48 protein-coding genes and 1 pseudogene (2 of these 49 only partly in view) are annotated in these 57,671 nt (G+C 60.3%); 30 read left to right on the top strand and 19 right to left on the bottom strand.

The window, feature by feature from the left end; translation table 11 throughout:
• Both treS and ACEN2T_RS16185 read right to left on the bottom strand, forming a co-directional pair.
• Nucleotides 1-1,815, bottom strand: the 5' portion of a protein-coding gene (treS, locus tag ACEN2T_RS16190) for a maltose alpha-D-glucosyltransferase (protein WP_032886850.1). 1,533 nt of this gene lie to the left of the window's left edge; 1,815 of the gene's 3,348 nt are visible here — the first part of the coding sequence; it begins with the start codon at nt 1,813-1,815; its stop codon lies off the left edge, out of view.
• 91 nt (nt 1,816-1,906) lie between these two features.
• Nucleotides 1,907-3,895 (bottom strand): alpha-1,4-glucan--maltose-1-phosphate maltosyltransferase, encoded by a 1,989-nt coding sequence (locus tag ACEN2T_RS16185; protein WP_099602871.1) that lies wholly within the window; start codon nt 3,893-3,895, stop codon nt 1,907-1,909.
• Between the two features lie 204 nt (nt 3,896-4,099).
• Between ACEN2T_RS16185 and ACEN2T_RS16180 the strand changes: the two genes are divergently transcribed.
• The gene (locus ACEN2T_RS16180; protein ID WP_163033259.1) at nt 4,100-4,276 is read left to right on the top strand and encodes a hypothetical protein; all 177 of its coding nucleotides are present in this window, start codon (nt 4,100-4,102) and stop codon (nt 4,274-4,276) included.
• Here the strand turns inward: ACEN2T_RS16180 and ACEN2T_RS16175 are convergent.
• Nucleotides 4,254-4,745, bottom strand: coding sequence for an MgtC/SapB family protein (locus tag ACEN2T_RS16175; protein ID WP_032886852.1), 492 nt, complete (start codon nt 4,743-4,745; stop codon nt 4,254-4,256). The two genes, ACEN2T_RS16180 and ACEN2T_RS16175, sit on opposite strands and share 23 nt — an antisense overlap.
• Nucleotides 4,746-4,865: 120 nt before the next feature.
• Between ACEN2T_RS16175 and ACEN2T_RS16170 the strand changes: the two genes are divergently transcribed.
• The 3 genes from ACEN2T_RS16170 to mapR all read left to right on the top strand — a co-directional run bounded on the left by ACEN2T_RS16170 (nt 4,866) and on the right by mapR (nt 8,200).
• Nucleotides 4,866-5,105 (top strand): DUF3203 family protein, encoded by a 240-nt coding sequence (locus ACEN2T_RS16170; protein ID WP_032886853.1) that lies wholly within the window; start codon nt 4,866-4,868, stop codon nt 5,103-5,105.
• 184 nt (nt 5,106-5,289) lie between these two features.
• On the top strand, nt 5,290-6,699 hold the full coding sequence (gene ccoG / locus ACEN2T_RS16165; RefSeq protein ID WP_442116994.1) for a cytochrome c oxidase accessory protein CcoG: 1,410 nt from the start codon (nt 5,290-5,292) through the stop codon (nt 6,697-6,699).
• Between the two features lie 91 nt (nt 6,700-6,790).
• On the top strand, nt 6,791-8,200 hold the full coding sequence (gene mapR, locus ACEN2T_RS16160) for a GntR family transcriptional regulator MpaR (RefSeq protein WP_032886855.1): 1,410 nt from the start codon (nt 6,791-6,793) through the stop codon (nt 8,198-8,200).
• 126 nt (nt 8,201-8,326) lie between these two features.
• Here the strand turns inward: mapR and ACEN2T_RS16155 are convergent, their stop codons facing one another.
• Entirely contained in the window at nt 8,327-9,073 is a 747-nt protein-coding gene (locus ACEN2T_RS16155) for an SDR family oxidoreductase (protein ID WP_032886857.1), read from the bottom strand.
• 53 nt (nt 9,074-9,126) lie between these two features.
• The gene (locus ACEN2T_RS16150; protein WP_442116993.1) at nt 9,127-11,223 is read right to left on the bottom strand and encodes a putative bifunctional diguanylate cyclase/phosphodiesterase; all 2,097 of its coding nucleotides are present in this window, start codon (nt 11,221-11,223) and stop codon (nt 9,127-9,129) included.
• Nucleotides 11,224-11,659: 436 nt separating this feature from the next.
• Here ACEN2T_RS16150 and ACEN2T_RS16145 point away from each other — a divergent pair, with 436 nt between their 5' ends.
• A complete protein-coding gene (locus ACEN2T_RS16145) occupies nt 11,660-12,229 on the top strand; it encodes a hypothetical protein (protein ID WP_442116992.1) in 570 nt (189 codons plus the stop codon).
• Nucleotides 12,230-12,395: 166 nt separating this feature from the next.
• Here the strand turns inward: ACEN2T_RS16145 and ACEN2T_RS16140 are convergent, their stop codons facing one another.
• The 5 genes from ACEN2T_RS16140 to tpx form a co-directional block, all read right to left on the bottom strand.
• On the bottom strand, nt 12,396-13,859 hold the full coding sequence (locus ACEN2T_RS16140) for an efflux transporter outer membrane subunit (RefSeq protein ID WP_032886861.1): 1,464 nt from the start codon (nt 13,857-13,859) through the stop codon (nt 12,396-12,398).
• The gene (locus tag ACEN2T_RS16135) at nt 13,856-16,963 is read right to left on the bottom strand and encodes an efflux RND transporter permease subunit (RefSeq protein ID WP_032886862.1); all 3,108 of its coding nucleotides are present in this window, start codon (nt 16,961-16,963) and stop codon (nt 13,856-13,858) included. The genes ACEN2T_RS16140 and ACEN2T_RS16135 overlap by 4 nt, the downstream gene beginning before the upstream one ends.
• Nucleotides 16,960-20,061, bottom strand: a complete 3,102-nt coding sequence (locus ACEN2T_RS16130; protein WP_442116991.1) for an MdtB/MuxB family multidrug efflux RND transporter permease subunit — start codon at nt 20,059-20,061, stop codon at nt 16,960-16,962. The genes ACEN2T_RS16135 and ACEN2T_RS16130 overlap by 4 nt, the downstream gene beginning before the upstream one ends.
• The gene (locus tag ACEN2T_RS16125) at nt 20,058-21,356 is read right to left on the bottom strand and encodes an MdtA/MuxA family multidrug efflux RND transporter periplasmic adaptor subunit (protein WP_032886865.1); all 1,299 of its coding nucleotides are present in this window, start codon (nt 21,354-21,356) and stop codon (nt 20,058-20,060) included. The genes ACEN2T_RS16130 and ACEN2T_RS16125 overlap by 4 nt, the downstream gene beginning before the upstream one ends.
• Before the next feature lie 230 nt (nt 21,357-21,586).
• The gene (tpx, locus tag ACEN2T_RS16120; RefSeq protein WP_095185866.1) at nt 21,587-22,087 is read right to left on the bottom strand and encodes a thiol peroxidase; all 501 of its coding nucleotides are present in this window, start codon (nt 22,085-22,087) and stop codon (nt 21,587-21,589) included.
• A 158-nt stretch (nt 22,088-22,245) separates the two neighbouring features.
• Between tpx and ACEN2T_RS16115 the strand changes: the two genes are divergently transcribed.
• From ACEN2T_RS16115 to ACEN2T_RS16065, 11 genes are all read left to right on the top strand, one after another.
• Entirely contained in the window at nt 22,246-23,535 is a 1,290-nt protein-coding gene (locus tag ACEN2T_RS16115; protein WP_442116990.1) for a glycosyltransferase, read from the top strand.
• A gap of 73 nt (nt 23,536-23,608) precedes the next feature.
• Nucleotides 23,609-24,514 carry an AraC family transcriptional regulator gene (locus ACEN2T_RS16110; RefSeq protein WP_032886868.1) on the top strand — a complete coding sequence of 302 codons (906 nt, stop codon included), beginning with the start codon at nt 23,609-23,611 and terminating at the stop codon, nt 24,512-24,514.
• Nucleotides 24,515-24,731: 217 nt separating this feature from the next.
• Nucleotides 24,732-26,015 carry an ABC transporter substrate-binding protein gene (locus tag ACEN2T_RS16105; RefSeq protein ID WP_371260725.1) on the top strand — a complete coding sequence of 428 codons (1,284 nt, stop codon included), beginning with the start codon at nt 24,732-24,734 and terminating at the stop codon, nt 26,013-26,015.
• A gap of 154 nt (nt 26,016-26,169) precedes the next feature.
• Nucleotides 26,170-27,060 (top strand): carbohydrate ABC transporter permease, encoded by an 891-nt coding sequence (locus ACEN2T_RS16100; RefSeq protein WP_050442832.1) that lies wholly within the window; start codon nt 26,170-26,172, stop codon nt 27,058-27,060.
• Between the two features lie 10 nt (nt 27,061-27,070).
• A complete protein-coding gene (locus tag ACEN2T_RS16095) occupies nt 27,071-27,901 on the top strand; it encodes a carbohydrate ABC transporter permease (protein ID WP_032886872.1) in 831 nt (276 codons plus the stop codon).
• 23 nt (nt 27,902-27,924) lie between these two features.
• A complete protein-coding gene (locus tag ACEN2T_RS16090; protein ID WP_095185869.1) occupies nt 27,925-29,028 on the top strand; it encodes an ABC transporter ATP-binding protein in 1,104 nt (367 codons plus the stop codon).
• Nucleotides 29,029-29,046: 18 nt separating this feature from the next.
• Nucleotides 29,047-30,528: a mannitol dehydrogenase family protein gene (locus tag ACEN2T_RS16085; protein WP_442116989.1), complete on the top strand. Its 1,482-nt coding sequence runs from the start codon at nt 29,047-29,049 to the stop codon at nt 30,526-30,528.
• A 140-nt stretch (nt 30,529-30,668) separates the two neighbouring features.
• Nucleotides 30,669-32,150: a xylulokinase gene (gene xylB / locus ACEN2T_RS16080; RefSeq protein ID WP_032886875.1), complete on the top strand. Its 1,482-nt coding sequence runs from the start codon at nt 30,669-30,671 to the stop codon at nt 32,148-32,150.
• Between the two features lie 12 nt (nt 32,151-32,162).
• Nucleotides 32,163-33,101 carry a carbohydrate kinase family protein gene (locus ACEN2T_RS16075; protein WP_095185871.1) on the top strand — a complete coding sequence of 313 codons (939 nt, stop codon included), beginning with the start codon at nt 32,163-32,165 and terminating at the stop codon, nt 33,099-33,101.
• A 100-nt stretch (nt 33,102-33,201) separates the two neighbouring features.
• A complete protein-coding gene (locus ACEN2T_RS16070; RefSeq protein WP_442116988.1) occupies nt 33,202-33,459 on the top strand; it encodes a DUF2790 domain-containing protein in 258 nt (85 codons plus the stop codon).
• Nucleotides 33,460-33,537: 78 nt separating this feature from the next.
• Nucleotides 33,538-33,936, top strand: coding sequence for a hypothetical protein (locus ACEN2T_RS16065; RefSeq protein ID WP_181643672.1), 399 nt, complete (start codon nt 33,538-33,540; stop codon nt 33,934-33,936).
• Here ACEN2T_RS16065 and ACEN2T_RS16060 read toward each other — a convergent pair.
• Both ACEN2T_RS16060 and ilvA read right to left on the bottom strand, forming a co-directional pair.
• Nucleotides 33,933-34,202, bottom strand: coding sequence for a DUF1652 domain-containing protein (locus ACEN2T_RS16060; protein WP_032886880.1), 270 nt, complete (start codon nt 34,200-34,202; stop codon nt 33,933-33,935). The two genes, ACEN2T_RS16065 and ACEN2T_RS16060, sit on opposite strands and share 4 nt — an antisense overlap.
• 225 nt (nt 34,203-34,427) lie before the next feature.
• Entirely contained in the window at nt 34,428-35,459 is a 1,032-nt protein-coding gene (gene ilvA, locus ACEN2T_RS16055) for a threonine ammonia-lyase, biosynthetic (protein ID WP_081797707.1), read from the bottom strand.
• A gap of 270 nt (nt 35,460-35,729) precedes the next feature.
• On the opposite strand from ilvA, the gene ACEN2T_RS16050 reads away from it, so the two are divergent.
• Nucleotides 35,730-35,930, top strand: a complete 201-nt coding sequence (locus tag ACEN2T_RS16050) for a ParD-like family protein (protein WP_025855286.1) — start codon at nt 35,730-35,732, stop codon at nt 35,928-35,930.
• Nucleotides 35,930-36,691 carry a type I methionyl aminopeptidase gene (map, locus tag ACEN2T_RS16045; protein ID WP_099602882.1) on the top strand — a complete coding sequence of 254 codons (762 nt, stop codon included), beginning with the start codon at nt 35,930-35,932 and terminating at the stop codon, nt 36,689-36,691. Before ACEN2T_RS16050 ends, map begins: the two co-directional genes overlap by 1 nt.
• A gap of 44 nt (nt 36,692-36,735) precedes the next feature.
• On the opposite strand, the gene ACEN2T_RS16040 is transcribed toward map, so the two are convergent.
• Nucleotides 36,736-37,668 carry a magnesium transporter CorA family protein gene (locus tag ACEN2T_RS16040; RefSeq protein ID WP_442116987.1) on the bottom strand — a complete coding sequence of 311 codons (933 nt, stop codon included), beginning with the start codon at nt 37,666-37,668 and terminating at the stop codon, nt 36,736-36,738.
• A 6-nt stretch (nt 37,669-37,674) separates the two neighbouring features.
• A complete protein-coding gene (locus ACEN2T_RS16035; RefSeq protein ID WP_442116986.1) occupies nt 37,675-39,261 on the bottom strand; it encodes a RimK family protein in 1,587 nt (528 codons plus the stop codon).
• A gap of 94 nt (nt 39,262-39,355) precedes the next feature.
• Between ACEN2T_RS16035 and ACEN2T_RS16030 the strand changes: the two are divergent.
• Nucleotides 39,356-39,805 (top strand): annotated as a pseudogene (locus ACEN2T_RS16030) (GNAT family N-acetyltransferase); the annotation flags it as partial.
• Here the strand turns inward: ACEN2T_RS16030 and sfnG are convergent.
• The gene (gene sfnG, locus ACEN2T_RS16025) at nt 39,801-40,886 is read right to left on the bottom strand and encodes a dimethylsulfone monooxygenase SfnG (RefSeq protein WP_032886892.1); all 1,086 of its coding nucleotides are present in this window, start codon (nt 40,884-40,886) and stop codon (nt 39,801-39,803) included. The pseudogene ACEN2T_RS16030 and the gene sfnG overlap by 5 nt on opposite strands.
• A 266-nt stretch (nt 40,887-41,152) precedes the next feature.
• Here sfnG and ACEN2T_RS16020 point away from each other — a divergent pair, with 266 nt between their 5' ends.
• Nucleotides 41,153-42,391 (top strand): acyl-CoA dehydrogenase family protein, encoded by a 1,239-nt coding sequence (locus ACEN2T_RS16020; RefSeq protein WP_095185879.1) that lies wholly within the window; start codon nt 41,153-41,155, stop codon nt 42,389-42,391.
• A gap of 127 nt (nt 42,392-42,518) precedes the next feature.
• Here ACEN2T_RS16020 and ACEN2T_RS16015 read toward each other — a convergent pair whose 3' ends face one another.
• A complete protein-coding gene (locus ACEN2T_RS16015; protein ID WP_095185880.1) occupies nt 42,519-43,304 on the bottom strand; it encodes a sulfite exporter TauE/SafE family protein in 786 nt (261 codons plus the stop codon).
• A gap of 194 nt (nt 43,305-43,498) precedes the next feature.
• On the opposite strand from ACEN2T_RS16015, the gene ACEN2T_RS16010 reads away from it, so the two are divergent.
• The 3 genes from ACEN2T_RS16010 (at nt 43,499) to ACEN2T_RS16000 (ending at nt 45,278) form a co-directional block, all read left to right on the top strand.
• The gene (locus ACEN2T_RS16010) at nt 43,499-44,020 is read left to right on the top strand and encodes a DUF3455 domain-containing protein (protein ID WP_032886898.1); all 522 of its coding nucleotides are present in this window, start codon (nt 43,499-43,501) and stop codon (nt 44,018-44,020) included.
• A 68-nt stretch (nt 44,021-44,088) separates the two neighbouring features.
• Nucleotides 44,089-44,607, top strand: coding sequence for a sigma-70 family RNA polymerase sigma factor (locus tag ACEN2T_RS16005; RefSeq protein ID WP_442116985.1), 519 nt, complete (start codon nt 44,089-44,091; stop codon nt 44,605-44,607).
• Nucleotides 44,604-45,278, top strand: a complete 675-nt coding sequence (locus ACEN2T_RS16000; RefSeq protein WP_122681366.1) for an anti-sigma factor domain-containing protein — start codon at nt 44,604-44,606, stop codon at nt 45,276-45,278. The genes ACEN2T_RS16005 and ACEN2T_RS16000 overlap by 4 nt, the downstream gene beginning before the upstream one ends.
• Here ACEN2T_RS16000 and ACEN2T_RS15995 read toward each other — a convergent pair whose 3' ends face one another.
• Together ACEN2T_RS15995 and ACEN2T_RS15990 are read right to left on the bottom strand one after the other, a co-directional pair.
• On the bottom strand, nt 45,279-46,580 hold the full coding sequence (locus ACEN2T_RS15995; RefSeq protein WP_032886902.1) for an ATP-binding protein: 1,302 nt from the start codon (nt 46,578-46,580) through the stop codon (nt 45,279-45,281).
• A 3-nt stretch (nt 46,581-46,583) separates the two neighbouring features.
• Nucleotides 46,584-47,285, bottom strand: coding sequence for a response regulator transcription factor (locus ACEN2T_RS15990; RefSeq protein ID WP_032886904.1), 702 nt, complete (start codon nt 47,283-47,285; stop codon nt 46,584-46,586).
• A gap of 289 nt (nt 47,286-47,574) precedes the next feature.
• On the opposite strand from ACEN2T_RS15990, the gene ACEN2T_RS15985 reads away from it, so the two are divergent.
• The 7 genes from ACEN2T_RS15985 (at nt 47,575) to ACEN2T_RS15955 (ending at nt 55,533) form a co-directional block, all read left to right on the top strand.
• Nucleotides 47,575-48,732 (top strand): efflux RND transporter periplasmic adaptor subunit, encoded by a 1,158-nt coding sequence (locus ACEN2T_RS15985; RefSeq protein ID WP_095185883.1) that lies wholly within the window; start codon nt 47,575-47,577, stop codon nt 48,730-48,732.
• A gap of 13 nt (nt 48,733-48,745) precedes the next feature.
• Entirely contained in the window at nt 48,746-51,835 is a 3,090-nt protein-coding gene (locus tag ACEN2T_RS15980) for a multidrug efflux RND transporter permease subunit (RefSeq protein ID WP_442116984.1), read from the top strand.
• A gap of 87 nt (nt 51,836-51,922) precedes the next feature.
• Nucleotides 51,923-52,564 (top strand): DUF1345 domain-containing protein, encoded by a 642-nt coding sequence (locus tag ACEN2T_RS15975; RefSeq protein ID WP_442116983.1) that lies wholly within the window; start codon nt 51,923-51,925, stop codon nt 52,562-52,564.
• Between the two features lie 73 nt (nt 52,565-52,637).
• The gene (locus ACEN2T_RS15970; protein ID WP_032887015.1) at nt 52,638-53,477 is read left to right on the top strand and encodes an AraC family transcriptional regulator; all 840 of its coding nucleotides are present in this window, start codon (nt 52,638-52,640) and stop codon (nt 53,475-53,477) included.
• 54 nt (nt 53,478-53,531) lie between these two features.
• Entirely contained in the window at nt 53,532-54,137 is a 606-nt protein-coding gene (locus tag ACEN2T_RS15965) for a LysE family translocator (RefSeq protein ID WP_442116982.1), read from the top strand.
• Nucleotides 54,138-54,258: 121 nt separating this feature from the next.
• On the top strand, nt 54,259-55,035 hold the full coding sequence (locus ACEN2T_RS15960) for a hypothetical protein (RefSeq protein ID WP_143521245.1): 777 nt from the start codon (nt 54,259-54,261) through the stop codon (nt 55,033-55,035).
• Between the two features lie 75 nt (nt 55,036-55,110).
• On the top strand, nt 55,111-55,533 hold the full coding sequence (locus ACEN2T_RS15955; RefSeq protein ID WP_442116981.1) for a hypothetical protein: 423 nt from the start codon (nt 55,111-55,113) through the stop codon (nt 55,531-55,533).
• Between the two features lie 82 nt (nt 55,534-55,615).
• Here ACEN2T_RS15955 and ACEN2T_RS15950 read toward each other — a convergent pair whose 3' ends face one another.
• Nucleotides 55,616-57,671: the 3' portion of an autotransporter outer membrane beta-barrel domain-containing protein gene (locus ACEN2T_RS15950; RefSeq protein ID WP_442116980.1), read on the bottom strand. Its footprint extends 212 nt past the window's final position; 2,056 of the gene's 2,268 nt are visible here — the last part of the coding sequence; its start codon lies beyond the right edge, outside the window; its stop codon occupies nt 55,616-55,618.

The following is a 57,671-nucleotide window of genomic DNA, read 5'->3' as shown; positions in this document are numbered from 1 at the left end:
GGTCTGCTCCAGGGTGGTGCGACAAGGTTCTTCGAGCAATTCTTCCATGCGTTTTTTCAGTACCAGAGTGGTGAAGTCAGGGATGCTCTGCGCCGGTTCCACATGCCAACTGGGCATCTGGTTTTCCGCCGCCAATACAAACCAATAGAAGCCGTAGGGCGCCAGCGTCAGCAGGAAATTCAACTGGCCAATGGGCGGGAAAGCGTTTCCGCCAAGCATCTCCACCGGCACCATTCCCGCGAAGGCAGAGAGGTCCAATTCCGCCGCCTGGGCGCTGCGGGACACGTTGGCCACACACAGGATAATTTCCGTACGGCCGTCTTCCCCGGTGTATTCACGGGTATAGGCCAGGATGCGGCGATTGCTGGGCGAGAGCATTTTCAAACTGCCCCGCCCAAACGCCTTGGATTGCTTGCGCACCGCCAACATGCGCCGATTCCAGTTAAGCAGTGAGTGCGGGTCTTGAGTCTGGGTTTCGACGTTGACCGACTGGTAGCCGTACAGCGGGTCCATGATCGGCGGCAGCACCAGGCTGGCCGGATCGGCGCGGGAGAAGCCGCCGTTACGGTCGATGGACCACTGCATCGGCGTGCGCACACCGTCGCGGTCGCCGAGGTAGATGTTATCGCCCATGCCGATTTCATCGCCGTAATACAACGTCGGCGTACCAGGCATCGACAGCAGCAGGCTGTTAAGCAATTCCACGCGACGGCGATCCCGCTCCAGCAACGGTGCCAGACGGCGACGAATCCCCAGGTTGATGCGCGCGCGCCGATCTGCGGCGTAGTAATTCCACAGGTAATCGCGCTCTTTGTCGGTGACCATTTCAAGGGTCAACTCATCATGGTTGCGCAGGAAGATCGCCCATTGGCAGTTGGCGGGAATCTCCGGGGTCTGGCGCAGAATATCGGTGATGGGGAAGCGATCTTCCTGGGCCAGGGCCATGTACATGCGCGGCATCAGCGGGAAGTGGAACGCCATGTGGCATTCATCGCCGTCGTCGCCCTTTTTGTCACCGAAATACAGCTGAGTGTCTTCCGGCCATTGGTTGGCTTCGGCAAGCAACATGCGGTCCGGGTAGTTGGCGTCGATTTCGGCGCGGATCTGCTTGAGCACATCGTGGGTTTCGGGGAGGTTCTCGTTGTTGGTGCCGTCGCGCTCGATCAAGTACGGGATGGCGTCCAGGCGCAGGCCGTCAATGCCCATGTCCAGCCAGTAACGCATCACCGACAACACGGCCTTCATCACTTGCGGGTTGTCGAAGTTGAGGTCGGGCTGGTGAGAATAGAAACGGTGCCAGAAGTACTGGCCGGCGACCGGGTCCCAAGTCCAGTTGGACTTCTCGGTGTCGAGGAAAATGATGCGCGTGCCATCGTACTTCTGGTCGTCATCGGACCACACATAGAAGTCCCGCGCCGCCGAACCAGGCTTGGCCTTGCGGGCACGCTGGAACCACGGGTGCTGGTCGGAGGTGTGGTTGATCACCAGCTCAGTAATCACCCGCAATCCACGCTTATGGGCCTCGGCGATAAAGCGCTTGGCGTCGGCCAGGGTGCCGTAGTCGCTGTGTACGCCACGGTATTCGGCGATGTCATAGCCGTCATCGCGGCGAGGCGAGGGATAAAACGGCAATAACCAAATGGTATTCACGCCGAGGTCGGCGATGTAATCGAGCTTGGCGATCAGCCCGGGGAAGTCACCGATGCCGTCGTTGTTGGAGTCAAAAAAGGATTTGACGTGAACCTGGTAGATCACCGCGTCCTTGTACCAGAGCGGGTCTTTGATAAAGGTGGCAGGGTTAGGTTTCTTCGCCATTGGAAACTCCTGAATGACTTAAATTCTGCGGACGCGATGCGATCGTTGTGGGAGTGGGCAAGCCCCCTCCCACAATGGATCTGCGCAAGACTTAGGCAACCGTGATGCGCCAGATTCCAAACGGCATCTGCGGATCAAGGCGTGTCCATTGGGTCTTGCCATACCAGGTCCAGCGATGGCCGTTCATCAGGTCTTCGCCTTGGGTCTGCGCATCATCCGGCAGCCCCAGTTCCCACAGCGGCAACTCAAAGTGCGCTTCCTGGGCGTTGAATGGATCGAGGTTGATCGCCACCAGAATGAAGTTACTGCCATCCTCACTGCGCTTGCCGAAGTACAGGATGTTGTCATTCCAGGCGGTGTAGAGCTTCAACCCCAAATGCGTCTGCAACGCCGGATTTTGCCGGCGGATACGGTTGAGCTGGGCAATCTCGGCAATGATGTTGCCGGGCGCGGTGAAGTCCCGCGGGCGGATTTCATATTTCTCCGAGTCCAGGTATTCCTCTTTGCCCGGCACCGGCGCTGATTCACACAGTTCAAAACCGGAATACATGCCCCACAGGCCCGAGCCCATGGTCGCCAGCGCGGCCCGGATCAAAAAGCCTGGGCGGCCGGACTCGTGCAGGAAGGCTGGGTTAATGTCCGGCGTATTGACGAAGAAGTTCGGCCGGTAGCACTCGCGCCACGGCGACTGGTTCAACTGAGTGAAGTACTCGCTCAATTCAGCCTTGGTATTGCGCCAGGTGAAGTAGGTGTAGCTCTGGGAATAACCGACCTTGCCCAGCCGCGCCATCATCGCAGGCGTGGTGAAGGCTTCAGCCAGGAAGATCACCTCGGGGTACTTTGAACGCACATCGCTGATCAGCCATTGCCAGAACGGCAGCGGTTTGGTGTGGGGGTTGTCGACGCGAAAGGTCTTCACGCCCTCTTCCACCCAGCCCACTACGATGTCGCGCAACTCCGTCCAGAGACTGGGAATCGCGTCCGCCGCATAGAAGTCGACGTTAACGATGTCCTGGTACTTTTTCGGCGGGTTTTCGGCGTATTTGATCGTCCCGTCCGGACGCCAGTTGAACCAACCCGGATGCTGCTTGAGCCACGGGTGATCCTGGGAGCACTGGATGGCAAAGTCCAACGCGATTTCCAGGCCATGATCGGCGGCAGCCTGGACCAGGCGGCGAAAATCATCGCGACTGCCCAGTTGCGGGTGGATGGCTTCGTGGCCGCCCTCCTCGCTGCCAATGGCGTACGGGCTGCCCGGATCGTCAGGGCCGGCGGTGAGGGAATTGTTCTTGCCCTTGCGGTGGCTGCGGCCGATGGGGTGGATCGGCGGGAAGTACAGCACGTCGAAGCCCATGTCATGGATCATCGGCAGGCGTGCGTGCACATCGTTGAAGGTGCCGTGACGGGCCGGATCATCAGTGATCGAGCGCGGAAACAGCTCGTACCAGCTGGCGAATTGCGCCGCTTCACGCTCCACATCAATCGGGTATACGGCACTGATGCTCAAATAGGCGCGGTGATCGGCCTGAGTCATCAAATGTGCACTGTCTTCGTGCAGAAATAGTGCGACCTGCTCGGTTTCCAGCAGGCCGGACAGTTCGTGGTGCAGCAGCATCAAGCGATCGCGCAGTTCGTTGTCACTGCGTTCGGCGGCCTGCAACACCAGGCTGCGGCCTTCCTGCAACTCCAGGCTAACCGGCACACCAGCCTCGTGCTTTTTGCGCAGCTCGTAGCAAAAGCTGGCGAAGGTATCGATCCAGGCTTCGATGCAGTATTCGTGAGGGCCCTGGTCGGTGACGGTAAATGCGCCCTCCCAACCGTTGTTGCCCACATCCGCCATCACCACGCTGTGCCAGCTTTCGTCCTGCAGCGGGCGCCAGCGGATCAATACCGCGAGTTTGTCGTGGCCATCGGCGAACACCTTGCTGGTCACGGTGACCCGCTGGCCCACTGCGGCCTTAACGGCGAATTCACCGCCATCAATCACAGGCATGGTGCTTTCGATTGCAATCCTGGGCAGCAACAGCGCCTGGGACAGCGGCAATAAGGAAACATCTGGAACCTGAGTTTCAGCAGTCATCGAGCATCTTCCCCTTACGCCCTGTGGACGCTCTTTGCTTGATCCGAATTCTGAGACGGCGACGCTCTCCCTGAGCAGGGCCGTAATAGGTCCGAGCCTGAGGCTTGGTCAAAAGTTCAGGTGGATGTTCCGCCATTGAGCGGGGAATCAAATCGCCCGGGCGGTTGTCCACCGGTAGAGCAAAGCACAAAGGAGGCCACACCGATGAATATCCCGATCCCGGCTGAAACCCCTGATCCTAATATCGACAATCCGACCCTGCCGCCCACCGAACCGGAGCCGATTCCAGAAAAAGAGCCGCCCGAAAATGAGCCGCCACCGGTGGAAGAGCCGCCGACAACCATGCCCCCTGTGATCGTCAGTCCTTCTCGAAACGCTTGACGATTTTCGGCATCACGCTGAACACCGCCAAGGCCAGCAACGTACTCAGGACCGCTGTCGATTCCCGGCCCAACCCGGCCGAGACCCCAATCGCAGCGGTCATCCACAGGCCGGCGGCGGTGGTTAGGCCTTTGACATGCCCCTCTTCATCATCCTTGCCTTTGATGATCGTGCCTGCGCCGAGAAAGCCGATCCCCGCGATCACGCCCTGCACTACGCGACTCATGGCATCCGCCTGATTACCTGACATCTGCGGCACCATCACAAACAGCGCGGCGCCCAACGCCACCAGCATGTGGGTCCGTACCCCGGCGGCCTTGCCCTTGCTCTCGCGCTCAAACCCCAGGATGCCGCCGAGTACGGCGGCGATCAGCAGGCGCACGGTGATCTGGGTCAGTTGTTTGGCATCGCCGATATCGGCGAACTCGGCCTGCAGGGTTTGCCACACTTCATGCCACCAAGCGTCCATGGATCCTGTCCTTTAAAGAAGCGGTTAAGTCATGGACAGCGCCTACCGCCAGTCAGTTGCCTTGAACCACGCCACGGCACCATCCCCTAAGGTTCATAGCCGATGAGAAAGGAGTTCGACATGACCCTGCGTATTGAAAACCACCTGTGCTATTTCACGCTCGACGACAATGGCCAGGAACAGAGCGTCCCCGCCACCCGAGTGAAGATATTGACGGACGATGACAAGTCCATGTCCTACGTAGAACTTGCGGGCGAGCGCACCTACATCACCGAAGCTGAAGCGGACGCCTTGACCGTCGAAGGCGCGACAGACGGACGCAACCATGTGAAGGCCACGGAGCCTGGTTCGCTGATTTGATTGATCTGTATCATTACCGCTGAAATGCCCCTGCACCCCAGGCGCGCCGGGGTGCAGCAGATTGTCGCAGAGCTCACCACACGGACCATCTGATCCGCTTTTTATCGCGCTAGCTGAGTCTGTTATGCAAACAGTCCCCGGCCCATAGTTCGTCCGCCTGATGGAGGCTGATGAGCGAACGACCATGAGCGAACGAATCCCAACCGTGGAAACCTTTGAGCCCATACACCCAAAGAAGGTGAAGGCCAAATCCAGCGACACCCTGATCCATACCCGCAGCTTCACCGGACTGTTCCGCACCTTGCGCGTAGCCGGTGCCGGCTTTCTGTTCCTGGCGTTTTTCGGCACCGTGTGGCTGAACTGGGGCGGGCGCCAAGCCGTGCTGTGGGATCTGGCGGAAAGCAAATTCCATATTTTTGGCGCGACGTTCTGGCCCCAGGATTTCATCCTGCTGTCGGCACTGCTGATTATCTGCGCCTTCGGCCTGTTCGCGATCACCGTGTTCGCCGGCCGCGTGTGGTGCGGCTATACCTGCCCGCAAAGCTCGTTCACGTGGTTGTTTATGTGGTGCGAAAAGGTCACTGAGGGCGAACGTAACCAACGCATCAAGCTGCAAGCCGCGCCCTGGAGCCTCAACAAACTGGCAAGGCGCTCGGCCAAGCACACGCTGTGGCTGGGTATCAGCGTGCTGACTGGGCTGACCTTTGTCGGCTACTTCACGCCTATCCGCCCGTTGGCCGAGGAACTGCTGACTTGGCAAATGGGGGGCGTGAGCCTGTTCTGGGTGCTGTTTTTCACCGCCGCGACCTACATCAATGCCGGTTGGCTGCGTGAGGCGGTGTGCATGCACATGTGTCCGTATGCGCGGTTCCAGAGCGTGATGTTCGATAAAGACACCCTGACCATTTCCTACGACAGCGCCCGTGGCGAGAACCGCGGCCCGCGCAAACGCGAGGTCAAGCCGGCCGATGTCGGCCTGGGTGACTGCATTGACTGCCACCTGTGCGTGCAGGTCTGCCCCACCGGCATTGATATCCGCGATGGCCTGCAAATGGAATGCATCGGCTGCGCGGCCTGCATCGACGCCTGTGATTCGATCATGGACAAAATGGGTTATGCCCGTGGTCTGGTGAGCTATACCAGCGAGCATCAACTGCAAGGCGGCAAAACCCGTCTGCTACGGCCCCGTCTGATCGGCTACAGTGCGGTGCTGCTGGTGATGATTGCCGCGCTGGTAGTAGCACTGGTGGAGCGGCCGATGGTGTCGCTGGACGTGACCAAAGACCGTGGCATGTTCCGCGAGAACGCCCAGGGCCAGATCGAAAACATCTACAGCCTCAAGGTCATCAACAAGACCCAGCAACGCCAGGATTATCGGGTGGAGCTCGTGGAGGCCGACGGCTTCCAACTGCAAGGCAAGACCGAGATCAGCCTGGCGCCGGGGGAAATCATAGATGTGCCGGTGTCGGTGGCATTGCTCGCGGAGAAACCCGCGAGCAGTTCTCAGACGTTGCGCTTCAAAGTGATGGATCTAGATGAGCCAGGGATCTATAGCGTTGCCGACAGCCGCTTTGTGGCGCCGTTGAACCGCTGAGATCTATCTAAATCAGTGAGAATCCGATGTGGGAGCGGCTTGCCCTCTCCCGGATTGGATCTGCGCTCGTATAAACATTGTTAAGGCCCCTATGAAACGCTACGAAAAATTCGCCGAAGACATTGCCGAACTGATCCGCTCTGGCGTCCTGGGGCCTGGCCAACGTGTGCCGTCGGTGCGCTACGCCAGCCAAACCTACGGCGTCAGCCCGTCCACAGTGTTCCAGGCCTATTACCTGCTGGAACGCCGTGGCCTGATCCGTGCTCGGCCGCGTTCCGGCTACTTCGTCAACACCCATGCACCGAGCCCGTTCTCTGAGCCGGCGGTGAGCGAGCAGGTGCACGAGTCCACCGAGGTGGATGTCAGCGAGTTGGTGTTTTCCGTGCTCGACTCGATCAAAGACCCCAATACAGTGCCCTTCGGCTCGGCGTTCCCCAGCCCGATGCTGTTCCCGTTGCAACGCCTGGCGCGATCCCTGGCCAGCGCCAGCCGTGAAATGGACCCGCGCCTGGTGGTCACCGACATGTCGCCGGGCAATCCGCAGTTGCGTCGACAAATTGCCCTGCGCTACATGGTCGGCGGCCTGATGCTGCCGATGGAAGAACTGCTGATCACCAATGGCGCCCTGGAAGCCCTGAACTTGTGCCTGCAAGCCGTGACGGAACCGGGCGATCTGGTGGCCATTGAGGCCCCGGCGTTCTATGCCTGCCTGCAAGTGCTGGAACGCCTGAAGCTCAAGGCGGTGGAAATTCCGGTGCACCCGCGCGACGGCATCGACCTCGGCGCCCTGGCGCAAGCCCTTGCGCGCTATCCGATCAAGGCCTGCTGGACCATGACCAGTTTCCAGAACCCCATGGGCGCAACGTTGCCGGAAGAAAAGAAGCAGGCACTGGTTGAGCTGTTGCGCAGTCACCAGGTGCCGCTGATTGAGGACGATGTGTACGCCGAGCTGTATTACGGGCAACAGGCGCCCAAGCCGGCCAAAGCCTTCGACACCGAAGGACTGGTGATGCACTGCGGTTCCTTTGCCAAGAGCCTGGCGCCCGGCTACCGCGTCGGCTGGGTCGCCGCCGGGCGCTATGCGCAAAAGGTCGAACGTCTCAAGCTGATGACCTCGCTGTGCCCGTCGATGCCAGCCCAGGCGGCGATTGCCGACTACCTGCAACATGGCGGCTATGACCGCCACCTTCGCAAATTGCGTTATGCCCTGGAGGAGCAACAAAGCGCCATGCTCGCCGCCATCGCTCGGTATTTCCCGGCGCAGACCCGCGTCAGCCAGCCGGCCGGAGGGTATTTCCTGTGGCTGGAATTGCCGGAACAAACGGACTCATTGAAGTTGTTCCAGATGGCGCTGGCGCAAGGCATCAGCATTGCACCGGGGCCGATTTTTTCGGCGACCCAGCGCTTCAGAAACTGTATTCGCCTGAACTATGGCAGCCCGTGGACCGAGGCCTCGGAGAAGGCGATGGAGACGTTGGGGCGGATTGTGCGGTCGTTTTGAGGGAGGGGGGGTTGCTCTTTCTGACGCCATCGGGAGCAAGCCCCCTCCCACACTTGGACTGTGTGAACCCGATCAAAATGTGGGAGGGGGCTTGCTCCCGATGGCGCCCGCACAGACGCTGCCGACTCAACGGCCGCCACCCAAATCTAAAAAAGTCCCGGTGGCATACGACGCCTTATCCGACAACAACCAGATAATCGCTTCCGCCACTTCATCCGGCCGCCCTCCACGGGCCATGGGAATGCCGGACTCCAGCTTGCTGACCCGATCCGGATCGCCGCTGAGGGCGTGGAAGTCGGTAAAGATATAGCCGGGGCGTACTGCGTTGACGCGGATACCCTCACCTGCCACTTCTTTGGACAGGCCGATGGTGAAGGTGTCGAGGGCGCCCTTGGAGGCTGCATAGTCCACGTATTCACCCGGCGAACCCAGGCGCGCCGCCACCGAGGACACGTTGACGATGCTGCCACCCTGCCCGCCATGTTTGGGCGACATGCGCAACACCGCGTGCTTGGCACACAGGATCGGCCCCAGCACATTGGTCCTCATGATGTTAAGGATGCGGAATTCGGACATCTCATCGACCCGCGACTTGTGCGCCACGGTGCCGGCATTGTTGACCAGGGCGGTCACGCGGCCCAACTCGGCGTCGACGCGATGAAACAACGCAATCACTTCATCTTCGATGCTGACATCAGCCCGCACAGCAATCGCCTGGGCACCCAGGCCACGGACCTGTTCCAGAACGCCCAGGGCGGCTTTTTCATCGGAGCGGTAGTTGATGCAGATGCGATAGCCTTCGCGCGCCGCCAGCAGTGCCGTTTCGGCGCCAATACCGCGACTGCCCCCGGTGATGATGACAACTTTGTCCATGCGTACGGTCTCCTGATCCAACCTGGCGTTAGGGTTGGATCCGATACTAACCGTCAGGCACTGTTTTTGTCAGGCGCCTGTGCGTCCTCGGACCGCAGAATATCCGCCATGAAACCATCGGCCGGCAGCGGATGCCCCAGCAAGTAACCCTGCAGGGAGTTACAGCCCAGCCGCGTGAGGAAACTCTGCTGTACGTCCGTTTCCACGCCTTCGGCGACAATCCGCAATCCCAAGGCCTGGCCGAGGGCAACGATGGCCGAAACGATGGCGGCGTCATCGCTGTCGTGCTCAAGGTCGCGCACAAAACCGCGGTCGATCTTCAACTCGTTGGCCGGCAGCCGCTTGAGGTACATCAGGCTGGAATAGCCGGTGCCGAAGTCATCGATGGACAGGTCGACGCCCATGTCCGAGAGCTGCTGCAACACCGTCATACTCGCGTCGGCATCGCTCATGGCGGTGGTTTCGGTGATCTCCAGAGTCAGGCTGTTGGCCGGCAACTGATGACGATCAAGGGCGTCGGCCACACTCTTGACCAGCCCCGCATGGCAGAACTGCAACGCCGACAGGTTCACGGCGATGCGCCAATGCTCATAACCCAGCGCGTACCACACGCTCATCTGACGGCAGGCTTCATTAAGCACCCACTCGCCGATGGGAATGATCAAGCCAGTCTTTTCCGCCAGTTCGATAAAGGTGGCCGGCAACAACAGGCCCTGCTGCGGATGCTCCCAGCGCACCAGCGCTTCGGCGCCCACCGCAATACCACTGACCGCATCGAACTTGGGTTGGTAGTACAAGCGAAATTGCTCTTGGTCGAGGGCGTTGCGCAGGTCCTGCAACAACTGCAATTGCTTGCGCGCATTGGTGTTCATCGACACGTCGAAAAAGCTGTAGCCGTTCTTGCCCATGCCCTTGGCGTGGTACATCGCGGCGTCGGCGTTCATCAACAATTCCTGGGGGTTGCCACCGTTACCTGGGAACACAGCGATGCCGATACTGGCCGAGATTTTCAGCTCATGCTCGGCCACCTGGAATGAGCGGTTGATCAGCCCGACCTGCCGCTCGGCCAAGCGCAGGGCATCGTCTGGCTGGCTCAGTTGCACCAACAGCACAAATTCATCACCGCCGATGCGCGCCAGGGTGTCGTGGCCGCGCAAGTCTTCGCGCAGGCGCAGGCCGACTTCGCGCAGCAACTGGTCGCCCATGTGATGGCCAAAGGCATCGTTGACTGGCTTGAAGCCATCCAGGTCGATAAACATCAAGGCGAAGCAACCGCCCTGCTCGTTAACCGCCTGTATGGCCTGTTGAATCCGATCGGCCAGCAACGTGCGGTTAGGCAGACCGGTGAGCATGTCATGCAGGGCCAGGTGGGTCAGCTCCTGATTGGCCAGGCTGAGGGAATCGGCGAGCACCGCGGTGCGGGCCTCCAGCCGCGCGTCGAGCAACGAGGTCAGCAATGCGATGGCAAGCACCGCCAGGGTGGTGACCAGCACCAGGTTATCCAGGCCCTTGCCGGTCAAGCCGTCCAACGCGGCAGCGCAGTAGCTTTCATCGGCAAAGCGTGCCGCGGCCATTCCGGTGTAATGCATACCGACGATGGCAAACCCCATCACCACCGCCGCCCCGCCGCGTGCCAGGCGTACATACGGCGTGTTGCGCCGCAGGTTGAAAGCTATCTGCAAGGCGGCGCCCGAGGCCACGACCGCTATTAACAGAGAAGCTCCAAACAAGGTGGGGTCGTAGTCGATACCGGGGGTCATGCGCATCGCGGCCATGCCGGTGTAATGCATGGTGGCAATGCCGGTGCCCATGACCAGCGCGCCAAACACCAATTGCCAGGCGGGCAAGCGCGGTTGGCTGACCAGCCATAAGGCAAAGCCGCTGGACATCACCGCGATCAACAACGACAGCGCGGTAATGCCGATATCGAAGCCCAAGGCAAACGGCAGGCGCAGGGCCAACATGCCGATGAAGTGCATCGACCAGACGCCCACGCCCATGGCCAATGCCCCGCCGGCCATCCACAAATAAACCGCGCGGCCCTTGGCGGTCGCAATGCGGCCGGTCAGGTCCAGCGCGGTATAAGAGGCCAGGATCGCGACGCACAGGGAGATCACGACGAGGGAGGTTGAATAACTACCGATGAGCATGGGATTTCTCGCGGGCAACAGTTTTGAGACGTCCGTGCCAGGGTGGCAAAGCGCGCGATTGTAGCGAGATTAATTCTGGTGCAGGTGATTAATTATCATAGGGCCATCACCTGTAATTTGACGTCAAACTACTGGCCAGGTCCGGAGTGGTCTATAGCTCGTGTGCGACGTCACCTGCGTATCAAAGGCAGTGTGTCGCTTCAGTGTTGGCGGGTCTCGGGATAACAAAAACTAAAAATTTTAGAGGATTGTTACCCCTTTTCCAGTATAGACGCCCGTATTTAGAAATCGGGTTTAACACAAACTCCCAGCATCCTGCACTCCATAAAAATAAAATTTTTATTCCGTAAGGATATATAAAACTGTCATATCTTACAGGTGACTTTCATGCTGAGAGCGATAAACTTTACTCCACATGACATTCGGAGTTTCAGAAATGGCCATCATCGCACTTCTATACCCTAATAACACTGAGAACACTGGCCACCTGAAAGGCACTCAATGTATTCGAGACAAAGGCGGCGAAATCAAGTCTTATAGAATCGAAAACATCGGAGATGCTCAAACAGTGACCGATATAACACCCTATGTAGAGCGAAAAATTGCTGAACGCGGCACTTTCCCCATTGACGATGGCGAGTACGTAGTAAGCACTCATCTATGTTATGACAAACAAATATGTTATGAAAAACAAAAAATATATGAAGTCTGGGGGAGAATCGACGCTTTCGAGGACACGGTCATTACCTATCATTTTCCCGGTGGAAAAGAATACCAATTAACCGACGGAGATAACCGAGTATTGAAATTTCGAGTCGCTTGTAAAGTTGACCAAATTCTAAAATACCTACCACGGTACACAAAAATAATTCTGGAATACAAAGGTCGCTCTACAACAGAATTTGGGAGTTTAATATCGTATAACCATGACTCTTTAGAGCTGCATGTTGAGAACAACTCCAAGTCATACAAATTTGCTGATTTAATATCTCTCAGAGCCATTTAACTCAGGTTGGCAAACAATGATGAGTGAGCCGAACAAAGAGCCCTTTCGTTCGGCTATCGCGCGTTGGCCTGTTGATCTTCGCTCAGCAACTACAGACTCAATTGGCTAAGACCGCACCAAGTGCGCGCAACGAGTCCTGACCACGTAGCATTATTCCCCCTCACGCCTACTCGGCTATTGACGTCTGCCCATCCCAACCGCCCCCCAACGCGGCAATCAGTTGCACGCTGGCTACCAACCGGCTCTGCAGCAGCGTTAACACCGTGCGTTCATTGCTGAGTGCGGTCGCCTGTACCGTCACCACATCCAGGTAGGCAATCAACCCCGCCTTGTACTGGTTCTGAGTCAAGCGCAGGGATTCGCGCGCCGCTTCCAGCGCTTCGTTACTGACCACCGCCTCGTCTTCCAGCACCTTGAGTTGCACCATGTAGTTTTCCACTTCACGGAAGCCGTCGAGCACCGTCTGGCGATACTTGGCCACGGTTTCGTCGTAGGACGCCACAGTGCGGTCGACTTCCGCCGAGCGCTGGCCGCCGTCGAACAAGGTCATGGCCAGCTTCGGGCCCACCGACCAGAAGCGGTTCGGCAGGCTGATCCAGTCAGCGTACGTGCTGCTGGAATAACCACCGGCCAGGCTCAGGCTCAAGTCCGGGTAGTAGGCGGCCTTGGCCACGCCAATATTGGCGTTGGCAGCGATCACCGAGCGCTCGGCCGAGGCGATGTCCGGGCGGCGCTCCAGCAACTGCGACGGCAGGCTCACCGGAATCTGTGGCAGTGCCGGGATGTCCTTGCTCACGGCCAGGTTGAAGTTGGCCGGCGCTTCGCCGATCAATACCGCAATGGCGTTTTCCAGCTGCGCACGCTGCCAGATCAGGTCGATCAGACTCGCCTGGGTGCTCTTGAGCTGGGTTTGCGCCTGGGCCACCGCATCTTTGCCGGAGACACCAGCGCGGTATTGGTTTTCGGTCATTTGCAGGGAGCGCTGGTAAGTGTCCAGCGTGGCTTGCAACAAGCGGGTCTGTTCGTCCATTACGCGCAATTGCAGGTAGCTCTGCACCAGCTCCGATTGCTGGCTCAAGCGCATGGCCGCCAAGTCCGCAGAGCTGGCTTCGGCGCTGGCTTCATTGGCTTCCAGACCACGGCGCAATTTGCCCCAGATGTCGGCTTCCCAGCTCACGCCCAATTGCGCGTTGAGGGTGTCGCGGATACCACTGCTGGAACTGCTGAGGCTCGCGCTGCTGCTGCCGGTGCCCTGACTGGCGCGGGTTTTACCGGCGCTCAGGTCGACCGTCGGGTAAAACGCCCCGCGCGAACTGCGCACCAGAGCCTGGGCCTGGCGAAAACGCGCCTCGGCCTGTGCCACCGTCTGGTTAGCCGTATTCAGGCGCACCACCAGGTCGTTGAGCTGGCGGTCGCCGTACAACTCCCACCAGGCGCCACGGGCCAAGGAATCACTCGGCGTGGCCTGACGCCAGCCCTGGGCCTCCTTGAATTGCACGGGTTCGATAACATCCGGGCGCTTGTAGTCCGGGCCGACGGCGCAGGCGCTGAGCAATACGCCGCAAAGCACCAGGCTCGCGACACGGGAACCGCGGGTCATGGCCAATTTGGCAAAGGTTGAATCGGTCATAGCGCAGTGTCCAGGGCAGCATCGGTACGCACGCCGCGCCATTTATTGAAACGATGGCGCGCGCGGTCGAGATAAAGGTAAACCACCGGGGTGGTGTAAAGGGTCAGGACCTGGCTGAAGACCAGGCCGCCAATGATGGTCAGGCCCAGGGGGCGACGCATTTCGGCGCCGTCGCCGGCGCCGAGCAGCAAGGGCAAGGCACCGAGGATGGCCGCCAGCGTGGTCATCAGGATCGGCCGCAGACGCAACAGGCAAGCGCTGCGAATCGACTCCAAGGGGCCCAAGCCGTCGTTACGCTCCAGTTGCAGGGCCAGGTCGATCATCAGGATTGCGTTTTTCTTCACCACGCCGATCAGCAGGAACAGCCCCAGCAAGGAGATCAGGCTGAACTCGCCCCCTGTCAGGTAGATCGCGAGCATGGCGCCGACGCCGGCCGACGGCAGGGTCGAGAGGATCGTCAGCGGGTGAATGTAGCTCTCATACAGAATGCCCAACACCAGGTACACCGCCACGAGCGCGCCGAGGATCATGAACGGCTGGCCTTTCTGGGTGGCTGCGAAGGCATCGGCAGTGCCGGCCATCTTGGCGATCACGTCTTCGGGCAAACCGACCTTGGCAATCGCCCGTTCGATGGCGGCCGTGCCCTGCTCCACCGTCACCCCTTCGGCCATGTCGAAGGCGATGTTTTCCGAGGCGAACTGGCCTTCGTGACTGACCCGGTCATCGGCCAGGCTGTTCTCGTAATGGGCAATGGTCGACAGCGGCACCCGCGCGCCATCGGCAGTAATCACCTGCATCTGGTTGAGGGTGATCGGGTCCTGGGCGTATTTGGGGTTGACCTCCATGACCACCTGATACTGGTTAAGGCTGTCGTAGATCGTAGAAATCTGCCGTTGGCTGTAGGCGTTGTTCAACACCCCGGTGACCATGTCCATGTCGATGCCCAGGCGCTTGGCCTGGTCGCGGTCGACAATCAGCGTGACCTGGGCTGCGCCCCGGCCTTCACGGGCGTCGATGGCGGTGAGTTGCGGCAGTTCACGCAACGCAGCGACGACTTTCGGGTACCACAGGCGCAATGCGGCCAGATCACCGCTTTGCAGGATGTAGGAGTACTGCGCGCTGGTCTGGTCGCGGCTGCCGCCAAATTGCAGGTCTTGGTCAGCCATCAGGAACAGGCGCCCGCCCGGCACCAGCGGCACTTCCTTGCGCAGGCGCTCAATCACCGCCTGGGCAGAAATCTTGCGTTCGCTGATCGGCTTGAGGCGTACCAGCATTACCGCGTTGTTGGTGCCGTTGTTGCCGCCGATAAAGCCCGCCACGCTGAGCACCGCCGGGTCCTTGAGCACCGCCTTGCGGAAAGTCTCCATCTTCGGCTGCATCACGCTGAACGACAGCCCGTCATCGCCGCGCACAAAGCCGATTAACTGGCCGGTGTCCTGCTGGGGCATAAAGGTTTTCGGCACCACCACGTACAACGCCACGTTCATGCCGATGGTCAGCAACAAGCTGAGCAAGGTCAGGCGTCGATGGCGCAGTACCCAGTCCAGACTGGTGGCATAACCGGCAACCATCCGGTCGTTGATCCTCTGGCTCCAACGCTGCAAACCGGTCATCCGGTCTTTGACGTGGGGCTTGAGCCAGCGAGCGCAGAGCATGGGGGTCAAGGTCAGCGAGACAATCAACGACACAATGATCGCGGCGGACAAGGTGATGGAAAACTCGCGGAACAGGTTGGTGACAATCCCGCCCATAAACAGAATGGACAAGAACACCGCCACCAGCGACACGTTCATCGACAGCAAGGTAAAGCCGACTTCCTGGGCGCCCAAGTACGCCGCCTTCATGGGCGGCACACCATCGTCGATATGCCGGGAAATGTTCTCCAGCACCACAATGGCATCGTCCACCACCAGGCCGGTGGCCAGGATCAACGCCATCAGCGAAAAGTTGTTCAGCGAGAACCCGTACAAGTACATCACCGCGAAAGTGCCCACCAGCGACACCGGCACCGCCAGGGTCGGGATCAGCGAGGCGCGGAAGTTACCGAGGAACAGGTAAACCACCAGAATCACCAGCCCCACGGCAATCAGCAGGGTCATCTCGGCTTCGTGCAAGGTGGCGGTGATGACCGGCGAGCGGTCCATGGCCAGGCTGAGCTTGACGCTGGACGGCAGCACCGCCTGCAACGCCGGCAGTTGAGCCTTGATCTGTCGGACGGTCTCGATGATGTTGGCGCCGGACTGGCGGTTGATCACCAACAGCACCGCCGGCTCGTTGTTGAAGAAGCCGCTGTTGTAGCGGTCTTCAACGCCGTCGCTAATCTTCGCCACATCCGACAGGCGCAAGGCCGCGCCATTCTGGTAGCGAATCAGCAGCGGCTCGTAGTCCTTGGCTTTTTCCAACTGGTCATTGGCCTGGATCTGCCAGTTGCGCTCGCTGTCTTCCAGCGACCCCTTGGGCCGCCGCTGGTTGGCGTTGGCAATGGTGTTGCGCACATCGTCCAGAGCCACGCCGTACTGGTCGAGGGCCTTGGGCTCCAGCTCGATGCGCACCGCTGGCAGGGAACTGCCGCCGATCTGCACTTCGCCCACACCCGGCACTTGGGACAGGCTTTGGGACAGGATGGTCGAGGCCAGGTCGTAGAGCTGGCCCTTTTGCAACACGTCCGAGGTCAGCGACAGCACCATGATCGGCGCCTGGGACGGGTTGATTTTCTTGTAGGTGGGCATGCTGCGCATGCCGCTGGGCAGCAGGTTGCGTGACGCGTTGATCGCCGCCTGCACTTCACGCGCCGCGCCGTTGATATCACGGTCGGAGTCAAACGCCAGGATCACTCGGGTAGAGCCCTGGCTGGACGAACTGCTCATGGTGGTGATGCCGGCAATCGCGCCAAAGGAGCGCTCCAGCGGCGTGGCCACCGTGGACGCCATCACCTCGGGGCTGGCACCCGGCAAGCTGGCCGAGACCACGATCACCGGGAAGTCGATCTGCGGCAGCGGCGAGACCGGCAACAGGTTAAAGCTCACCCCGCCCAACAGCATGATCGCCAGGCTCAGCAGCAGGGTCGCTACCGGTCGGCGGATGAAAGGTCCGGACAGGTTCATGACTCAACCGGCTCCAGGCTTTGCGGTTCTTTGCGCCAGCGACGACCCAGGCGATCGAAATACAGGTAGATCACCGGCGTGGTGAACAGCGTCAACACCTGGCTCACCAGCAGGCCGCCGACCATCACCAAACCCAGCGGCTGGCGCAATTCAGCACCGGAGCCGGTGGCCAGCATCAGCGGAACCGCACCGAACAGCGCGGCCAGGGTGGTCATCAGAATTGGCCGGAAGCGCAACAGCGCGGCCTGGTAGATCGCGGTCTGTGGGTCGAGACCCTGGTTGCGTTCGGCGTCGAGGGCGAAGTCGATCATCATGATCGCGTTCTTTTTCACGATACCGATCAGCAGGATGATGCCGATGATCGCGATCATGCCCAGGTCATTACCACTGAGCAGCAGGGCCAGCAATGCCCCCACCGCCGCCGAAGGCAAGGTCGACAGGATGGTGATCGGGTGGATATAGCTCTCGTAGAGCACGCCGAGCACGATGTACATGGTGACCACCGCCGCCAGGATCAGCAGCAAGGTGCTCGACAGCGAGGCTTCGAACGCCTGGGCTGCGCCCTGGAACTGGGTCTGCACGCCCACGGGCATGCCGATGTCTTTCTGCGCCTGGTTGATCAGCTCCACGCCCTTGCCCAGCGCCACGCCGGGGGCCAGGTTGAACGACATCATCACGGCCGGAAACTGGCCGATATGGGCAATGGCCAACTGCGCCTGACGCTGTTCCACACGGGCCAGGCTCGACAGCCGCACTTGGCCGCCGTCGGTGGTTTTCACATGGATCTGGTTCAGCGCATCCGGGCCGAGGGTCTCACCGGACTGGGCCTGCAACACCACGCGGTATTGGCTGGCCTGGGTGTAGATGGTGGAAATCTGGCGTTGGCCGAAGGCGTCGTACAGCGCGTCGGTGATGGTCGACACACTGACGCCCAGGCGCGAGGCCGCATCGCGGTCGATCACCAGGTACACCTGCAGGCCTTTGTCCTGCAGGTCGCTGGCGACGTCGGTAAGCTCCGGCAACTGGCCGAGGGCGTGCACCAGCTTGTCACTCCACAGCGCCAGCAACTCAGAGTCCGGGGAGGACATGCTGAATTGGTACTGGGTGCGGCTCACACGGTCTTCGATGGTCAGGTCCTGCACCGGCTGCATAAACAGGCGGATACCCACCAACTTGTCGATTTCCGGTTGCAGACGCGTGATTACCTGGGCTGCGCTCAAGTCGCGCTGGCCGTGGGCCTTGAGGTTGATCAGCAAGCGTCCGCTGTTGAGGGTCGCGTTATCGCCATCCACACCGATGTAGGACGACAGGCTTTCCACCGCCGGATCCGCCAGGATGATTTTGGCCAACGCCTGCTGGCGCTGACTCATGGCCGCAAAGGAAATCGACTGCGGCGCCTCGGAAATACCCTGGATCACCCCCGTGTCCTGCACCGGGAAAAAGCCCTTGGGCACCACCAGGTACAGCACCACGGTAAGACCCAACGTGGCGATGGCCACCAGCAGGGTCAGCGGCTGGTGCTTGAGCACCCACTGCAACTTGCGCCCGTAGGCTTCGATCATCCAGTCGATCCAGGCGCCGCTGGCCTTGTAGAAGCGGCCCTGTTCTGCCTCTTTCGGCTCACGCTTGAGCAACCGCGCGCACATCATCGGCGTGAGGGTCAGGGACACCACCAGGGAAATCAGGATCGCCACCGCCAGGGTGATGGCAAATTCGCGGAACAGACGCCCCACCACATCGGCCATGAACAGCAGCGGAATCAGCACCGCGATCAGCGAAAGGGTCAGGGAAATCAGGGTGAAACCAATCTGCTTGGCGCCCTTGAGGGCGGCGGCCAGGGGGGGCTCGCCTTCTTCGATGTAACGGGAGATGTTCTCCAGCATCACGATGGCATCGTCCACCACAAACCCGGTGGCGATGGTCAAGGCCATCAGCGTGAGGTTGTTGATGGAGAACCCAGCCAGGTACATCACGCCGAAGGTGCCCACCAGAGACAACGGTACGGCGATGGACGGAATAATCGTGGCGCTGACCCGGCGCAGGAACAGGAAGGTCACCATCACCACCAGGGCAATGGCGATCAGCAATTCATGTTGTACGTCCTTGACCGAGGCGCGGATGGTCTGGGTTCGGTCGGTGAGGACGGTGACGTCGAGGCCCGCAGGCAGATTGTCGGTGATGCTCGGCAGCAACGCCTTGATGCGGTCCACCACCTCAATGACGTTGGCACCCGGCTGGCGCTGGATGTTCAGCAGCACCGCCTGGTTTTCATTGGCCCAAGCCGCGAGGCGCTCGTTTTCGGCGCCGTCGACGATCTGTGCCACATCTTTAAGGCGCAACGGCGCGCCATTGTTGTAGGCCAGGATCAGTTCGGCGTATTGCTGGGGCGAGACCAACTGGTCGTTGGCGTCGAGCATCGACACCCGGGTCGGGCCGTCGAAGTTACCCTTGGGTTGGTTGACGTTGGACGCCGCGATCAAGGTGCGCACATCCGACAAGTTCAGGCCATTAGCCGCCAGGGCTTCGGGGTTGACCTTGATACGCACGGCCTGACGCTGGCCACCAGCGATGCTGACCATGCCGACGCCACTGATCTGGGCAATTTTCTGTGCCATGCGCGTGTCGACCAAGTCATTGAGCTTGGGCAGCAACATGGTCTTGGAGCTGATAGCCAGGGTGAGCACCGGGGTATCCGCCGGGTTGACCTTGTTGTACACCGGCGGCGCCGGCAGGTCCTTGGGCAGCAAATTGGTGGCGGCGTTGATCGCGGCCTGCACCTGTTGCTCGGCGACATCCATATTAATGTCGAGGTTAAAACGCAGGGTCAGTACCGAAGCGCCGCCGGAACTGGTGGACGCCATCTGGGTCAAGCCGGGCATCTGCCCGAACTGGCGCTCAAGGGGCGCGGTAACCGCGCTGGTCATCACATCGGGGCTGGCGCCGGGGTAGAGGGTCATCACCCGAATGGTCGGGTAATCCACCTGGGGCAAGGCCGAGACCGGCAGCAAGCGGTACGCGATGATGCCGGCCAGGACAATGGCCAGCATGCTCAGCGTGGTGGCGACCGGGCGAAGGATAAACAGCCGCGACAGGTTCATGCGCCGACCTTTTGCGCCTTGCCAGCGTCAGCGCCGGTCTCCCCTTTCGCTGCTGGTTTGCCTTGCAGGTGCTCAGTCGGGGTGGTCGGGACTTCAGTGCTGTCGTTGACCACTTCGATTTCGCTGCCTTCCTTGAGGCGGTCGGTGCCTTCCAGCACCACACGGTCGCCAGCGACCAAGCCTTCCTTGATCACGGTGTTTTCACCGTCGGTATCACCGACCACAAGGGGCTGTACCTTGACCTTCTTGTCGCCATCAAGCTTGTAGACAAAGGTGCCAGCATTGCCGAACTGAATCGCGGCGGACGGCGCCAGCACCACGTTGTGCAGGGTGTCGGCCAGCAGGTGCACGTTGACGAACTGGTTGGGGAACAGCGCTTTGTCCTTATTATCGAAACGCGCCTTGAATTTCAGAGTGCCGGTGGTGACGTCGATCTGGTTGTCCAGGCTCTGCAACACGCCGACGGCCTGCTGTTTCACGTCGCCACGGTCCCAGGCTTCCACGGGCAGTTTGTTGCCAGCGTGGTAACGGGCGAGCACGGTTTCCAGGGTGTTTTCCGGCAGGGTAAAGGCCACGCTGATCGGCTGGGTCTGGGTGATCACGGCCAGGGCGGTGGTGTCGTTGGCGGCCACCAGGTTGCCGACGTCGAGCTGGCGCAAGCCGACGCGACCGGCGATCGGCGCGCGGATCTTGGTGAATTCAAGGTTGAGCTTGGCGTCGTCCACCGCGCCCTGATTGGTCTTGACCGTGCCTTGGTATTGCAGGACCAGCGCTTCGGCGGTGTCCAGGGTCTGCTTGGCGATACTGTCCTGGGCATACAACCCACGATAGCGTTCCACATCGACCTGGGCATTTTTCAGCTGGGCCTGGTTCTGCATCAGCGTGCCCTGGGCCTGGAGCAAGGCGTTCTGGTAGCTACGCGGGTCAATCTCGGCCAGCAGATCGCCGGCCTTGACCATCTGCCCTTCTTCAAAGGCGATCTTCATCAATTCCCCGCCCACCCGGCTGCGTACATTAATGGTGTTGAGCGCAGTAACAGTGCCCAATGCCTTGTAGTACACCGGAAACTCTCCCAACACCGCCGGCGCCACGCGCACCGGTATCGGGCCCGTGGAACCGCCGAAACCAGGGCGTGCCATGCCGGTTTTGCTGGTGTGCCCGGCCGGTGCGTCTTTTTGGGCCGCGCCGCCGGGCCAGAATTTCCAGCACAGACCGGCGATAACCAGCAGCACAAGCAGGCCGAACAGCCAGCGACGGGAGTTGCGGGGGGAGGATTGCATGGAATGATCAACCATTGGGCGCGAGAGCTTCTTCTTTGGGAGGCTGAAAGATAAGCACTGGGGCGCATTAAGAAAAGCGCCTTTACCGGCTATTTACCTTGGGCTTACAACTTTTAACGTCTGGGTCTAGTCCGTCGGCTATTTGCCTAAACGTCTGAAGCACAAATGAAAACGGCCTGGACTAGGCCAGGCCGCAATCATGTATCACGCGTGTTACTGCAAAACGACAGCATCCACGCAAACAGTTACTTCAGAACAGCCAGAACGGCTTCGTAGTTTGGTTCTTCAGCGATTTCAGAAACCAGTTGGGTGTGCAGGACGTTGTTGTTTTCGTCCAGAACCACCACGGCGCGGGCGGTCAGGCCGCGCAGCGGGCCATCAGCGATTGCCACGCCAAAGTCCTGAGCGAAAGCAGGATCGCGGAAATCCGACAGGTTCTTCACGTTTTCCAGGCCTTCGGAGCCGCAGAAGCGTGCTTGGGCGAATGGCAGGTCGGTGGAGATGCACAGTACAACGGTGTTGTTCAGTTCGTTGGCCTGGGCGTTGAACTTGCGAACCGACGTCGCGCAAGTCGGGGTATCAACGCTTGGGAAGATGTTCAGCACTTTGCGCTTGCCGGCGAAGGTCGCCAGGGTTGCGTCCGACAGGTCGTTGGCAGTCAGGATGAAGTCTGGAGCCTGGGTGCCGACTTGCGGCAATTCGCCTTCAACCTTGACCGCGTTGCCTTTAAGGGTGACTTGAGCCATGAACAGAATCCTTATGCTGGGTTTAGTTAAACGAATTCGAGAGGCGGAAGTTAACCACAAAGTGCCGTGCCTACCTACCGCCAGACACAAATTGTCATGCCCACAGGTTGTGGTTTAATTGCGCGCTTTTCGCCTGCCCTTAAAGGAAACCGTCGTCGATGAATCCGCCTGCCACCAAAGTTCTGGTCATTGGTTATGTCTGGCCGGAGCCGCGTTCTTCGGCCGCTGGCGGGCATATGATGCAGATTCTTGAGACCTTTCTTACGCAAGGTTGGGACATTACCTTCAGCAGCCCTGCTGCACTCGGCGAGCACAAAGCCGACCTGCTCGCCCTGGGCATTGCCGAATGCGCCATCGAGCTCAATAACAGCAGTTTCGACGACTTTATCAGCGAGCTCGCTCCGGATATCGTGCTGTTCGACCGTTTCATGATGGAAGAGCAGTTCGGCTGGCGCGTGGAGAAGTGTTGCCCCGACGCATTGCGCGTGCTGGAAACCTGCGACCTGCAAAGCCTGCGCGACGCTCGCCAGCAACGGCTCAAGAACCACCTTAAGACCCATCCCGACAGCGACGACTTCAGCGCTCTGTTTGCGCCCGCCCTGGAAGATGAGTTCCAACTGATGGCCGACACCGACGTGGCCAAGCGCGAGATCGCGGCGATTTACCGCTGTGACATCAACCTGATGATCTCCGACGTGGAAATGCGCCTGCTGACCGAGCAGTTCAAGGTGCCGGCCGCCCTGCTCCACTGGTGCCCGCTGATGCTGGAGCCCGTGACCGAAACCTTCGTCCCGTTTGACGACCGCGCGCATTTCCTCAGCATCGGCAACTTCCGCCACGCGCCCAATTGGGACGCTGTGCTGTGGATGAAGAACAGCCTGTGGCCGCTGATTCGACAACAATTACCCGGCGCGCAGCTGCATATCTACGGCGCTTACACCCCACCCAAGGCCACCGCCCTGCATAACCCGGCCCAGGGCTTTCATGTGATGAACTGGGCTGAAGATGCGCTACAGGTGATGAGCGCAGCACGCATCTGCCTGGCCCCCCTGCGCTTCGGCGCGGGCATCAAGGGCAAACTGGCGGACGCGATGCTGTGCGGTACGCCGAGCATCAGCACGCCGATCGGCGCCGAGGCCATGGGCGATGAGCAACCATGGCCCGGCATGATCGAAACCAGCGCGCCTGCCTTGGCCGCCGCTGCCGTGGCTTTGTACCAGGACCGCGAGCGCTGGACCCAGGCCCAGGAAGACGGCCGCCAGTTGATTGCCCGCCGCTATGACCAGAACATCCACGGGCCTGCGCTGGTGGAGTGCCTGGAGCACTGCCGTCGCCACCTCGCCGCCCATCGCCGCGACAACTTTACCGGCAGCATGCTGCGCCATCACGCCCACAAAAGTACCCAGTACATGTCCCAGTGGATCGAGGCAAAAAACCGCGTGCTGTAAACACCGACGCTGGCAGGGGCGCGCACAAGGGGGCATTATTCGGGTCGCAACCAACAATAAAAGCGACGGCAGCATGACCCGAGCAGCGCGAATCACCGACCCTTCCTACGAACTGATGGACGATCACAACGGTCTGTCCATCATCTATCGCCAGCATGGTTTCCCCTGTCCGCTGGTGCGCTGGCATTTCCACAAGGAATACGAACTGCACCTGATCGTCGCCAGCTCGGGCAAGGTGTTTATCGGCGACTACATCGGTAATTTCTACCCTGAAAGCCTCTTCCTCACCGGCCCCAACCTGCCCCATAACTGGATCAGCCAGGTGGAAGAAGACGAGGTGGTGCCCAAGCGCGACATGCTGGTGAACTTCACCGAAGAATTACTGGAAAACGGCAGCCATATCTTCACCGAGCTGAAAACCCTCACCCCACTGCTGGAACGCGCCCAGTACGGCATCGAGTTTCGTTGCAGAAAGACCATTGCCCAAGCCATGACCCTGATGCAACGCATCGAGGACGCCCAGGGTATGGCGCGCCTGGGGCACTTCTTTATCTTGCTGGAAGTCTTGAGTACCTGTGAGGACTACCAACTGCTGTCCGGCGTGACCACGCCGCAACTGGCCGATGAACACAGCATCGACCGCACCAACCGGGCGGTGGATTACATCTTCGCCCACTACGCGCGGGAGTTGCCGCTGGAGGAAGTGGCGGAACACTTGGGCATGAAGCCCACGTATTTTTCCCGGGTGTTCAAGCAGGCCACCGGGCGCACATTTATCGAATTCGTCAACAGACTGCGCATCAGCAAGTCATGCGAGTTACTGGCAGATGGCGATAAGGCCGTCACCGATGTGTGCTTTGAGTCGGGTTTCAACAATATCTCCAACTTCAACCGACGTTTTCAGCAGCTTAAAGGCATGACCCCTTCCCACTACCGGCGCCTGGCGGTGCAACGGCTGACCGAGCAGAACCTGGCTTGAAGGTTTCAAAGGCTGTGTGACCGAGTGCAAAAAAGTATCAGTCCAAGTGCTCCCAAGGATTTGTCACAACCCCATTTGAAGGCTGTAATCAACGCACACTCTTCCTGACTCCTCGTAGGAAGACACAACAACAATAACTGTCCTTCTGTAGCCCCTGGGCGCGGAAATGGAGTGCGCGATGAAGTTCACAGCAAAAGCACTGCTTGTCTCCACCTGCATGACAACCTGCATGACCCTCAGCGCCGTCAGCTTTGGCGCGCAGACCCTGACCATTGCCACCGTCAACAACAGCGACATGATCCGCATGCAAAAGCTCTCGAAGACCTTCGAGGCCGAGCATCCAGAGATCAAGCTGAATTGGGTGGTGCTCGAAGAAAACGTGCTGCGCCAACGCCTGACCACCGACATCGCCACCCAAGGCGGACAGTTCGACGTGCTGACCATTGGCATGTACGAAGCCGCACTCTGGGGCGCCAAAGGCTGGCTGGAACCGATGAAGGATCTTCCGGCTTCCTACGACCTCGACGACGTTTTCCCTTCTGTGCGTGACGGTTTGTCCGTCAAAGGCTCGCTGTACGCCCTGCCGTTCTACGCTGAAAGCTCGATCACGTATTACCGCACCGACCTGTTCAAGGACGCCGGGCTGACCATGCCCGAGCATCCGACCTGGACCCAGATCGGCGAATTCGCGGCCAAACTCACCGACAAAACCAAAGAGCAATACGGCCTGTGCCTGCGCGGCAAAGCCGGTTGGGGTGAAAACATGGCGCTGATCACCACCCTGGCCAACGGCTATGGCGCGCGGTGGTTCGATGAAAAGTGGCAGCCTGAATTCAACGGCCCCGAATGGAAAGACGCGCTTAACTTTTACGTCGACAACATGAAGAAATCCGGCCCGCCGGGTGCGTCCAGCAACGGTTTCAACGAAAACCTGGCGCTGTTCAACAGCGGCAAGTGTGCAATTTGGGTCGACGCCAGCGTGGCCGGCTCGTTTGTCACCGACAAGTCCCAGAGCAAGGTGGCCGACAGCGTAGGCTTCACCTTCGCGCCCCACGAGAAGACCGACAAAGGCACTTCGTGGCTGTATTCCTGGTCCCTGGCGATCCCGACCAGCTCCAAGGCCAAGGACGCCGCCAAGGTGTTCACCAGTTGGGCAACCTCCAAGGAATATGGCGCATTGGTCGCCAAGACCGACGGCGTGGCCAACGTACCGCCTGGCACCCGCAAGTCGACCTACAGCGACGAGTACATGAAGGCTGCACCGTTCGCCAAGGTGACCCTGGAATCGCTGAAAGTCGCCGACCCGACCAAACCGACGCTCAAGCCGGTGCCGTATATCGGTATCCAGTTGGTGACCATTCCTGAGTTCCAGGCGATTGGCACCCAGGTCGGCAAGTTCTTCTCCGGTGCGCTGACCGGTCAGCAAACGGTCGATGCTGCACTGACCGCCGCGCAGACCACCACCGAGCGTGAAATGAAGCGGGCAGGTTACCCCAAATAACCCGGGTCTCACCACAGTCAAATGTGGGAGGGGGCTTACTCCCGATAGCCATCTACCAGTTGATGATTCAGTGACTGATACACCGCTATCGGGGGCAAGCCCTCTCCCATCCTGACCGCATTCCGATCCTTGCTTCGCAATGGCCTTGATTATCATGAATACAGCACCCAAAAACCGCCTGGCCAACCCAGGCTGGTTCCTCGTCACGCCCTCGGTCGCCATGCTTTTGCTTTGGATGATCGTGCCCCTGGGCATGACCCTGTACTTTTCCCTGATCCGCTACAACCTGCTCTACCCCGGCGAAAACCAATTCGTGGGGCTGGAGAACTTCACCTACTTCATCACCGACTCGGGCTTCTTGCCCGGTGCCTCCAACACCCTGTTGCTGGTAGGTAGCGTATTGCTGATCAGCGTGGTGTTCGGCGTGTTGATCAGCGCGCTGCTGGAAGCCAGTGAATTCTTCGGTCGCGGCCTGGTGCGGGTGTTGCTGATTTCTCCGTTCTTCATCATGCCCACCGTCGGTGCGCTGATCTGGAAGAACCTGATTTTTCACCCGGTGTCGGGAATCCTCGCTGCCGTGTGGAAGTTCTTTGGCGCAGAACCTGTTGACTGGCTGGCGCACTACCCGCTGCTGTCGATCATCATCATTGTGTCGTGGCAATGGCTGCCCTTCGCGATCCTGCTGCTGATGACCGCCATGCAGTCCCTCGACCAGGAACAAAAGGAAGCGGCACGTCTGGACGGTGCCGGCGCCATTGCGATTTTCTGGCACCTGACCCTGCCCCACCTGGCCCGCCCGATTGCCGTGGTGGTGATGATCGAAACGATCTTCCTGCTCTCGGTATTCGCCGAAATTTTCACCACCACCAACGGTGGCCCCGGCTACGCGTCGACCAACCTGGCCTACCTGATCTACAACCAGGCGCTGGTGCAATTCGACGTGGGCATGGCCTCGGCCGGCGGCTTGATTGCCGTGGTCATCGCCAATATCGCGGCGATCATCCTGGTGCGGATGATCGGCAAAAACCTGACTGACAAGCCTTGAGGGCCGCGCCATGACGCTTCAACAATCCCGCCGCCTGCAAAGCCTGTTGCTCGGCACGTTGGCCTGGGCCATCGCAATCCTGATTTTCTTCCCGATCTTCTGGATGGTGCTGACCAGCTTCAAGACCGAAATCGACGCGTTCGCCACGCCGCCGCAGTTCATCTTCACGCCGACGCTGGAGAACTACCTGCACATCAACGAGCGCAGCAACTACTTCAGCTATGCCTGGAACTCGGTGCTGATTTCCTTCAGCGCTACCGCCCTGTGCCTGCTGATCTCGGTGCCGGCGGCCTACTCCATGGCGTTCTACGAAACCAAGCGCACCAAGGGCACGCTGCTGTGGATGCTGTCCACCAAGATGCTGCCGCCGGTAGGCGTGCTGATGCCGATCTACCTGCTGGCCAAGAGTTTTGGCCTGCTGGATACGCGCATTGCGCTGATCATCATCTACACCCTGATCAACCTGCCGATCGTGGTCTGGATGGTTTACACCTACTTCAAAGACATCCCCAAAGACATCCTCGAAGCCGCACGCCTGGACGGCGCCACCCTCTGGCAGGAAATGGTCCGGGTACTGCTGCCGATCGCCAAGGGCGGCCTCGCTTCCACGGTGTTGCTGTCGCTGATCCTGTGTTGGAACGAGGCGTTCTGGTCGCTGAACCTGACCTCATCGAACGCGGCGCCGTTGACCGCGCTGATCGCCTCCTACTCCAGCCCCGAAGGCTTGTTCTGGGCCAAATTGTCGGCCGTCTCGACCCTCGCCTGTGCGCCGATCCTGATCTTTGGCTGGATCAGCCAGAAACAGCTGGTGCGCGGTTTGTCCTTCGGCGCAGTTAAATAATAATTTCTAGCGGAGGGCCCATCATGGCCAACCTCAAAATCAAGAATTTGCAAAAAGGCTTCGAAGGTTTCTCGATCATCAAAGGCATCGACCTGGAAGTGAACGACAAGGAGTTCGTGGTCTTCGTCGGCCCGTCGGGCTGCGGTAAGTCCACCCTGCTGCGCCTGATCGCCGGCCTGGAAGAAGTTACCGAAGGCACCATCGAACTCGATGGCCGCGACATCACCGAAGTGACCCCGGCCAAGCGCGACCTGGCGATGGTGTTCCAGACTTACGCGCTGTATCCACATATGAGCGTGCGCAAAAACATGTCGTTTGCCCTGGACCTGGCCGGCGTCGACAAGAAGCTGGTGGAGAGCAAGGTCAACGAAGCGGCGCGCATCCTCGAACTGGGCCCGCTGCTGGAGCGCAAGCCCAAGCAACTCTCCGGTGGCCAGCGTCAGCGCGTAGCGATTGGCCGCGCCATTGTGCGCAACCCGAAGATCTTCCTGTTCGACGAACCGCTGTCCAACCTCGACGCCGCCCTGCGTGTGCAAATGCGCCTGGAGCTGGCGCGCCTGCATAAAGAACTGCAGGCGACCATGATCTACGTGACCCACGACCAGGTCGAAGCCATGACCCTGGCCGACAAGGTGGTGGTGCTCAACAGCGGCCGTATCGAGCAGGTAGGTTCGCCACTGGAGCTGTATCACCAACCCGCGAACCTGTTTGTGGCGGGCTTTCTTGGCACGCCGAAAATGGGCTTCCTCAAGGGCAAGGTCACGCGTGTCGAGTCCCAGACCTGCGAAGTGCAACTGGACGCCGGCACCTTGATCAACCTGCCGCTCAGTGGTCCGACCTTGAGCGTCGGCAGCGCGGTCACCCTGGGCATTCGTCCGGAGCACTTGGAAATCGCGTCGCCTGGCCAAACCACCCTGACCGTCACCGCCGACGTCGGCGAACGCCTGGGCAGTGACACCTTCTGCCACGTCAACACCGCCAACGGCGAGCCGTTGACCATGCGCATCCGCGGCGACATGGCCAGCCAGTACGGTGAAACCCTGCACCTGCACCTGGACCCGGCGCACTGCCATCTGTTCGACACTGATGGCGTGGCCGTGGCCCGTCCACTGCGCGCTGCCGCCTGATTTCGCGAGTATTACGTTATGAAATTGAACACACAGAACCTCACGCAACTGGCTGAGCAGGTGAAAATCCCGGCCTACGCCATTGCCGACACCCGTCAGGGCATCGCCCATATCGGCGTCGGCGGCTTCCACCGCGCGCACCAGGCGTATTACACCGATGCGCTGATGAACACCGGTGAAGGCCTGGACTGGAGCATCTGCGGCGTCGGACTGCGGGCCGAGGACCGCAAGGCCCGCGACGATCTGGCCGGCCAGGACTACCTGTTCACCCTGTATGAACTGGGCGACACCGACGACACCGAAGTGCGCGTAATCGGTGCCATCAGCGACATGCTGCTGGCCGAAGACAGCGCCCAAGCCCTGATCGACAAGCTCGCCAACCCTGAAATCCGCATCGTCTCGCTGACCATCACCGAGGGCGGTTACTGCATCGACGACAGCAACGGCGAGTTCATGTCCCACCTGCCGCAGATCCAGCACGACCTGGCGCACCCCATGGCGCCGAAAACCGTGTTCGGTTTTATCTGCGCGGCGCTGACCCAACGCCGCGCCGCCGGCATTCCCGCGTTCACCGTGATGTCCTGCGATAACCTGCCCCACAACGGCGCCGTCACGCGCAAGGCATTGCTGGCGTTTGCCGCCCTGCACAATGCCGAGTTGCATGACTGGATCGAAGCCAATGTGAGCTTCCCGAATGCCATGGTCGACCGCATCACTCCCATGACCAGCACCGCCCACCGCCTGCAATTGCACGATGAACACGGCATTGACGATGCCTGGCCAGTGGTGTGCGAACCCTTCGTGCAGTGGGTGCTGGAAGACAAATTCGTCAACGGCCGCCCGGCGTGGGAAAAGGTTGGCGTGCAGTTCACCGACGATGTGACGCCCTATGAAGAGATGAAGATCGGTTTGCTCAACGGCAGCCACCTGGCCCTGACCTACCTGGGGTTTCTCAAGGGTTATCGGTTTGTGCACGAGACCATGAACGACCCGCTGTTCGTAGCCTACATGCGTGCCTACATGGACCTCGACGTCACGCCAAACCTCGCGCCGGTACCGGGCATCGACCTGACCGACTACAAGCAGACGCTGGTGGATCGCTTCTCCAACCAGGCGATTGCCGACCAGTTGGAGCGCGTGTGTTCGGACGGCTCGTCGAAGTTTCCCAAGTTCACCGTGCCGACCATCAATCATCTGATTGCCGATGGGCGTGAAACAGAGCGCGCGGCGCTGGTCGTCGCAGCCTGGGCCTTGTATTTGAAGGGCGTGGATGAGAATGGGGTGAGCTACAAAATCCCCGATCCGCGGGCGGAATTCTGCCAGGGGCTGGTGACTGACGATGCGCTGATCAGCAAACGCCTACTGGGCGTAGAAGAGATTTTTGGCACGGCTATTCCCAACTCGCCGGCGTTTGTGGCAGCGTTCGAGCGGTGCTATGAGAGTCTGCGTGATAACGGCGTCACCACTACCCTGAAGCACCTTCTGAAGAAACCGGTTTAAATGTGAGAGGGGGGCTTGCCCCCGATGAGGGTGTGTCAGTCAAATATCCTTCACTGACCCACGGCCATCGGGGGCGAGCCCCCTCCCACACTGGACCGGGTTGCCAATCCAAAAAAAATAACACTGCTGAGCACACCATCATGACCCAGCAAAACCTGTTCCTCGGCATCGACTGCGGCACCCAAGGCACCAAAGCCATCGTCCTCGACGCCTCCAGCGGCAAGGTGCTGGGCCTGGGCGCCGCCGCGCACACGTTGATCAGCGGCGCCAATGGCCGTCGCGAACAGCACACCCAGGAATGGCTGGACGCCTTTACCGAAGCCACCCACCGCGCCCTGCAACAGGCTGGCGTGGACGGCCAGGACATCCTTGGTATCGGCGTTTCCGGCCAGCAGCACGGGCTGGTGCTGCTGGATGACCAAGGCCAGGTCTTGCGCCCGGCCAAGCTGTGGTGCGACACCGAAACCGCGCCGGAGAACGACCGCCTGCTGCAACATCTGGGCGGCGAAAGCGGTTCACTCGAACGGCTGGGCGTGGCCATCGCACCGGGCTACACCGTGTCCAAGCTGCTCTGGACCCGCGAACAACACCCGGACATCTTCAAGCAAATCGCCCATATCCTGCTGCCCCACGACTACCTCAATTACTGGCTCACCGGCCGTGCCGTCGCAGAATACGGCGATGCGTCCGGCACCGGCTATTTCAACGTGCGCAGCCGTGACTGGGATGTGGCACTGCTCAAGCACATCGACCCCAGTGGTCGCCTGGAACAAGCCTTACCGCAACTGATCGAAGCCGATCAAACCGTGGGCAGCATCCTGCCTGCCATCGCCGAGCGCCTGGGCATCAACCCCAACGCCATCGTCGCCAGCGGCGGCGGCGATAACATGATGGGCGCCATCGGCACCGGTAATATCGCGCCCGGCGTGATCACCATGAGCCTGGGCTCATCGGGTACCGTCTATGCGTTTTCGGACCAACCCAACGTCAGCCCCCAAGCGTCGGTCGCCACATTCTGCTCATCCAGCGGCGGCTGGTTGCCGTTGATCTGCACGATGAACCTGACCAACGCCACAGGCGTGATACGCGAGCTCTTCGAACTCGACCTCAACGCGTTCAACAGCCTGGTGGAGCAAGCGCCGATTGGCGCCGACGGCGTCAGCATGCTGCCGTTCCTCAACGGCGAACGCGTACCCGCCCTGCCGCACGCCACTGGCAGCCTGCACGGCCTGACCATGACCAACCTGACACGCGCCAACCTGTGCCGCGCCGTGGTTGAAGGCACCACCTTCGGCCTGCGCTACGGGCTGGACCTGCTGCGCCAAACCGGCCTGCAAAGCCAGAGTATCCGCCTGATCGGCGGCGGCTCGAAAAGCCCCGTGTGGCGGCAGATGGTCGCCGATATCATGAACACCGAAGTGATCTGCACCGAACAAAGCGAAGCCGCCGCCCTCGGCGCGGCGATCCAGGCTGCGTGGAGCCAGTCCGGCGAATCCCTGGCCAGCCTCTGCGACAAATGCGTGAGCGTTGACCCGGCCAGCCGTACCCTGCCGGTGGCGGCCCATGTCAGCGCCTATCAACTGGCTTACGAACGCTATCAACAGCACGTGGCAACCCTTTAAGAGCGAACGACTATGTATCTGGTGTGTGGTGAAGCGCTGTTCGATTTTTTCAGCGAGGAAGATGCCAGCGGGCAGGCCTCCAAGGTCAACTACAAGGCGATTGCGGGTGGCTCACCGTTCAACGTCGCGGTGGGGTTACGCCGCCTGGGCATCGAGGCCGGGTTGTTCGGCGGCCTGTCCACCGATTTCCTCGGCCGACGCTTATTGCAGGTGCTGAAAGATGAAGGCGTCAGCGAGCAGTTCCTGGTGGAATTCGCCGCGCCGACCACCCTGTCCATGGTCGCCGTGGGTGCCAATGGTTCACCGCAGTACAACTTCCGGGGTGAGGGCTGTGCGGACCGGCTGCTGCAAGCCGAGCATTTGCCGGTACTCGGTGATGACGTGCGTGGGCTGCATATCGGCTCGTTCTCCCTGGTGGTGCAACCGATTGGCGACACCCTGCTGGCCCTGGTACAGCGCGAAAGCGGCAAGCGCCTGATCAGCCTCGACCCCAACGTGCGCCTCAACCCGCAACCCGACATCCAGCTGTGGCGTGACCGCGTCGCCGAACTGGTCAAACATGCCGACCTGATCAAGGTCAGCGATGAAGACCTGCACCTGCTGTACCCCGACCAGTCGCCGGAAAGCGTGCTGCAAGGCTGGTTGCAACACCGTTGCCAGTTGGTATTCCTCACCCGTGGCGGCGACGGCGCCAGTGTGTTCAGCCGCCAACATGGCACCTGGTCGCAACCTGCGGTCAAGGTGGTGATGGCCGACACCGTGGGCGCCGGCGATACCTTCCAGGCTGCGTTGATTGCCTGGCTGACCGAGCAGCAGTTGGATTCGGTCGACGGCCTGCAACAACTCACCCGCGCGCAAATTGACGCCATGCTGGGCTTCGCGATTCGCGCGGCGGCGATGACCTGCACCAAAACCGGCCCGGACCTGCCGTATCGTAAACAGTTGGGCTGAACACCCGGTTTCATGAAGGTTTTGTCAGCCAGGCCTCGATTAATCGATGGTTAATCCCGCAAGCCGACAGTGAAGTCGAACCCACTTGCGGAGCACCTTCATGAAACTACGTACTTTACTGTGTGGCGGCACGCTGGCACTGGCAGCCGTCTCGGGCCTGGCCCAGGCCGACAACCAGAAACCCGTGCCTTACCAATACGGCATGCCGCTGAACATCAAGCATGTGATCGCCATGAACGAAGCGCCGACCAATGACTGCAAAGTCATCGACGCCGATATCAAGTTCGTGGACAAGGCTGGGAAAGTCGAAGATGTGGGCTATCGGAAGCTGTCCGACGCGTGCAGCTTCCAGAATTGAGCGTTGCACTGTCACACAGCAAGCCCGCGTAGATAGGCGTATTCTTGCGGGCTTGTCCCAAGGCCGAAAGGAATCGCCATGTCGTTCAGTTTTCGTACCCTCGCCACCACAACCGCCCTGCTGTGCTTTGCCCTCGCACTGGTCTGGGGGTTACGCCCCGATCTGCTGCTCGGTATGTGGGGAGTGAATTCTTCAGACGCCACAGGCCTGGTCGCCCGCCGCAGCGCCGCGCTGTTCCTGGCCATCGGCATCATGTTTTACCGGGCCCGCCATGCGCCGCCTTCGGACACGCGTCGCGCCATGACCAGTGGCTTTGCCATCGGTTGCCTGGTGCTGGCTGTGCTGGGCTTGAGTGAGTGGTTCAATGGCAACGCCGGGCCGGGGATCTTCCTGGCCGTGGCGACCGAAACCGTATTGGGCCTGGCGTTTATCCAAGCCCACAGGTCTTCGGTGGTTCACCCTCAGGCGTCTGCCTAGTAATAGGCTCGACCTCCCGCTCTTTGCAGGGCGGGTGCATGGGTATTTTTCAGATCTTCACGCAACCCGGCGATCAGGTTGCAAATCGCTCGACTGCTGTCGAGTTTGTCCGTCTTGATGCCTTTGACCTCCAAATCCACCCGGTCACGGTCGCGATCGTCATAGATCTTGATCGTCAGCGAAGCATCTTCGGCTTTGGTGCATTCGCACCGTTTGGGCAGGAAACTTCCTTCAATAATGCTGCGAAGCTCTAATTCCGAAAGCATGGCCAACCTCTCCTTTTTTGAGACTGCCAACAGAGTCTTATGGGTGTGGCAGACGCCTGCCTGCCGCGTCTTGCCGACCTTGGAAGACGTTTCAACTACCAGCCTACTCGGCAAAATACGCTTGCGTTGTAACCATTCCTCATAAGGAACGCGCAAGTTTATATAACTTAAACAGGTCCCCGTCCGTAGTGTTTATAACATCGTCGAACAGCCACGATTAAACGTTTAACCCTGCACTTCGTGTGCGTATGCCGTCACTCTTTCAGCAACATGTCGCAAACTATCAAAGTTAATATTCGCCCCGGAATTCACCGCCACCAGTGTCTGCCCATGCACGCCTCGTTGCGCCACGTACTTGCGAATGCCCGCCACCGCCAACGCGCCAGAGGGTTCGGTGATGGAACGGGTGTCGTCGTAGATCAGCTTGATGGCGCTGCACAGTTCGTCATTGCTCACGGTGATGACTTCGTCCACCCACTCCCGGCAGATTTCAAAACCGTAGGCGCCGATCTGCGCTACGGCGGTACCGTCGGCAAACCCGTCGACGCTCGGCAACACCACCCGCTCACCGGCACGCAGGGCGGCCAGCAGGCAACTGGAGCCTTCGGGCTCGACACCGACGATGCGCACCTCAGGCCGCAGGTATTTGACGTAGGCCGCGATACCTGCGATCAGACCGCCGCCACCCACCGGCACGAAGATGGCGTCCAACGGGCCCTGTTGCTGGCGCAGGATTTCCATGGCCACGGTGCCCTGGCCGGCGATCACGTCCGGATCATCGAAGGGCGAAACGAACGTGCATCCGGATGTCTCGGCCAGTTGCAGCGCGTGGGCCAGGGCAAACGGGAAACTCTCCCCGTGCAACACCGCTTCGGCGCCTCGGGAGCGCACGCCCAACACCTTCAACTCGGGCGTGCTGCACGGCATGACGATCCGCGCCTTGATCCCCAACTCCTTCGCCGCCAGTGCCACGCCTTGCGCATGGTTCCCCGCCGATGCGGTCACCACACCGCGTGCCTTTTGCTCGGCGGTGAGCTGCACCAGCTTGTTGTAGGCGCCGCGAATCTTGAAGGAAAAGGTCGGTTGCAGGTCTTCGCGCTTGAGCAGCACCTGGTTACCCAGCAGCGCCGACAATGCCGGCGCGGCTTGCAGGGGCGTACGCAACGCCAGGTCATAGACCGGCGCGGCGAGGATCTTTTTTACATAGTGTTCAAGCAATGCCGTATCAGCGGTGTGGGGGACGGGGCACGTGCTCATGGGTGTCTCCTGGTTTTCAAGGGCCCTGGAGACGGAAAAACAAAACCCGCCTCTAAGGCGGGTTTGGGTGCAGCCGTGTGCTATCCCGCCAAATGAGGAATGGCGGTAATAATGCTTGGCTGGCTGCGGAAGGTTTGAAATGTCATGTCACGAAATTAACCGGGCGTCACCGGGCAAGTCAATGGCCAAGCGCCATTTAGCGTTTGGGGGTTTACGATAGATATACGAAACATATACGCTTTGTATATCAACTTTTAAACAGTGAACCCCATGGGCATCGTCAAAATCACCGACCAACTGCATGAACAACTCCGCCTGGCCAGCGCGGCCATGGACCGCTCCATCAACGCCCAGGCCGAGTTCTGGATCAAGATCGGCCTGCTCGCCGAACTCAACCCCAACCTGCCGTACAACGAGCTGATCAACAAACTGTTGCTGGACAAGCCCGACCTGATCCGGGGGCGCAGCTGATGATCAAGACTGCCGCTCAACTGGCTGTGATGCGCGAATCCGGGCGCCTGCTGGCTCAAGTGTTTGACATGCTCGACGGGTTTGTCGCCGCCGGCCGTTCCACCCTTGAGCTGGACGCCGCCGTCGAAGCCTTCATTCGTAACGACCTTAAAGCCCGCCCCGCCAGCCTCGGGCAATACGACTACCCCTTCTCCATCAACACCTCAATCAACGAAGTGGTGTGCCATGGCATGCCCAGCGCCAAGGAGATCCTCAAGGACGGCGACATCATCAACATCGACATCACCCTGGAAAAAGGTGGCTTTATCGCCGACTCCAGCAAGATGTACATGATTGGCAACGTCGCCCCCAAGGCGCGGCGCCTGGTGGAAATGACCTTTGAGGCGATGTGGGCCGGGATCCGCCAGGTCAAGCCCGGCGCACGCCTGGGTGATATCGGCCATGCAATCCAGAGCCACGCCCAGGCCAACGGCTACAGCGTGGTGCGTGAATACTGCGGCCACGGCATCGGCAAGCAGATGCATGAAGAACCGCAAATCCTGCACTTCGGCAGACCCGGCACCGGGCTGGAACTGCGCGAAGGCATGGTGTTTACCATCGAACCGATGCTCAACCAGGGCAGTTCCAAAGTGCGCAGCCTGAAAGATGGCTGGACGGTGGTGACCAAGGACAACAGCCTGTCGGCGCAGTGGGAGCATACGGTGGCGGTGACGGCGGATGGCTTTGAAGTGCTGACCTTGCAAACACAGCCAGGCGAATAAACGGTGGTGAGCGGGCTTGTCGAAGAAGTACTCCCTCGCCCCCCTTACATCGTCGCGCCCGCCATCCGTTTGAGCGCCAGTACCATCAAGCCGGCGCCCAACCCCATCGCTGCCAGGAACAATGGGTACGACACCCACCACGGCGTACCCGCGGTCATCATGCTGAACTCCGACATACCGCCAATGCTGGCGATCAGGTTGAGCGGCAAGAACACCACGTTGATCAGCGTCAGCTTGCGCAACAGGTTGTTCATGCTGTTGTTCATCAGGTTGCCGCGCGCATCGATCAGCCCGGAAAACACGTTGGAATAGATCTCCGCCTGTTTGTAGCACTGGTGGTTCTCGATGATCAGGTCATCAATAAGGCCGAGAATTTCAGCACTGAAGTGCTCCTTTTCCCCATGGTTACGCAGCCGCGACAGCACGGCGCCGTTGCTGTGCAGCGCGTTGATGTAATAGATCAGGCTTTCGCTGAGGCTGAACATCTGCATCAGGTGATGGTTGCTCATGGACGCGTTGAACTGCTGCTGCAACTCCCGTGCAACCAGCTTGATCACCTTGAGGTGGCCCAGGTAGTGGTGGATGTTGTTGAGCAACAGGTCGAGCAATACGTCCAGCGGCGTGTGCAACGGCCGGCGCTGGCCCAGGCCACTCAGTGGGGTCTCATCAGTGGCGATCACCAGCAGGCGGCCGGGTGAAAACAGCAGGCCGCACGACGCCACTTCGAACACCAGGTTGCCGCCACCGGAATAGTTCTCCGGGCGCTTCCAGATCAGGAACAGGTTGTCGGGATGAAACTCGATGCGTGAGACTTCGTCCGGGTCGAGCGCCGACGCCAACGCGTGCTCGTCGAGCTTGTGGTGATCTCGCAGCCACTCGCGCTCGGCCAGGTCGGGGTTGTTGAACAACAGGATCGGGGCCGCGTCGCAGTGCCCCGGACGTAACTTTCCACCGTTCAGTTCAAAGCGCTGGATCATCGCGCGTCACCACACCTGGCCCTGGCGTTTCAGCTCCAGGCGCCGCACAAACTCTTCCAGCACCAGGCTGTACAGGTCGTCCTGCAAGTAGGCATCTTCGATTCCAGCATCCAGGTTCGGGTTGTCGTTGACCTCGATCACCGCCACCTTGTCGCCGGACTGCTTGAGGTCCACACCGTACAGGCCGTCGCCGATCAGGTTGGCGGTCTTCACCGCCAGTTCCACCACCGCCTTGGGCGCTTCATGGACGGCCAGGGTGCGGCATTCGCCGTTGATGGCCTGGCCGATGGCCTTGTGGTTATAGATCTGCCAGTGGCCCTTGGACATGAAGTACTGGCAAGCGAAGATCGGTTTGCGATTGAGTACGCCGATGCGCCAGTCGTACTCGGTGTAGAAGAATTCCTGGGCCAACAGCAGCACCGAATGCTCGAACAACTCGGCGGTGGCCTTGAGCAAGGCTTCCTGGCTTTCGACCTTGATCACGCCTCGGGAGAAACACCCGTCGGGAATCTTCAACACCAGCGGAAACCCAAGGCGCTCGCCGACCCGTTCGAAATCTTCCGGTCGCTCCTTGTAGAGAATCTCGGTGGCGGGCATGCCCAGCTGATGGCTGTTGAGCAAGTCGGTGAGGTAGACCTTGTTGGTGCAGCGCAGGATCGACGCGGGGTCGTCCATCACCACCAGGCCTTCGCTTTCGGCTTTTTTGGCAAAGCGGTAGGTATGGTTGTCAACGCTGGTGGTCTCGCGGATCAGCAAGGCGTCGTATTCGGCCAGCCGCGCGTAGTCCTTGCGCTCGATCAGCTCCACATCGATGCCCAGGCCCTTGCCCACGCGGATGAAGTTCTCCAGGGCACGGGCGTTGGAGGGTGGCAGCTGCTCCTCTGGATCGTGCAGGATTGCCAGGTCATAACGGGCCAGGCGCCGCGAACGGGGTTGGCGCCAGATCTTGCGGCTGAAGTTATCAAGGGCATGGGCGAACTGATCTTCCTGATCGTCACGCAACTTGTGCAATACGCCGGATTTCACCCCTTCGATATGCCAACCGTTATTCTTTCTGAATTCAACCAAGAGGATCGGACACGGGAATGTTTCAAACAACTGGCGGGCCAATTCCTGCAACGGTTCTATATTGGTCCTGCCGAAGTAAAGTGTCAGGGTAAACCCTTCGGTATTACTGTAGAGGTGATGACTCAAGGCTTTATCAAGGGTTTTATCCAGGTCATCCAGCGCCAGGCCGTACAGCGACTTCTTAGTCAGTTCGCTTATGGTACGCACCGAGGGAATCACCTTGTGTCCGCGCGCTTCGGCCAGCAACGAGCAGTAGTAGCCGTGCCCCAGGTACTTGTAGCTGCGGCACAGGTTGATCACCTGTACACGCTTGCCAGTCTCGTTTTGCCGTGTTTGCTCAAGGTATTCCTGGGCGGTGACGATGTCTTCGCTGGGAAAGTAGGAGGCCCAATCTTCCTTGCGCTCAACAATAATCACCACTTGACTGTTACTTCGAGGCGACGCAGAAAAAAAGCCCTTCGAAGTTATTGTCGCCGCGACAATTTGCTCGGATACTTCACGCCAATGACCTTGTACCGCCGACATAATATTTGATCCGCTTTAGAGAACTCGACCTTTTCTATTAAGCACGATCTTTTAGGGAAGTCCCGTTTCGTTACGCAACTTTTACGGCGGTTATATGGCTCTTTTCTCTCGCGTTGCATTACCCGGTGATGTACCGGCATTGGTCGCATTGGAACAACAGTGTTTCACCAGTGACCGGCTCTCATCGCGCAGTTTTCACTGGATGATCAGCCGCGCCCACGGCCAGTTGCTGGTAGCGGAACAGGACGGGCAGTTGCTCGGTTATGCGCTAGTGCTGTTTCGTCGTGGCAGCGCGTTCGCGCGCTTGTATTCCATCGCCATTGCCGCCCACGCACGCGGCCTCGGGCTGGGCAGGCAGTTGCTCAGCCATGTCGAGGCCTGCGGGGTGACGCACGGGTGCGCGCACCTGCGCCTGGAGGTGCGCACCGACAACCCCGGCGCCCTTGCGCTGTATGAGCGCAATGGCTACCGGCGCTTCGCCCAGGTCAACGACTACTACGCAGACCACACCCCGGCCCTGCGCCTGGAAAAAACCTTGGTCAGGCCACCTGCTTGATCCCGGCCTTGGCTTCCAGCTCGCGTACCAGCGGCAATACGCGTTTGCCGAAGTACTCCACTTCTTCCTGGAAGTGCAGGAAGCCCGCCAGCACCAGGTCCACGCCTACGGCCTTGAGTGCAACGATGCGCTCGGCGATCTGCTGCGGAGTGCCGATCAGGTTGGTCTTGAAGCCATCGTTGTACTGCACCAGGTCTTCAAAGCTGGACTTGGCCCAGTTGCCCTCGCCTTCGGGTGACGCCTTGCCTGCTTGCTTGGCCGCGTCGCCAAAGGCATTCACGGCTTCCGGGTCGGCCTTGTCGATGATCTCTGCGAGTACGGCGCGGGCTTCTTCCTCGGTGTCGCGGGCGATGATGAATGCATTCACGCCGACTTTGACCGAGTGGTTATTTGCAGCAGCCTTGGTGCGAATGTCATCGACCTGGGCCTTGATGCCTTCCGGGGTGTTGCCGTTGGTGAAATACCAATCCGACACCCGCGCCGCCATGTCCCGCGCGGCCCGTGAACTGCCGCCCTGGAACACTTCCGGCTGGCCCAGCGGCTTGGGTTTGAGGGTGTAGTTGTTGAAACGGTAGAAGTCGCCCTTGAAGGTAAAGTCGTCCTGGGTCCAGATGCCTTTGAGGGCGCGGATAAATTCCTCGGAACGGCGATAGCGCTCGTCGTGTTCCAGCCAGTGTTCGCCGATGGCCTGGAACTCGCCCTTGAACCAGCCACTGACGATGTTCACCGCAATGCGGCCGTTGGTGAGTTGGTCGATGGTCGCCAGTTGCTTGGCCGCCAGCGCCGGCTGCCAAGGGCCGGGAAGGATCGCGGCGATGACCTTGAGCTTGGTGGTCGCCGCCAGCAGCGCATGGCTGAACGCCACGGATTCATGCTGGTTCTCGGCGCCGTAGCCAGCGGTGAAGCGGATCTGGGTCAGGCCGTATTCGAAGCCGGCTTCTTCGGCCAATTGCGCCAGTTTACGGTTGTAGTCGATGCCCCAGTGGGTGCGTTGTTCGATCTTACTGACCACCAGCCCACCGCTGACGTTGGGCACCCAATAGGCAAATTTCACGGCTTGCTGACTCATCGAACGGTACCTCGTGCAAAAGGGATGTATCGAGGCTTGAGCAGCAAGCGTGCCAGTCAGTGGCAAAGGCCCATGCCATGGGCGTTGCGCCCAAAAAAACGCCCCCGGCGGGCGTGCAGGCACATGTCATGGATCACGCCGGTTTGTCGGAATGCTGTTGCTGGAGCAACAGTAATCAACGCAAATGCCCCGTAAACATTGGGCCACGAACCCGGCACGGACTGTGCAATCCCCCTTGCATTGACCACTGCCCCGGAGCCTTGCCCATGACCGAACATCACGTCATTAACCCGCTGTCCATCGGCGTCGATTACCCCACCTTGGCCGCGCGCTTCCGGCCGATCTTCCAGCGCATCGCCGACGGTGCGGTGCAGCGCGAACTCAGCCGTACCCTGCCCCATGAGCCGATCCAATGGCTCAAGGAGGCCGGTTTCGGCGCGGTGCGCGTACCGGTGGAATATGGCGGTGGCGGTGCTTCGCTGCCGCAACTGTTCGAACTGCTGATCGAACTGGCCGAAGCCGACTCCAACGTACCCCAGGCCCTGCGCGGGCATTTCGCCTTTGCCGAGGACCGCCTGAACGCGCCGCCGAGTGCCGGCCGGGACCTGTGGTTCAAGCGGTTTGTCGACGGCGATATCGTCGGCTGCGCCTGGACTGAAATCGGCAACGTGGCCATCGGTGATGTGGTCACCCAGGTCAGTCCCGACGGCGATAAGTGGAAGCTCAACGGTGAAAAGTTCTACAGCACCGGCAGCATTTTCTCTGACTGGATCGATGTGTACGCCCAACGCAGCGACACCGGCGGCGATGTGATCGCTGCGACCCGTGCACGCCAGCCTGGCGTGGTGCACAGCGACGATTGGGACGGCTTTGGCCAGCGCACCACCGGCAGCGGCACCTCGCGCTTTACCGATGCTGAAGTCGAGGCGGATAACGTCATCGACTTTGCCACCCGTTTCAAATACCAGACCGCGTTCTACCAACTTGTCCTGCTGGCCAGCCTCGCCGGTATCGGCCGTGCGGCGTTGCGCGATGTGGCCCACCAGGTGCGCAGCCGCAAGCGCATCTACAGCCACGGCAATGCCCAGCATGTGAGCCAGGATGCACAGATTCAACAGGTGGTGGGCGAAGTCGCAGCACTGGTGTATGCCGCTGAGGCCAGCGCGTTAAGGGCGACATTGCCAGCGCAACGGGCTTACGTGGCGCGGTTTGGCGGGGATGACGTCGTGGAGCGCGAAGCCAACGTCGCCGCCGAAATTGAATCGGCCACGGCGCAGGTGGTGGTGTCGGAGTTGATCCAGCGGGCTACCAGCGAGTTGTTCAACGCACTGGGGGCGTCGGACGTGCGCCAGGGGAAAGCCCTTGATCGGCATTGGCGCAATGCGCGGACTGTGTCGTCCCACAACCCGGTGATCTACAAGGCGCGGATCGTGGGGGACTGGGTGATCAATGGCACCGAGCCGCCGTTTGTGTGGCAGATCGGCAATGGCCCGGCGAAAGCCTGAGGCTGAGCGGGGTCAAAACTGTGGGAGGGGGCTTGCCCCCGATGGCAGTGGGTCAGTCACTGTATTCAAAAACTGACCCACCGCTATCGGGGGCAAGCCCCCTCCCACATTGGATACTGCGCACGCCTCAGAAGGCCAGTTTGTAACCAACCGCCATTAACATGATCGCCAGGCACGGGCGAAGCACGCCGTCCGGGATCTTGCCGGTCATGTGGCTGCCGAAGTAAATGCCCGGCAACGAACCCATCAGCAGAAAGCCCAGCAGGTGCCAGTCCATATTGCCCATGCCAGCATGGCCCAGTCCGGCCACGAGGGTCAGGGGAACCGCGTGGGCGATCTCGGTGCCCACCAGGCGGCGCGTGGCCAGGAATGGATACAGGATAAACAGCGCCACAGTGCCCAGGGCGCCGGCGCCGATTGAAGTCAGGGCGACCATGGTGCCGAGGATGGCGCCGGTGACAACGGTCAAGCCGTTCAGGTTGCGCGGGTTCATGTGGTAGCTGTCGCCCGCGTGACGCTGGGCGAAGGCCAGCAGGCGTTGCTTGAACAGGATCGCCAGGGCCGTCAACAGCAACACGACGCCGAGGGCTTGCTTGATGACCGCGTTCATCGCCGTAGGATCGGTATGCAAGGTGGCGAGAAACCACAGGGTCAGCAGCACCGCAGGCACACTGCCCAGGGTCAACCAGCCGGTGATGGTCCAATCGATGTTCTTGTTCTTGCTGTGTACCAGCACGCCACCGGACTTGGTGATGGCCGCGTACAACAGGTCAGTGCCCACAGCCGTGGCCGGGTTGATGCCGAACCACAACAGGATCGGGGTCATCAACGAGCCCCCGCCGACACCGGTCATGCCCACGATAAAACCTACGATCAGGCCGGCAATTACGAAACCAAAGTTACCCACATCCATTACAGCTACCCGCGGCCTTATAAATTTCTGGCGGCAGGATAGCGATTTTTCTTATAACGACTTATACCAATATGATCTGACTTTAGATCTTTTTCGCTTAATGCAATTTTTTTTGCCGATCACTGCATCCAGTTGGCGTGCCCATGGGTAGTCCTTGCAGCAACCCTGCTGTTTCATCTAATGGAGAAACACCCATGAACGCTAAAGCCCTGCTCTGCCTCACCGGTTTGCTCGTTGCCAGCCCCGCCGCCTTTGCCCAGGCCGGTTTGCCGGACAGCATTAAAGTGCCGGACGGCCACAAGGTAGCGATGGAAACCACCGGTGTCGGCGAAATCACCTACGAGTGCCGCGACAAAGCCAACGCCGCTGGCCAGACCGAATGGACTTTCGTCGGCCCCAAGGCGGTGCTCAATGATCGCAGCGGCAAGCAGGTCGGCACCTACTTCGGCCCACCTGCCACTTGGCAAGCCAAGGACGGTTCGAAAATCACCGGCACCCAGCTGGCCGTGGCGCCATCGAGCCCGGGCAACTTGCCATATCAACTGGTCAAGGCCAACCCGGCCGAAGGCAAGGGCGCGATGAGTGGCGTGAGTTACATCCAACGGGTCGCCCTTAAAGGCGGTGTAGCGCCGAGCACTGAATGCACGGTCGCCAACAAGGGCAAACAGGAAGTGGTGAAGTACCAGGCCGACTACATCTTCTGGGCGGCCAACTGAACAAACTGCGCTACGCTGCCTGTGGCGAGCATGCTCGCCACAGGGGGTCAGCCATTTGAGGGATGTGCGTGTTTGATTACGAAGCCTGTCTGCTGGCCTGTGCCCGTGGCGACCAACGCGCCTTGCGCCGACTGTATGAGCAGGACAGCAGCCACTTGCTCGGCGTAGCCCTGCGTATCGTGCGTGACCGGGCGCTGGCCGAAGATATCGTGCATGACGCGTTTATCAAGATCTGGCGCGGCGCCGGCAGTTTCGACCCCAGCCGTGGTTCGGCGCGGGGTTGGGTGTTCAGCGTGACCCGACACTTGGCGCTCAACGTGGTGCGCAACCAGTACCGTGAGGTGCCGCTGGACGACGAACACGAGCACGTCACCGCGCCCGCCGACACCTTTGAGTTTTCCGCGCGTTCCGGGCAGATCCACACCTGCCTGGAGCAGCTCGATCCGGCCCGCCGCACGTGCATCCTGCATGCGTATGTCGACGGCTATTCCCATAGCGAAATCGCTTCGAGGTTGGACACCCCCCTGGGGACCGTCAAAGCCTGGATCAAACGTAGCCTCGCCGCGCTGCGGGAGTGCATGGCATGAACAACCCCTTGGACGAACTGGCCAGCGAATACGTGCTGGGCACCCTGCCCGCCGAGCAACGGGCCGACGTGGAACAACGCCTGCCCCACGATGCCGAGTTACGCGCGGCGGTGGATGCCTGGGAGCAGCGACTGCTGCCCCTGACCGCGTTGGCCGAGCCGGTGTTGCCCTCGGCGCAGTTATGGCGGCGCATCGAACGTAACACCGCAAACCCGGACGCCCACGTACCGTGGTGGAACCTGCTGGCCTTGTGGCGCGGCCTGGCCGGTGCCGGGCTGGCGGCAAGCGTGGTGCTGGCGACGTTATTACTGACCCGCCCGCCCATCGCGGACCCCGCCTTTGTGGTGGTGCTGGTGGCCCCCCAAAGCCAGGCGCCGGGCTGGGTGATCCAGGCCAGCAACAATCAGCAGATTCAGTTGATCCCGTTGGGCGTGATGGAAGTCCCAGCGGACAAGGCGCTGCAGTTCTGGACCAAGGGTGATGGCTGGCAAGCTCCCGTGTCCCTGGGGCTGGTCAAGCCGGGGCAAACCCTGTCGCTGCCGCTGGACAGGCTGCCGCCGCTGTCGCCTAACCAATTGTTCGAACTGACCCTGGAAGACCCGAGCGGCTCGCCGACCGGCAAACCCACCGGGCCGATCCAGGCCATCGGCCGCGCGGTCAAGGTGCTCTGATCAACCGAGGCTGGGCAGCCACACGCGAAACCGCGCACCACCCAACGGCGACGCCTGGGCGGTCAACGTCCCGCCCTGGGCTTCCAGGGCGCGGCGGCTGATCGCAAGACCCAGGCCGAAGCCGCCGGTGCTGCGGTCGCGGCTGCGGTCGAGGCGATAGAACGGTTCGAAGATACGTTCACGCTGGTCCAGCGGGATGCCGATGCCATCGTCATCCACCCAGATTTCACAGCCCTTGGGACACACCTTGACCCCCACCTGGATGCGCTTGTCGCAGTAACGCGTGGCGTTGCGCAGCAGGTTCTGCAAGGCACGGGCGGTGAGGCGCGGGTCGAGGCTGAAGCGTTCTACAGCGCAATCAAGCACGACATCGATGACGATCTCGGGGTTTTCCAGCTCGTCGTCGACGCTGCCCAACACGCTGTCGATAAACTCATCGAGCACCACCTCGACCCGCTCCGGCAATTGCGCCGGGTTTTGCAGGCGGCTGTAGGAAAGCAACTCCAGCACCAATTCATCCAGCTCACGAATATGCGCCACCAGGCCGTGCAGACGTTCGCGACTGGCCTCGGGCAAGTCTTCGGACAGCGCCAGGGCCAGGCCGAAATCCAGGCGCGTCAACGGCGTGCGCAGTTCATGGGAGACGGCGTTGAGCAGGTCTCGCTGTTGGTTGAGCAGGTGTTCGATGTCGTCGGCCATGGTGTCGAACACTGCCGCCAGGCTGCCGATGTTGGAGCTGGGCGGAATACGGGTGCGCTCGGCCAGGTTGCCCTTGCCGAGTTGAGCGGCGGTGCTTTTCAGGCGTTCCAGATCACGCCAGTGCGGGCGCAGCCAGAACAGCAGGCAGGCAAGCAACGCCGCGCCGATCAGCACATTCATCGACCAGTACAGCAGGTTCATGTCCAGCGGGTCTGGCGGAATGGTCAGCTTGACCACGAACTGCTGGTTGAGCGGCGAGCTGATCTCTTCCATCCAACCCCATTCTCCCAGGCGAATCACCGGCTTGCCCTGCTCCAGCAGCTTGGCTTCTTGCGGGGTATAGCTAGCGTCCTGACGCAGCAGCAGTTGCACTTTGAGCGGCGCAAAGTCGCGGCCCAGTTGCTCGGTGACCTGGGACCAACGCTCCACCGGCGCCCGCAGGTATTGCTTGACGATGAGGGTTTGCTGGCCACGGGACTGCTCAATGTTGTAATCCAGATAACGGTGTTCGAACAGCTGAATGACCAGTTTGGGAATCAGGTAAATCGCCGCACTGTAGGTGACGATGGTGATCAGGTAGAGGCGCAGCAGTACACGAAACATGGCTCAGCATTCCCACTCGGAACGGCTAAACAGGTAGCCCTTGCCCCACACGGTCTTGATCTTGCGCGCCTCGCCGGCATGGTCGTCGAACTTGCGGCGCAGCTTGGAGATGGCCACGTCTACCGAGCGGTCGGTGCCGTTGAACTCGATCCCGCGCAGGCGTTGCAGGATCTGATCGCGGCTGAGCACTTCACCGGCATGCCGCGCCAACACCACCAGCAGGTTGTATTCGCCGCTGGACAGCTCCACCGGCTGCTCACGCCACACCACGGTGCGCTCCGACAGGTCGATGCACAGGTTGCCCATGTGGATCTGATCGTTGGCCACCTGGGGCTCCGACAAACTGCTGCGCCGCAGCAAGGTGCGCACGCGGGCCAATAGCACGCGCGGCTCGCAGGGTTTGGTCACATAGTCGTCGGCGCCCATTTCCAGACCCAACACCTGGTCGTGGCTGTCGTCGCGAGCGGTGAGCATCAGGATCGGCAGCCCTGCCGAATCGGCGCGCAGCAGGCGGCACACTTGCAGGCCGTCGAGCCCCGGCAGCATGAGGTCGAGGATCACCAAGTCCGGCGGATTGAGGCGTGCGCGTTCCCGTACGTGGTCGCCACGGCTGAGCACACTGACGTGATAGCCATTGCGCTCCAGGTAGCTGGCAATCAGCTCCGAGAGTGCGGCGTCGTCTTCCACCAGGAGGATGTTGGGCATGAAGGTGTTTCCAAAAAATACAGTGATAGGTCGTACACAAATCCAATGTGGGAGGAGGCTTGCCTCCGTTGGCGGTGCTTCAGATGCAGAGTCGTTGACTGATTCACCGCTACCGGGGGCAAGCCCCCTCCCACATTGGATCGTCAGTTTTTGCAAGGTTGTGCAAGGATATACGCCCTCGGCGCCCCGCGCGCCGCACCTTACATTTCTTCACAGACCACCTACACAGCTTCACAGCACCGCGGCGCAGGTGAACTTAGGATGCGCCAGTCACTATTGGGATAAGAGCATGTCGAAGAATCTGTTTGCGCCGTTTTGCCTGTTGGCCCTGACGCTAGCCCTGAGTGCTTGTGACAAATCAGCCGCCGAAGCGCCGGAAATGCCCCTGGCCAAAGTGCGCATCGAAACCCTTGAGGCCAAGCCTCTGTCCATCACCAGCGAGCTGAGCGGACGCATCGCCGCGCCGCGTGTTGCCGAAGTACGCGCCCGGGTGGCCGGCGTGGTGATGCAGCGGGTATTCAAGGAAGGCCACGACGTCAAACAGGGCGACGTACTGTTTCGCATCGACCCGGCCCCGTTCAAGGCCGATCTCGACAGCGCCCAGGCCAACCTGAGCAAGGCCCAAGCCAACGCGTTCCAGGCACGCCTGCAAGAGCAGCGCTACAGCCAATTGGTGGAAGGCAACGCCATCAGCGGCCAGGACTACGACAACGCCCGCGCCAACCTGCGCCAGACCAACGCCGAAGTCGCCGCCAATAAAGCCGCCGTCGAACGCGCCAAGTTGAACCTGGGATATGCCACTGTGACGGCCCCAATTTCCGGGCGTATTGGCCGGGCGCTGGTGACCGAAGGCGCACTGGTCGGCCAGAACGAGGCCACGCCCCTGGCGATCATCCAGCAACTGGACCCGATTCACGCTGACCTCACTCAATCCACCCGCGAACTGAACGACCTGCGCCGCGCCTTTCGCGCCGGCAGCTTGAAGCAGGTCGGTCAGGACCAGGCCAAGGCCACGCTGATCCAGGACGACGGCAGCCTGTATCCGCTGCCGGGCAAATTGCTCTTCGCCGACATCAGCGTCGACCCCGGCACCGGGCAGATCATTCTGCGCAGCGAGTTCCCCAACCCGGACCTCGACCTGTTGCCCGGCAGCTTCGTGCGGGTGCGCCTGGAGCAAGCGGTCGACAAACAAGGCATCAGCGTGCCGCAACGCGCTATCAGCCGTGACAGTGCTGGTATCCCGATGGTGCTGCTGGTGGATGCCGAGCAGACCGTCAGCCAGCAACCGGTGCAATTGGGTGCGGTGATCAACGATCGCTGGATCGTCAGCAGCGGCCTCAAGCCCGGTGATCGCATCGTCGTCGAAGGCCTGCAACACGCGCGCCCCGGTGAAAAAGTCCAGGTAGACGACAGCCCGACGCCACTCGCTCAGGCTTCCGGCCAATAAGGATTATTCGACCATGCCGCAGTTCTTTATTGACCGCCCGATCTTCGCCTGGGTGGTTGCCCTGTTTATCCTTTTGGCCGGTTTACTCGCCATCCCGCAGTTGCCGGTGGCCCAGTACCCCAACGTGGCGCCGCCGAAAGTCGAGATCTACGCGGTGTACCCCGGCGCCTCGGCCCAGACCCTGGATGAAAGCGTGGTCAGCCTGATCGAGCAGGAGCTTAACGGCGCCGATCACTTGCTGTACTTCGAATCCCAGAGCAGCCTGGGTTCGGCCACCATCACCGCCACCTTCCAACCCGGCACAGACCCGGAAATGGCCCAGGTCGATGTGCAGAACAGGCTCAAGGCCGTGGAGCCACGCCTGCCCCAGGCGGTGACCCAGCAAGGCTTGCAGGTAGAAAAAGTCTCCGCGGGTTTCCTGCTGCTGGTGACCTTGACCTCCAGTGACGGCAAGCTCGATGACGTAGCGCTCAGCGATTACCTCGCGCGCAACGTAATGAACGAACTCAAGCGCCTGGACGGCGTGGGCAAGGCGCAGTTGTACGGCGCCGAACGGGCCATGCGCATCTGGATCGACCCGCAGAAGCTGATCGGTTTCAACCTGACCCCGGCCGACGTCAACGCCGCGATCAGCGCGCAGAACGCCCAGGTTTCCGCTGGCAGTATTGGTGATTTGCCGGGCACCAAGACCCAGGAAATTACGGCGGCTATCCTGGTCAAGGGCCAGCTTTCCACCCCGGCGGAGTTCGCGGACATCGTGCTCAAGGCCAATCCGGACGGTTCCACCGTTCGCGTCGGCGACGTGGCGCGGGTAGAAATCGGCAGCCAGGAATACCAGTTCTCCACGCGCCTGAACGGCAAGCCATCCACCGCCGTCAGCGTGCAACTGGCGCCCGGTGCCAACGCGCTGAACACCGCGACCCTGGTGCGGGCGAAGATGGATGAGCTGTCACGCTACTTCCCGGCCAATGTGGAATACAAGATTCCGTACGACACCTCGCCCTTCGTCAAAGTCTCGATCACCAAGGTGGTCTACACCTTGCTGGAGGCCATGGCGCTGGTGTTTGCGGTGATGTTCCTGTTCCTGCAGAACGTGCGCTACACGCTGATCCCCACCCTGGTGGTGCCGATTGCGCTGATGGGCACCTTTGCCACGATGCTGTTGCTGGGTTTCTCGATCAACGTGCTGACCATGTTCGGCATGGTGCTGGCCATCGGCATTTTGGTGGACGATGCGATTGTGGTGGTGGAGAACGTCGAACGGATCATGGTCACCGAGGGCCTCTCGCCCAAGGACGCGACGAAGAAAGCCATGGGCCAAATCACCGGCGCCATCGTCGGCATTACCCTGGTGCTGGTGGCGGTGTTCCTGCCGATGGCGTTCATGGCGGGCTCAGTGGGGGTGATTTACCAGCAGTTCTCGCTGTCGATGGCCACTTCGATCCTGTTCTCGGCATTCCTCGCCCTGACCTTGACCCCGGCCTTGTGCGCCACCCTGCTCAAGCCGATTGCCAAGGGCGAGCACCATGCCAAGGGCGGTTTCTTCGGCTGGTTCAACAAACGCTTCGAGCAACTCACCGACCGCTATGAAGGCTGGGTGGCCTATGCCCTCAAGCGCAGCGGCCGCTACCTGCTGATCTACCTGGTACTGCTGGTGGGCCTGGGCCTGATGTTCATGCGCCTGCCCGCCTCGTTCCTGCCGGTGGAAGACCAGGGCTATACCATCACCGATATTCAGCTGCCGCCGGGCGCGAGCAAAAACCGCACGGTGCAGGTCGCCGAGCAGATCGAAGCGCACAACGCCGAGGAGCCTGGGGTGGGTGACACCACCATGATCATGGGCTTCAGCTTCTCCGGTTCGGGGCAGAACGCCGCGTTGGCGTTTACCACCTTGAAGGATTGGTCCGAGCGCAGCAGCGAGGATTCGGCCGCATCGATTGCTGAGCGGGCCAATATGGCGTTCAGCGAATTGAAAGACGCGATTGCGTACTCAGTGCTGCCACCACCAGTGGACGGCCTGGGCACGTCCAGCGGTTTCGAGTTCCGCCTGCAGGACCGCGGTGGCGTCGGCCATGCAGCGTTGATGGCAGCGCGCAGCGAGTTGCTGGCGGCAGCCGAGAAAAGCCCAATCCTGGCCAACGTGCGCGAAAGCGCCCTGGCCGAAGCACCGCAAGTGCAGTTGGAAGTGGACCGTAAGCAAGCCAACGCCTTGGGCGTGTCGTTTGCGGATGTGGGTAATGTGCTGTCGTCGGCGATTGGCTCGGCCTACGTCAACGACTTCCCCAACCAGGGCCGCATGCAGCGCGTGGTGGTGCAGGCCGAAGGCGACCAGCGCAGCCAGGTGGCGGACCTGATGAAAATCAACGTGCGTAATAACGCCGGAAAAATGGTGCCGCTGTCAGCATTTGTCGAAGCCAAATGGACCCAGGGCCCGGCGCAACTGACGCGGTATAACGGCTACCCTGCCATCGCCATTTCCGGCGAGGCAGCCCCCGGGCACAGCACCGGCGAGGCGATGGAGGAAATCCAGCGCCTGGTCAGCCAACTGCCAGCGGGCCTGGGTCAGGAATGGACCGGGCTGTCGTTGCAGGAACGCTTGTCCGGCGCACAGGCACCGATCCTGCTGGGCCTGTCGCTGCTGATCGTGTTCCTGTGCCTGGCCGCGCTGTATGAAAGCTGGTCGATCCCGACCTCGGTGTTGCTGGTGGTGCCACTGGGCGTGCTCGGCGCAGTGCTGGCGGTAACCTTGCGCGGTATGCCCAACGATGTGTTTTTCAAGGTCGGCTTGATCACCATCATCGGCCTGTCGGCGAAGAACGCGATCCTGATCATCGAGTTCGCCAAGGACCTGTATGACCAGGGTGAAGACCTGATCGAAGCCACGTTGAAGGCTGCGCGCTTGCGCCTGCGGCCGATCATCATGACCTCGCTGGCGTTTATTCTCGGCGTGGTGCCATTGGCGATTGCCACCGGGGCCAGTTCGGCAAGCCAGCAGGCGATTGGTACGGGCGTGATTGGCGGGATGATTACCGCGACGTTGGCGGTGGTGTTTGTGCCGGTGTTCTTTGTGGTGGTGATGACGCTGGTGCGCAAAAAGCGCTGATGCGAACAGCCGGCGGGTTGTAGCGAGCCACCCGCTCGCTACAAAAAATGCGCTAAGGTGCTCACAGGTAACCATCTGTGAGCCACCATGCCCTTCCTCGCCCGTACCCACCCTCGCCTCTCCGCCGCCGCCGTACTGGGTCTTGCCGCAGGCATCCTGATGCCCGCCGAAACACTCATCAGCAAAATCCTGATCGGCTGGAACGCTGGGGTCTGGACCTACCTGGTGCTGATGCTGTGGCTGACCAGCCGCGCCAAGGCCGAAGACGTCAAACGCATCGCCGAAGTCGAGGACGAAAACGCCGGGCTGGTGCTGTTCATGGTGTGCATCGCCGCCATCGCGAGCCTGGCGACCATTACTTTCGAATTGGTGGGCAGCAAGGAGTTGGCCACCGGGCAACGCCTGTTGCACTACGGTTTCACCGGGCTGACGGTCATCGGCTCATGGCTGCTGATCGGGGTGATTTTCAGCGTGCATTACGCCCGGCTCTATTACACCTGGACAGGCAAGGAACCGGCGCTGCGTTTCGCCGAAGGGTTGCTCACGCCCAACTACTGGGACTTCCTGTACTTCTCCTTCACCATCGGCGTGGCCGTGCAGACCTCGGATGTGGGCGTCGCCACCCGTGGCCTGCGCAAGGTTGTACTGGCGCAGTCGTTGATCGGCTTTCTGTTCAACACCGCGATACTGGGGTTCTCGATCAATATCGCCGCCGGCCTGTTCGGCTAGCCTTGCACAAACCTTCTAGACGCTCTTTAGCGGATGGGCGCCAATAGCCTCACTTATTCCTCAACGGTGATGTATGGCCGCGCACAATTGGATCGACCTGTCTCAGGACGCCGACACTGGCATCGAGACCCTGCGCGCGCACTTTGAAGGCCATGCCTATGACCCCCATTGGCATGACAGCTACCTGATCGGCGTCACCGAACAAGGCGTGCAGCAATTCAACTGCCGCCGTGCCCGCCACAACAGCGTGCCCGGCCAGGTTTTTTTGGTGGAGCCTGGCGAAGTGCATGACGGCGACGCGCCCACGGCTGACGGCTTCACCTACCACATGCTGTACCTCGACCCACAGTGGCTGGCGCGGGAAGTGAGTGCGGTATTTGAAGAAGCGCCGGTCAACAGTCAATTGGGCTTCGCCAGCACCCTGGCCAACGATCCACGCCTGGCGCTGTCCACCAGCCAAGCCTTCCAGACACTGCACAGCGGTGAACTGCGCATCGTGCGGCAACGGGCAATGGACCACTTGCTGGAATGCCTCACCGACCAACTCTACTGGCGCACCCGCTACCGCGAAGATCCGCGCCTGCCGCGGGTGGCCCACAAGGCGCGGGAATACCTGCATGACCACCTGCATCAGGACGTGGGCATGGACGAACTGGCCCTGGCCTGCGGCGTCGACCGCTTTCGTCTGAGTCGCGCCTTCAAAAGCGCTTTCGGCCTGCCGCCCCATGCCTACCTGGTGCAACTGCGCCTGGCCCGCGCGCGCCACTTGCTGGGCAAGGGCGCGCAACCGGCCGATGTGGCGATTGCCTTGGGCTTCGCCGATCAAAGTCACTTGGGCCGCTGGTTCGTGCGCGCCTATGGCCTGACACCGGCGGCGTACCGCAAGCGCTGCTCAAACGTTCCAGACAGCTAAGTCACGGGCTTGCAAGGATGGACACCACTGATCTGTTCACTGGAGTCCCGTCCCATGCTGTCTACCTTACTGCCCTTCGCGTTATTTGCCTTCGTCGCCTCCATTACGCCCGGCCCCACCAACATCCTGGTGCTGAGCAACAGTGCCCGCTATGGCCTGCGGGCGGCATTGCCGATCATCCTCGGGGCTTGTGCCGGTGCAGCGGGCATTGTGCTGATAGTGGGTTCGGGGTTCGGTGAGTCGCTGATTCATCTGCCCAAGGTACAAGCCACCCTGCAGTGGGTCGGCGTCGCATGGCTTAGCTACCTCGCCTGGCAGATTTTCAGTGCGCCCGCCCAGGCCGTTGAGCGCGATGCATCCCACAAGCGCCTGGGCCTGCTCGGCGCCGCCAGCCTGCAACTGGTCAACCCCAAGACCTGGATGATGGCGTTGGCGGTGGTCAGTGTGTTTACGGGGCAAGGAGATGGGCGTCAGGCGCATGTGCTGACCCTGTCCCTGATGTTTTTTGTGGTGTCCCTGCCGTGTCTTGGCATGTGGGCGATGCTGGGCGCCGGATCGACCCGGCTGCTGGGCTCGGCCAGGGCCATGCAACGGTTCAATCGGTTGATGGCGATCTTATTGCTGATGTCGGCCTGGATGAGTGTGTGGACACAGGGCTAGAACCGACGAATGGCAGAGCGAACCTGTTAGTTCTGACAGTTGCCAACCCTGCTCTTATAGCGCGCAATAGCTTCACCCATAGGGATTCATCGGAGCTGGCGAGATGCCTGGACAGAGTACGTTGATCAACAATTTGCTGCGCAACGGCAACTTCAGCAAATTTGGCGCCGACTGGACCACGCAAGACAGCGTGGACTACTCACGCCAGTATTGCCGCGTACTCACCGGCCAGGCTTCCCAAGTCATTGACGCCAGTGCCGAAACAACCTATCTGCTCGAGTTCTGGAGCCAGGTCCTGTTTAAAGGTAACGGCACGCTTTCTATCCGTTCCAACGTGCCCGGTGCCGACTTGGAAGTTGAGCTCAACGACTTCCATGTTTGGAGATGGCAGCAAATCAGCTTCACCACTCCACCGGCGACAACCCTCCTCACCGTGGCTATCACCGGCACCAGCGGAGAAGTGTGCGTCGACGAGATGCAACTGACCCTGGATACGGGCATCCCGCCCCGACCTGAGTTGGTGCTTAACGGGGATTTCTCCAACAACATGGATCACTGGAGTACCGAAGGCTCCCCGATCGGCTCCGGCACTCATTTTGACGGTAGTACCTTTCAGTGCACCCTGGGCGGCCGCGCCCGGCAAACCGTCCCTGTCACCGGAGGAAACACCTACGAATTTTCCTTTCGCTCGCGCAGTGATTTTGGCGGGCATGGGTTCTGCCGATTCGAAGTTGAGCCATCCGGCACGTTTGCGGAAATTCGCGTAGATGCGTCGAGCTGGACCACCTATCCAGAGGAACTGGCGATGCCCGCCAGCGCTACCGCGCTAACCATCATTCTTATTGGCATTGATGGCGCAGAATTTTTCGATGATGTCTCGTTGAGACGCAAAGCTTGAGCCTATCCGCAACCACTGCGCCTCCATCCAGGACGTGAACCGGAGTCGCGATCACTATGTAGAGGAGATGTCGCCATGACAGCCGTTCAAGAAATACTCACCCCAAAATCATCCCAAGAGCTTAATCATTTCAAAGGAACAATCGACGGGAAGGACTTTACTGCCACTATGTTTTCCATCTCCAAGACAGCGGACCGATGGACTGTTTCCGGCACTCAAGTCGTCGTTCCGGGTGTCCGTCATAAAATCCAGCTTTCGTTTCCGACGGCTTTAACGGAAGGCGTTTACAAACTGGAAGACGAACGTCATCAGATTAGGCTGACCTATACAACAGATGACTTGTTGGATCCCATCTTTATACGCGGTGATACAGGCCTCATTGACTTGACCACCATAGACCCAGCCAATGATCACGTTGAAGGCGGATTGCTAAACATCCTCACACACGATGATGGAAATCCTGTCTCGACCATCACTGCGTTGTTCAGGGTGCGTTGAGCCCTGAGCGATAACCAAAAGCCACCGCCCAGACACCCAAAAAGGAAGCCGAAGCTTCCTTTTTGGATTACCGCACAGGCTTTTACCAGCTATAGCGCAACCCCACGTTTACGCCCCACGGTTGATCTACATGCTTGCCTTGGCTGTGTTCAAAGTCGCCATGCAACTGCAGGTTCTGCGAGAGCGACACCGCCACACCCGCGCCAAACTCGGCACGCGAGCCCGACAGATCATTCTTGAAGACTTGGCCGTTCACCCGCGCTTTGTTATCGCTGGCAAACTCGTGGGCCACTGCAGCGCGAAGATATGGCTGAACCACACTGCCGTCATTCATGATGAAATCGCGGCCTACCGTCACACCCAATTTACCCAGCACAGAGTGAGTATTTTCACCTTTTGCCTGGAGGCCGTTGTCCAGATCATACTTCTTGCCCTTGACCACCACCGTAGAGGCCTGAGCAAAGGGCTCAATGAAGAACGCGTCATCCAGTTTGATGTGGCGCCCCACTTCCGCCGACGCACCAATACCGTTGGTTCCGTACTTACCTTTAGCCTGGGCACCATCGCTCATGCCGACCTTGGATTCGTTCTCGAAGCGGTTGGCTTTGACCACACCGTCGAAGTAGTAACCGCTGTCCGCATCCATCCACGTCGCATAGAGACCGGCGTAGTAGCTTTTCACTGTTCCGGAGGTGCCACGGCTCAAGTCCAGGTCCGAGGTGCTGTGCCCCGCCATGACACCGACCAGCCAATTGCTGTCTTCGCTCAGCGGTGTATCTGCACCGAGGGAGAACCCGCGCTGAGTCTGTTTGAAACCCGTACCGTTGGCATCAGAGACTGTGTATTTATTGCCATAACTACGAATCCAACCGCCGGCCTGGGCATCATTGTGCCGCAATTCGCCCATGCGACTGCGCAACGAGGTCATCTCGCCGTACCACACGGTAGGCGCGGTATTGAGCAGCGCCAGTACCGAACGCGTGCCCGGGCTGATAGTGCGTGCGCTGGGGTCGAGAAACCAGTCGTTGCCATCCTGCTTAAGGCCATAAGACCAGGCACCGATATCCACGGCGCCTCCCGCCAGAGAGAACTCCGCGTCGCCGCCACCGGTATGCACGATGTGCACGTCACCGGGGGAAACAGGTTCCAAACCGCTGCTGGCCACTAACAAACTGTGTTGGCCGGTAGCTTCCCCGGTGATATTCAGGAAATCGTTCGAGCCGACCGCAAAGTCGGCGCCCATCACGAACGTGCCGTTACCACTGAGGGTGTCCAGGTTCAATTGGTAAAACGCATCGGTCTCACCGAATTTCACCGTACCGCCAGCGAGATCCAGGTCCCCCACCAAGCTGTCACCGGTCAGGTTCCAGAACGACCCATCAGCAATGCTCAACGTGCTGACGTTCAACAAAGCGCCCGTCAACGATGCGTTGTTGTGCAAATTCAAGTTGGCATTGCTGCCAGCTTCAACGATGACATTGCCATTCAAGTGGCTGTTATTGACGTTCATATTGGCCGTCGCACCACCGGTCACTTCCAGCAGGTTGCCGTTGCCGCCGATCAATTGAGAGCCGTTGTTCACCTCGATGGTTGCCGTCGGCACCCGACCCGGCAAGCCGGCGACCAGAATTGCCGCGCCGGTTTGACCTTCGACTGTCGTCTGATCCAGGACCAGTGAGCCATCTTGAGTGGTTCCGGCCACACGGGTAAAACGAACACCATTTTGCTCACCCAACAGCACACTATTCTGGGCAAACGCAGAACCGCCGATTAACAACACGCCGGTGCTGCCGACGGCAGTCCCTTGTACCAGGGAATCCTGCAAATACAGTTCACTGAATTGAGTCGCCGATGCACCCGCTTGTGCGCCCTTTATCGTGCTGTGACTGACGTCTGCACGAGAACCACCCGGCGTCGAGCTATAACGATTGAGTACCAGGCCGATAGATTGGGCACTTTCCAGATGGCTGCCGGAAATGGTCGCGCTGCCGTTGGTCAGCTCCATCGCTGACGCGCCCGCAGCACTGGCTTTAACAGTCGCGGCGTCCAGGCTCACAGTGGAACCTTCCTGGGCAACAATACGTTCAATGGCGCTGCCACTATTCACGGTCAATTGCGCACCCAGGCTAAGGATGGCA

This window comes from Pseudomonas sp. W22_MBD1_FP4, from assembly GCF_052113765.1.
Classification (GTDB): domain Bacteria; phylum Pseudomonadota; class Gammaproteobacteria; order Pseudomonadales; family Pseudomonadaceae; genus Aquipseudomonas; species Aquipseudomonas sivasensis.
This window is presented reverse-complemented; position numbering and strand designations above follow the sequence as displayed.

Excerpts from the sequence above, each read along its gene's own strand:
- ACEN2T_RS16150 (WP_442116993.1), bottom strand. The coding sequence starts at position 11,223 with ATGCTCATCGGTAGTTATTCAACCTCCCTCGTCGTGATCTCCCTGTGC.
- ACEN2T_RS16035 (WP_442116986.1), bottom strand. The coding sequence starts at position 39,261 with ATGTCGGCGGTACAAGGTCATTGGCGTGAAGTATCCGAGCAAATTGTC.
- tpx (WP_095185866.1), bottom strand. The coding sequence starts at position 22,087 with ATGGCTCAAGTCACCCTTAAAGGCAACGCGGTCAAGGTTGAAGGCGAA.
- ACEN2T_RS15965 (WP_442116982.1), top strand. The coding sequence starts at position 53,532 with ATGCTGTCTACCTTACTGCCCTTCGCGTTATTTGCCTTCGTCGCCTCC.
- ACEN2T_RS16185 (WP_099602871.1), bottom strand. The coding sequence starts at position 3,895 with ATGACTGCTGAAACTCAGGTTCCAGATGTTTCCTTATTGCCGCTGTCC.
- ilvA (WP_081797707.1), bottom strand. The coding sequence starts at position 35,459 with ATGAGCACGTGCCCCGTCCCCCACACCGCTGATACGGCATTGCTTGAA.
- ACEN2T_RS16075 (WP_095185871.1), top strand. The coding sequence starts at position 32,163 with ATGTATCTGGTGTGTGGTGAAGCGCTGTTCGATTTTTTCAGCGAGGAA.
- mapR (WP_032886855.1), top strand. The coding sequence starts at position 6,791 with ATGAAACGCTACGAAAAATTCGCCGAAGACATTGCCGAACTGATCCGC.
- ACEN2T_RS16010 (WP_032886898.1), top strand. The coding sequence starts at position 43,499 with ATGAACGCTAAAGCCCTGCTCTGCCTCACCGGTTTGCTCGTTGCCAGC.
- ACEN2T_RS16110 (WP_032886868.1), top strand. The coding sequence starts at position 23,609 with ATGACCCGAGCAGCGCGAATCACCGACCCTTCCTACGAACTGATGGAC.
- ACEN2T_RS16020 (WP_095185879.1), top strand. The coding sequence starts at position 41,153 with ATGACCGAACATCACGTCATTAACCCGCTGTCCATCGGCGTCGATTAC.
- ACEN2T_RS16130 (WP_442116991.1), bottom strand. The coding sequence starts at position 20,061 with ATGAACCTGTCGCGGCTGTTTATCCTTCGCCCGGTCGCCACCACGCTG.
- ACEN2T_RS16090 (WP_095185869.1), top strand. The coding sequence starts at position 27,925 with ATGGCCAACCTCAAAATCAAGAATTTGCAAAAAGGCTTCGAAGGTTTC.
- ACEN2T_RS16065 (WP_181643672.1), top strand. The coding sequence starts at position 33,538 with ATGTCGTTCAGTTTTCGTACCCTCGCCACCACAACCGCCCTGCTGTGC.
- ACEN2T_RS16015 (WP_095185880.1), bottom strand. The coding sequence starts at position 43,304 with ATGGATGTGGGTAACTTTGGTTTCGTAATTGCCGGCCTGATCGTAGGT.
- ccoG (WP_442116994.1), top strand. The coding sequence starts at position 5,290 with ATGAGCGAACGAATCCCAACCGTGGAAACCTTTGAGCCCATACACCCA.
- ACEN2T_RS16115 (WP_442116990.1), top strand. The coding sequence starts at position 22,246 with ATGAATCCGCCTGCCACCAAAGTTCTGGTCATTGGTTATGTCTGGCCG.
- ACEN2T_RS16125 (WP_032886865.1), bottom strand. The coding sequence starts at position 21,356 with ATGGTTGATCATTCCATGCAATCCTCCCCCCGCAACTCCCGTCGCTGG.
- ACEN2T_RS16140 (WP_032886861.1), bottom strand. The coding sequence starts at position 13,859 with ATGACCGATTCAACCTTTGCCAAATTGGCCATGACCCGCGGTTCCCGT.
- sfnG (WP_032886892.1), bottom strand. The coding sequence starts at position 40,886 with ATGAGTCAGCAAGCCGTGAAATTTGCCTATTGGGTGCCCAACGTCAGC.
- ACEN2T_RS15995 (WP_032886902.1), bottom strand. The coding sequence starts at position 46,580 with ATGTTTCGTGTACTGCTGCGCCTCTACCTGATCACCATCGTCACCTAC.
- ACEN2T_RS16155 (WP_032886857.1), bottom strand. The coding sequence starts at position 9,073 with ATGGACAAAGTTGTCATCATCACCGGGGGCAGTCGCGGTATTGGCGCC.
- ACEN2T_RS16060 (WP_032886880.1), bottom strand. The coding sequence starts at position 34,202 with ATGCTTTCGGAATTAGAGCTTCGCAGCATTATTGAAGGAAGTTTCCTG.
- ACEN2T_RS16105 (WP_371260725.1), top strand. The coding sequence starts at position 24,732 with ATGACAACCTGCATGACCCTCAGCGCCGTCAGCTTTGGCGCGCAGACC.
- ACEN2T_RS15985 (WP_095185883.1), top strand. The coding sequence starts at position 47,575 with ATGTCGAAGAATCTGTTTGCGCCGTTTTGCCTGTTGGCCCTGACGCTA.
- ACEN2T_RS16070 (WP_442116988.1), top strand. The coding sequence starts at position 33,202 with ATGAAACTACGTACTTTACTGTGTGGCGGCACGCTGGCACTGGCAGCC.
- ACEN2T_RS16175 (WP_032886852.1), bottom strand. The coding sequence starts at position 4,745 with ATGGACGCTTGGTGGCATGAAGTGTGGCAAACCCTGCAGGCCGAGTTC.
- ACEN2T_RS16170 (WP_032886853.1), top strand. The coding sequence starts at position 4,866 with ATGACCCTGCGTATTGAAAACCACCTGTGCTATTTCACGCTCGACGAC.
- ACEN2T_RS15980 (WP_442116984.1), top strand. The coding sequence starts at position 48,746 with ATGCCGCAGTTCTTTATTGACCGCCCGATCTTCGCCTGGGTGGTTGCC.
- ACEN2T_RS16100 (WP_050442832.1), top strand. The coding sequence starts at position 26,170 with ATGAATACAGCACCCAAAAACCGCCTGGCCAACCCAGGCTGGTTCCTC.
- ACEN2T_RS15955 (WP_442116981.1), top strand. The coding sequence starts at position 55,111 with ATGACAGCCGTTCAAGAAATACTCACCCCAAAATCATCCCAAGAGCTT.
- ACEN2T_RS16145 (WP_442116992.1), top strand. The coding sequence starts at position 11,660 with ATGGCCATCATCGCACTTCTATACCCTAATAACACTGAGAACACTGGC.
- ACEN2T_RS16085 (WP_442116989.1), top strand. The coding sequence starts at position 29,047 with ATGAAATTGAACACACAGAACCTCACGCAACTGGCTGAGCAGGTGAAA.
- ACEN2T_RS16050 (WP_025855286.1), top strand. The coding sequence starts at position 35,730 with ATGGGCATCGTCAAAATCACCGACCAACTGCATGAACAACTCCGCCTG.
- ACEN2T_RS16180 (WP_163033259.1), top strand. The coding sequence starts at position 4,100 with ATGAATATCCCGATCCCGGCTGAAACCCCTGATCCTAATATCGACAAT.
- ACEN2T_RS15990 (WP_032886904.1), bottom strand. The coding sequence starts at position 47,285 with ATGCCCAACATCCTCCTGGTGGAAGACGACGCCGCACTCTCGGAGCTG.
- map (WP_099602882.1), top strand. The coding sequence starts at position 35,930 with ATGATCAAGACTGCCGCTCAACTGGCTGTGATGCGCGAATCCGGGCGC.
- ACEN2T_RS16135 (WP_032886862.1), bottom strand. The coding sequence starts at position 16,963 with ATGAACCTGTCCGGACCTTTCATCCGCCGACCGGTAGCGACCCTGCTG.
- ACEN2T_RS15975 (WP_442116983.1), top strand. The coding sequence starts at position 51,923 with ATGCCCTTCCTCGCCCGTACCCACCCTCGCCTCTCCGCCGCCGCCGTA.
- ACEN2T_RS16095 (WP_032886872.1), top strand. The coding sequence starts at position 27,071 with ATGACGCTTCAACAATCCCGCCGCCTGCAAAGCCTGTTGCTCGGCACG.
- ACEN2T_RS16000 (WP_122681366.1), top strand. The coding sequence starts at position 44,604 with ATGAACAACCCCTTGGACGAACTGGCCAGCGAATACGTGCTGGGCACC.
- xylB (WP_032886875.1), top strand. The coding sequence starts at position 30,669 with ATGACCCAGCAAAACCTGTTCCTCGGCATCGACTGCGGCACCCAAGGC.
- ACEN2T_RS16040 (WP_442116987.1), bottom strand. The coding sequence starts at position 37,668 with ATGATCCAGCGCTTTGAACTGAACGGTGGAAAGTTACGTCCGGGGCAC.
- ACEN2T_RS15970 (WP_032887015.1), top strand. The coding sequence starts at position 52,638 with ATGGCCGCGCACAATTGGATCGACCTGTCTCAGGACGCCGACACTGGC.